This window comes from Tsukamurella spumae (assembly GCF_012396015.1).
Taxonomy (GTDB): domain Bacteria; phylum Actinomycetota; class Actinomycetes; order Mycobacteriales; family Mycobacteriaceae; genus Tsukamurella; species Tsukamurella spumae.
Window position 1 is genome coordinate 1 of sequence record NZ_JAAXOQ010000035.1, and the last position, 41,933, is coordinate 41,933.

Consider the following 41,933-nt stretch of genomic DNA (forward strand, 5'->3'; position numbering starts at 1 on the left):
CGAGGTCGCGGGCGTGTTGCGCGGTGATGGGCCCGTGGCCGACGAGGTAGCCGGGGGCGTCGTCCTGCCCGGTGCGGGTGGTTTCGTTGATCACGACGTGGATGAGGGTGCGGTAGCGGGTGACCACAGCGTCGGCGGTGCCGTGGGCGGTGGCGCGTTGTTCGTGGTGGCTGCAGCCGGGGTGTTCGCACTGGCAGCCGAGGGTGCGCAAGCCCTGGACGAGGGCGAGGAGTCCGTCTGCTCGCCGTTGGGCGATGGTCCGCGGGTCGTGCTCGCAGACGGTGTCGGCGATGTCGTCGACCCGTGTCGAGATCTCGAGTGCGTCCTCGGCGGGGAGTAGGGCGTAGGCGGAGGCCATGCCGTCGTCGTCGGCTTTGAAGACGATGGTGCGGTCCTCGCGGGCCCGTTTACGGCGTTTCTCGGCGGCGTGCGGGTCGATGCCTTGCACGATCTTGTCGGCTGCTTCCCGGACGGCGGGGATCGCCACGAGTTCGAGGGGGTCGCGGGCCAGCCGTTCGGCGATCCGTTGGTCGAAGACACGGGCTTGTTCACCGGTCAGGACACGGCTGCGGCGCAGTGCCTCCTGCCCGGCGCGGATGGAGATGGTGTTGTCCCCGATGAGGGTGAACACGTGGGGGAGGCGTTCGACGAGGCCGACGGCCTCGGTCAGCGCGCGGTCCGCCGCGTCGGGGCCCAGGCGCAGCCCGGTGGCGACCTGCGCGTTGAGGGCGATCTCCCGCAGGCGTAGGTCTTTGCGGCGGGCGAGTAGTTCCCGGTCGGTGGCATCGGCGGCGGGTAGCTGCAGGTATTCGGCTTCCGCGTCGGCGTAGACGGTGCGGTAGAGGCTGTAGAGGGTGGTGACCGTGCGGCAGAAGGTGAGGTTCTCGCACCGTCGTTGTTCGAACAACAGGTTCGCGGTCTGCTCCCGGAACCCGGCGGCGTCGTTGAGCCCCGGAGGCATCAGATGCCCCGGTAACTCACGTAATCCGACGGGGAGGGTCATGAGTCCATGATACGCCCGAATGGGCGAATCGACCATACGGTTCGAACAACGATTTCGATGCCCGCACCTCCCGCACCTCCCGCGGATCCCGCGGTCGGGCGGGTCAGCGGAGCTGGGCGCCGTACACGTGTGTGACCGTCAGAACCAGCAGTACCCGACGGTCCGCGATCATGACGGCCCGGTACTCGTCCCAGTCGGGGTGCTCGCCGGCACCGCGGCGGTAGTAGTCGACGAGGGCGTCCACCTCCGGGCCGTTCGGGTCGGTGCCCGGGCCGATGAGCTCGGCGGTGCCCTCCGCGGTGGCCCAGGTGTAACCGTCGTCGCTGGTGAACTCGACTGCGGCGCGCGGGTCCCGCCGCAGGTTCGCCTCCTTGGCCCGGCCCGCGGCCATCGACACCAGGATCCGGTCGGCGTCCGCGTCGTACACCGTCGTCACGGGCGAGAGCTGGGGCATGCCACCGGCACGGAGGGTCGCGAGGACCCCGATCCGGCAGGCGGCGATCAGGGCGCGGGGGTCGAACTCGGTCGAAGCCATGCGTCGTGCAACGCCGCCACCGCAGCCGCTGTTCCTACGGGCGTCAGGAGCCCTCGCAGATCCGGATCTCCCGGACCGCCCCGTCGCCCAGGGCCGCGAGCGCCTCCTGGTAGGCGGGGGAGTCGTGGGTGGCGATGGCCTGCTCGAGGCTGTCGAACTCGATCACGGTGGTGCGTTCGATCTTTCCCGCCTCGTATGCGACGGCCGCCTGGCCGCGCACGACGAACCGGCCTCCGCCCGCCACGATGGCGGGGCCGCCGATCGCGGAGTACGCCGCCATCTTCTCGGGATCCTTGATCTCCTGGTAGAACGCGATCCAGTACGCCTTCGCCATGCTCACTCCTCGTCGACAGGTGGCCTCACCCACCAAGATTAGTACCGGCCCCGTCAGTACCTGCGGGGCGTGTGCACGATCCGGCCGGCGGCGCGCTCGGTGACCTCGGTGCGCGAGGACCCGACGATGAGCAGGCAGCGCATGTCGACCTGCTCGGGGTCCAGATCACCGAGACTCGTCACCGTCAGCGTCTCCTCCGGCGATCCGACGGCGCGGCCGATCACCACGACGGTCTCGGGTGCGCGGACCTCGAGCAGGATCTCGCGCATCCGGACCAGTTGCTCGCGCCGGGTCTTCGAGGCCGGGTTGTACACGGCGAGAGCGAGATCGGCGCTCGCGACGGCGCGCAGCCGCTGCTCGATGACCTCCCAGGGCTTGAGGTAGTCCGACAGCGAGATCGCGGCGTAGTCGTGGCCCAGCGGAGCGCCGACGCGGCTCGCGACGGCGTTCGCTGCGGTCATCCCGGGCAGGACGCGCACGCGCACGTCATGGAACTCGCGATCCGCGGCGACCTCCGCGACGGCGGAGGCCATCGCGAAGACCCCGGGGTCGCCGGAGCTCACCACCGCCACCCGGGCGCCGTTCGCGGCCAATGACAACGCATGCCGGGCGCGCTCCGCCTCGACCCGGTTGTCGGACGCGTGCACCCGCTGGCCGGGGCGCGGTCGCACCCGGTCCGTGTAGGTCTGGTAGCCGACGATGTCCGTGGCTTCGGCCAGTTCGTGCCGCACCTCCGGGGTGGTCCAGGCCTCGTCGCCGGGGCCCAGGCCCACGACGACCACCTCACCGCGCGCGTCCGACGGGGCCGTGGGCGCGTTGATCCGCCCGGGCACGAGCACCGTGGCGAAGTACGGCACGTCGGCGGCACTGACGTCACCGAGCGCGAGAACCCGCTCGTCGGCGCGGCTCGCGCGCTCGACGTACCAGGCCGTGTCGGCGCGACCGGCGGCGTGCAGCGCACCGTCGACGGTGGGGAAAGTCCGCCCGAGCTTCATGATCGCGGCGGCGTCGGTATCGGCGAGCCGGCGGCGGAGCTCGGGCTCGGGCAGGGTCCCGGGCAGCACGGTGAGTACCTCGTCTGCCTCCACGAGCGGCACGCCCGTCGCCGCCGCGGCGGCGCTCACCGAGGTCACGCCGGGCACGATGAGGCACTCGAACCTGTCCCGGAGCCGCTTGTGCATGTGCATGTAGGAGCTGTAGAACATCGGGTCGCCCTCGGCGAGCAGCGCGACGGTGCGACCCGCCGCGAGGTGCTCGGCGAGCTGCTCGGCCGCCGCCGCGTAGAAGTCGTCGAGCGCACCGCGGTAGCCGCCCGGATGATCGGTGTTCTCCGTGGTCACCGGATACACGAGCCGGATCTCGGTCTGGCCTTCGCGCAGGTAGGGTTCCGCGGACGCCCGCGCATTCGAACGTCCGTGGCGGGCACTGTGATAGGCCACCACATCGGCCTCGCCGATGATCCGCGCGGCCTTGACGGTGAGCAGTTCCGGGTCGCCGGGGCCCACACCCAGTCCGTACAGGATGCCCGTCACAGTTCCTCCTCCCGCGCCAGCGCGTTGAGCGCGGCCGCCGTGATCGCGCTGCCGCCGCGTCGGCCCAGCACGGTGATGTACTCGACGCCGAGTCCCGCCGCCTCGGCGACCAGCGCGTCCTTGGATTCGGCGGCGCCGATGAAACCGACCGGGATCCCCACCACCACCGCGGGTCTCGGGGCTCCCGCGGCCAGCAGATCCAGCAGGTGGAACAGGGCCGTCGGGGCGTTCCCGATGGCGACCACGGCACCGTCGAGCTTCCGACCCCAGAGCTGGACGGCCGCGGCGCTGCGCGTCGTGCCGAGTTCGGCGGCCAGGTCCGGCACGCGCGGGTCGCGCAGCAGGCAGACGACCTCGTTGTCGACGGGCAGGCGCGCGCGGGTCACGCCGTGCGCCACCATGTTCGCGTCGGTGAGGATGGGGGCACCGGAGCGGAGGGCGGCGCGGCCGGCCGCGACTGCGCGGGCGGAGACACGGATGTCGGCGGCGAGATCGGTCTGGCCCGCGGCGTGGATCATGCGGACCGCCACGGTCTCCGCGTCGCCGGACAGGTCCGAGAGGTCGGACTCCGCGCGGATCGTGGCGAACGACCGCCGATAGATCTCGGCGCCGTCGGTGAGGTAGTCGTGCACCCGGGCAGCCTAGTCGTCGGCCCCGTCGCGCACGACCACCCGTCGGTGTTCGCCCGACGGTGCGCCGCACCCGCGTTCGCAGGCCACGACGTGGACGCGCTCGTCGGTGCCGATCGTTTTCGCCAACTCCGCGGCGTGTCCCAGCGCGTCGCCCTGCGCCCGTGCGCACCCGTGATCGCCTACGCACGCGCTGACCCGCAGCAGCGGGGAGTTCGCGTCGAAGATCAGGCCCATCGGGGCGAGAACGCGCACCACGGTCTCGGCCGCGCCCTCGTCGAGCCCGTGCAGGAACAGCGTGCGCCAGGGCGTCACGGTGATCGGGTGGTCGACCGCCGCCACGAACCGGGCGGTGCGAGCGTCGAGGCGGCCGAGCGGCACACCGGCGCCCAGCGCGACGGTCCCGTCGGGCCGGTCGAACCAGCCCACCGGCGGTGCGGACTGCGGCTCCGGCACGTCCCGCGGGCCGGTCACCCGGCCACCCAGCTCCCGGGCGATGCGCTCGGCACCGTCGGGCAGGTCCCGGACCCGCCATTCGTCGGTGCGCAGGTCGAGGAAGGCCTGCGCGGCGTCCAGGAGGTGCGCGACGGTGGCGGGCAGGTCGGTCGGGTGGCCGTCGAGATGCACCACCCCGCCGCGGAGCTCTGCGTCCGCGGCCAGCGCGGCGACATCGTGAGTCCCGTCGTCGAGGGCGAACAGGAAGCGGCCCGGCAGATCGGCCAGTTCCGCGGTGCCCTGCAGCCGCGTGTCGAGCTGGGTGACGAGCGCGTCCACCCCGGAGCCCGCCAGGGGGGAGGCGACGATGTTGCGGACCCGCTCGTGGGTCGCCGACGGCAGCAGGCCCACCGCGTGCAGTCGCTCGCGAGCGTCCTCCTGGTCGATCACGCCGCGCAGCTGAACATTGCCGCGCGAGGTCAGCTCGAGCGCGTTCTCCCCGGAGAGTTCCGCGAGTTCCTCCAGCGCGGCGGGGGAGATCCGCCCGCCGGGCAGGCGAACCCGCACGAGCGCACCGTCGGCCGCGGGGTGCGGTCGCAGGACGCCCGGGCAGGAGTCGGGCTGCTTCGACGGCAGGGCGATCAGTCCTCGACGTACACCGGGGGCAGCGTGATGACATGGCCGGCGTAGGCCAGCCCGGAGCCGAAGGCCATCACGAGCGCGGTCTGACCGGGCTTCGCCTTGCCGGTGCGCAGCAGTTCCTCGATGGCGAGCGGGATGGACGCGGCCGACGTGTTGCCGGTGGTCACGATGTCCTCGGCGATCACGCAGTCCTCGCGCAGCTCGAGCGCCTTGATGAGGACCTGGGTGATGCGCAGATTGGCCTGGTGCGGCACGAAGACGTCGATGTCCTTCGACGTGAGACCGGCCAGCTTGAGCGCCTCCTGGCAGGCGGGCAGCAGCGCGGTGGCGGCCCAGCGGAAGACCTTGCGGCCCTCCATGCGAAGGAACGGGCGCACCGGCGCCTCCGTCCCCGCGGTGTCGTCCCGGAACGCGTGCACCTCGTCGAAGTAGGTGCCGAAGTCCTTGTCCTGGTAGATCGCGGTGGTGAACTCGCCGTCGGCGCCCCACGACACCTGGGAGACGCCCACCTCCTCGGACGGCCCGAGCACCGCGGCACCGGCACCGTCGGCGAAGATGAACGCGCAGGTGCGGTCCTCGGGCGAGATCAGGTCCGACAGGCGCTCGACGCCCACGACCACGACGTACTTCGCGGTGCCCGCGCGGATCAGGTCGGTGCCGACGGCCGCGGCGGTGGTGAAACCCGAGCAGCCGGCGGTGATGTCGAAGGCGGGGATCCCGACCTTGCCGAGCGCCTTGGCGATCTGCGGCGCGAGCGAGGGGCCCAGCTCCAGGCGGGTGTTGGTGGCGGCGATGACGCAGTCGATCTGCTCCGGGTCGATGCCGGAGGCCCGCACGGCGCGCTCGGCGGCCTTGACCGACATCTCGAGGATGGTCTCGTCGTCCTCGGCGAAGTGCCGCGACTCGATGCCCGACCGGGTCTTGATCCACTCGTCGCTGGACTCGATCTTGTCGACGATCTCGGAGTTCGGCACGACGCGCCGCGGACGGTAGGCGCCGATTCCCAGGTAGCTGACGTTCGACTGCTCAGCGGGGGCGGGAGGGGCGATCCGGGCGGGGGCGGTCATGCGTGTGTGACTCCGTTCGAGGGGGGGTTGCAAGGGGTGAACCATTCGGTTCACCGACCCGTCATTGGTAACATGAACCGAGCGGTTCAAACAAGCGCCGCCACACCGCGTGGCAACATTCGTCAACGGCGATTCGTTGTTCACTTCGCACCCGGAGGAGAGATCGCGCCCGATGTCGACCGCCCCGAAGCCGCGCCCGCGTCCCCGGGTCCGCCTCGTCAACACCGCCTTGAACCTGGTGGGCCGCCACGGCTTCGCGGACGCCGGGCTGGCCGAGTTGACGGCGCAGTCGCAGGCCTCGAAGAACTCCCTCTACCAGTACTTCCCGGGCGGTAAGGCGGAGCTCGTGGAAGCCTCCACGTCACTCGCCGGCCGGCGGCTGTTGCGGTACATCGACGCCGCCACCAGCAAGGGGGAGCCGCACGAGTGGATCGGCCGGTTCATAGAGCTGTGGAAGCGCGTGCTCGTGCGCTCCGAGTTCCAGGTCGGGTGCCCGCTCCTCGCGGCCGCGCTCGCCGACGGTGCGCCCCGGGTCCAGGACGCGGCCACCGCCGCGTACACCGAATGCGAACGCCGCTTCGCCACGGCACTCGTGGATTACGGCGTGGAGCAGCAGGCCGCGCTGGTCTTCGCATCGGTGTTCATGAGCTCGATCGAGGGCGCCGTCGCCCGTGCCCGGGCCGCCCGAGACATCTACCCGCTCACGGACGTCTACCTGTCCATGACCGCGCTGCTCGACCTGACGATGGCCCGTCCGGATGCGGTACGGGGCGCTACAGTCGCCGAATGACGCGCGACGACTACACCCTGTGGCTCGACGACTGCTACGCGGTCGACTCCGAGGGGGTGCGGGCCTACGCGCGGGCCACCAGGTCGCCGCACGTGCCCTACTCGAGCAGTCGGGTGGTCGCGCACGACACGCCCGTGCCGCCGCTCATCGTCGCCGACCCGGTGTTCAAGGCGGCCGCGAAGCTCATGGCCGATGCGGTCGACGACTTCGACCTGAGCCGGGTGCTCCACGTGGCGCAGACCGTGCGGCAGCTGGTGCCGCTCCGCATCGGTGACGTGGTCTCCCTCGGCGCGCGGATCACCGACCGGATCACCAAGGCGGGCATCGATCTGTTCGAGGTCGACTGCGTCGTGGCCACCGCCGACGGGGTCCGGATCGAGACGGCCAGCACCGTCGCCTACGCCGCCGACGCCGACGTGCCCGACATCGGGGCCGCGTCCGCGGCGGTGATCATGCACGGCGCCGTGCTCTGAGCGCTCACTCGACGATCACCACCACGAGCGTGCGCGGGCCGTGCACCCCCTCCACCCGGTCCAACTCGATGTCGCTGGTCGCGCTGGGCCCGCTGATCCAGGTCAGCGGCCGCACGTGCGCACCGCTCGCGCGCAGCGCGGCCACCGCGGCGGGGACGTCGTCGACGATCTGATCCGTGCGCACGATGCACACGTGCACATCGGGGACGAGCGACACGGCGCGCCGCCCCTGGCCCGGACCGTGATCGAGCACGATGGTCCCGGTGTTGGCGATCCCGACGGTGGCGGTGGTCACCACCGCCGCGACCGCATCGAGCCGGTCCGGCGCGAGGAGGTCGTCGGCCACCCACGGGACCGGGCCGGGCACCAGCTCCCGGACCACGTCGTCACCCAGCACGCCCGACGGTCCGCCGTCGCTCGCGCCGCCGTCGTCGATGAACCGTGCGAGGGCGGCGCGCACCGTCGGGCCGAGGTCCGCCGCGGCGCACCGTCGGACCTCCGCGCGGTAGTCGGCCACCCGTTCCGCGAACCGGTCGACGACGCCCAGCTCTCCGGTCCCCACGGGACGCCCGTAGGTCCAGGGGATCGGGGCCTCCTCGACCGGTGCGTCGGCCACGTCCGCCAGGGCGGTGCGTACCCGGCGCAGGATCTCCTCGCGCGCGCTCGTCATTTCTCCCGCCCCTTCTGCTCGCGGTTCCACCATTGGCGGAAGGTCTCGGTGGGCGGCACGGGGGTGTCGCGCTCGGCGCTCCACCCGCGCATCGGGCCCGGCAGTCTCCCGAAGCTCTCACGGTTGCGGAAGACCTTGCCGCCGAACGTCGCCGCGCGCTGCGCCGCGCGCAGCCGGGCGTCGCTGCCGAACATCCACGAGGCGGCCTTCATCGCCGCGGCCTCGGGGGTGGGAACGCCGCCGCGCCGCTCGTCGACCACCCGCGTGCGCAGGTGGACGAGCAGGTCGGGGATGTCGATCTTCACGGGACAGACGTCGTAGCACGCGCCGCACAGGCTCGAGGCGAAGGGCAGCGACTTGTCGATCTCCGAGGAGGTCCCGCGCAATTGCGGAGTGAGCACCGCCCCGATCGGGCCGGGGTACACCGAGCCGTAGCTGTGGCCGCCGGCGCGCTCGTACACCGGGCATACGTTCAGGCACGCGGAGCAGCGGATGCACCGCAGTGCGGCGCGCCCGACCTGATCGGCGAGGACGTCGGTGCGGTGGTTGTCCACCAGCACGATGTGGACCGCCTCGGGCCCATCGCCGTCCGCCGCGGGTCCGGTCCAGATGGAGGTGTACGGGTTCTCCCGCTCGCCGGTGCTGGAGCGGGGGAGGACCTGCAGGAAGACCTCGAGATCATCGAAGGTGGGCAGGATCTTCTCGATGCCCACCACCGAGATCAGGGTCTTGGGCAGCGTCAGGCACATGCGGCCGTTGCCCTCGGACTCGACGACCACCAGGCCGCCGGTGTCGGCGATGGCGAAGTTCGCGCCGCTGACGGCGACCTCGGCCCGCAGGAACTTCTCGCGCAGGTGCAGTCGGGCGGCCTCGGCGAGCCGCGCGGGATCGTCGGTCAGGTCCTCCGGAGCGGGACGCCCGACCTCCTTCATGCGGCGCAGGAAGATGTCGCGGACCTCGGTGCGATTGCGATGGATGGCGGGCACCAGGATGTGGCTCGGCCAGTCCTCTCCGAGCTGGACGATCAGCTCCGCCAGGTCGGTCTCCCAGGCCGCGATCCCCGCGGCCTCCAGCGCCTCGTTGAGCTCGATCTCCTGCGTGGCCATGGACTTGACCTTGACCACCTCGCGCGAGCCCGTCTGGCGGACCAGATCGACGACGATGCGATCGGCCTCCTCCGCATCGCGCGCCCAGTGCACCACCGCGCCGGCGGCGGTGGCGTTGGCCTCGAACTGCTCGAGGTAGTGGTCGAGGTGCCGCAGAGTGCGGTTCTTGATCGCCTCCGCTGCGTCGCGCAGTTCCTCCCAGTCGTCGAGTTCGCCGACGACGGCCGCCCGCTTACCGCGGATCACGCCCGTCGCGTGCTTGAGATTGCGGCGCAGCGTCGCGTCGGCGAGGGCCTCGTGGGCCGCGACGGGGAACTTCGGCATGCCGACGAACGTGCGGGTCACGCCCACGTGCGGATGTCCGGTCGAGGTTGTGCTCATGCGGGATCCTCCTCGGTCGATGCCAGAATCTCGGCCAGATGCAGGGTGCGGACCCCGGCCTTCTCCAGGGAGAGCAGGCCCCCGATGTGCGCGAGGCACGAGTTGTCGCCGGCGACGAGCACCTGCGCGTCGGTCTCGCGGACGCACGCCGTCTTGTCCATGCCCATGGCCACGGAGACATCGGCGTTCTTCATCGCGAAGGTGCCGCCGAAACCGCAGCACTGATCCGCCGCGGGCAAATCGACGAGGTCGATGCCGCGGACCGCGCGCAGCAGCCGCAGTGGCCGGTCGCCGACGCGCAGCATCCGTAGCGAGTGACAGGTGGGGTGGTAGGTCACGCGGTGGGGGAAGTAGGCCCCCACGTCCGTGACGCCGAGCACGTCGACCAGGAACTCGCTGAGCTCGTACACCCGGGGGGTCAACTCGTCCACGGCACTGCGGAGGCCGCGGTCGCCGGCCCGGTCGGCCAGCGCCGCGTGCTGATGCCGCACCGAGCCCACGCAGGATCCCGACGGTGCCACCACCGCGTCGTACTCGGAGAAGACATCGACGAACCGACGCACCCCCGGGATCGCCTCGTCGGCGTATCCGGTATTGGTGAACATCTGGCCGCAGCACGTCTGGGCCTGCGGGAATTCGACGGTGACGCCGAGCCGCTCGAGCAGCCGGACGACCGCCTTCGGGGTCTCGGGCCACATCGTGTCGTTGAAACAGGTGGCGAACAGCGCGACCCTCATGCGACCACCATCCACGTGAGCTGCGACTGCAGCCCCACCAGTAGACACAGCGCGACGAGCAGTCCGAGACTCCACCAGATCACCTTGCGGAAGATCTCCGCCTCGCGACCGACCATACCGACCGCGGTAGCCGCGATGGCCAGGTTCTGCGGGCTGATCATCTTGCCCACCACACCGCCCGAGGTGTTGGCGGCCACGAGCAGGGTGGGCGAGATGCCGGTCGTCTGGCCCGCCGCCTGCTGCAGGGTCGCGAACAGGGCGTTGGCGCTGGTGTCCGAGCCGGTGACGGCGGTGCCGAGCCAGCCGAGGACCGGGGAGAAGAAGGCGAAGGCGGCGCCCGCGCCGGCGATCCACGTCCCGATGGTGATCGTCTGGCCGGACTGGTTCATCACGTACGCCAGCCCCAGGACCAGCATCACCGTGAGTATCGCCCACCGCATGCGCACCAGGTTGGTCCACCACACGGCGGCCGCCCGCGCGGGCGAGATCCGGTAGACCACCGCGACGACGACGCCGCACAGCAGCAGCACCGTGCCGGGCGAGGAGAGCCAGGAGAGCGTGAAGACGGTGGACGAGGACACCTTGCCCGACGCGGACGCGACCTTCCCGTCCAGGCCGGGCCAGCCGAACCTGAGGTCGGTGCCGGCCATCGCCTTGTTGATCGGATCGATCAGCTTGGTCACGGTGAACGCCGCCACGACCACGAGGTAGGGGAACAGCGCGAGGAACGTGCGGCGCGCCCCGATCGAGCCCTCTGGAGCGCGCTCGCGCACCGCGACGACCCCGTCGTCGGCGCCCCCTCCGACCACGTTCACCCGGCCCTCGGCGATCTCTGCGCGCCGCGCGGTGAGCAGTCGTTCCGTCGCCTCCGCGGTGCCCTGCGGCCGCCAGAAGCGCAGAACGGTCACGGTCACGGCGAGACCCACCAGCGACGCCAGGATGTCGGTGAGCTCGACGGAGACGAAGGTGGACGCGAACCACTGGGTGATGCCGAACGCCACGCCCACGACCGCGGCGATCGGCCACACGTCGCGCAGGCCCCGCTTACCGTCGGCGAGGAACACCAGGAAGGCCGGGACGAAGACGGCGAGCAGCGGTGTCTGGTGCCCGATCTGCGCACCGATGTCGCGATAGTCGATACCCGTCAGCTTGCCGGCCGTGAGGATCGGCAGGGCGATGGCGCCGAAGGCGACCGGCGCCGTGTTCGCCAACAGCACCACCGCCGCGGCACGGAGTGCGGTGAAGCCGACGGCCATGAGCATGACGCCCGTGATGGCGACGGGAGCACCGAATCCGGCGAGCGCTTCGAGCAGGCCGCCGAAGCAGAAGGCGATGATGATCGCCTGGATCCGCGGGTCGTCGGAGATCCGGTCGATCACCAGTCGCAGGTCCTCGAACCGCCCGCTCGTGACGGTGAGTTCGTAGAGCCAGATGGCGCTGATGACGATCCACATGATCGGGAACAGCCCGAAGGCCAGCCCCTGCGTGGCCGACAGTGCGGCGAGGTCGACCGGCATGTCGTAGCAGAGGACCGCGACGGCCAGCGCGACCGCGAGTCCGGCGAGACCGGCGTAGTGGGCCTTCCAGCGCAATGCGCCGAGGGTGATGAAGACCGTGAGCAGCGGCAGTGTGCCGAACAACGCCGACCACATGAGATTGCCCGCGACGGGCGCGAGTTCGGGAACGTACACGTCTCTCCCGGGGATGAGGGGGCTGAGTTTGCGGCAAACCGTTCGTATGGTCTGACCACACGATGAAGATAGGGTGATTGGAGTCACATGTCAAGATCCGATGAACGGCGTGGGAAGCTGGGGACCATGACGCTCGACCCGCAGGACGCCCGCGCAGGCGTGGACAGCACCGGAGCCCCGGAGTGGTCCCCGGTGTCACGCACGCGCACCTATCAGCTGGTCATCAGCGCCATCGAGGAGCAGATCCTGTCCGGCTCCCTGCGCGTGGGCGACGCGCTCCCCGCGGAACGCGACCTGGCCTCGCGACTTCAGGTCAGCCGCCCCGCAGTCCGCGAGGCCCTACGCGTCCTCGAGGCGCAGGGCGTGGTCACGGCAGGAACCGGCAGCGGCCCGAAGGCCGGCACGTTCGTCAGCGCCATGCCCGCCGATGCGCTGAGCCACTTCCTGCGCTTGCACATCGCCCTCACCAATTTCGAGTTCGCGGAGATCGTCGAAGCGCGGGTGCTGCTCGAGCGGTCGTCGGTGTCCCTGGCGGCCCGCGAGACCGATCGCGACGCGCTGGCCCCCGTCCGCGCCGCGATCGACGCGATGGACGCAGCCGGTCCGGACCGCGCCGCGTTCAACGACGCCGACACGGCCTTTCACACGGCCATCGCCGAGGCCTGCGGGAACCGTCTGGTGACGACGGTGACGGTGGCGATCCGCAACGCCCTGCGTGCGGGGATCCTCGCCGCGTTCGAGGAGATCGACGACTGGCCGGAGCTGACGGCGGTGCTCCAGCGCGAGCACCGCGCGATCCTGGACGCCATCGAGGCGGGGGATGCCGACCGGGCGGCCGACCTCTCCGAGGCACACATCCGCGGGGCGTACCGCCGCCTGCCCGGCCTCCATGCGAGGACCGTGACATAGGGTCGCCTACATGATCCTGCTGCTCTCCACCTCCGACACCGATCTGTTGAGTGCCAAGGCGAGCGGCGCCGACTACCGGTGGGCGAATCCGGCCCGTATCAGCGTCGACCTCGACCTCCCCGGCCTGCTCGACGGTGCCGATATCGTGCTCGTCCGCATCCTCGGCGGCCGCCGGTACTGGGAGAACGGCCTCGACGCGCTCGCGGCCAGTGGGAAGCCGGTGGTCGTGGTCTCGGGGGAGCAGGCGCCCGACGCCGATCTGATGGAGGCCTCGACGGTGGCCGCCGGCGTCGCCACGCAGGCGCACGCCTACCTGGCCGAGGGCGGTCCCGAGAATCTGGCGCAGCTGTACAACTTCCTCTCGGACACCGTCCTGCTGGCCGGTGAGGGCTTCGAGCCGCCGGTGACCGCGCCGCAGTGGGGAATCGTGCCCCGCCCCACCGGCCCCGCCGGACCGCGCGTGGGCGTGCTCTACTACCGGGCCCAGCACCTGGCCGGCAACACCGCCTACATCGATGCGCTGGCCGCGGCGATCGAGTCGCGCGGCGGCACGGCCGTACCGATCTTCTGCGCCTCCCTGCGCGCCGCCGACGACGCCCTGTTCACCGAACTCGCGACCCTCGACGCGCTGGTCGTCACGGTCCTCGCCGCGGGCGGGGTCAACGCGGCGGGCGCCGCCGCGGGCGGCGACGACGAGTCGTGGGACGTGGGCCGGCTCGCAGCGCTCGACGTCCCGATCCTGCAGGCGCTGGCGCTCACCACCTCCCGCGAGCAGTGGGCGTCCAGCGATGACGGACTCAGCCCGCTCGACGTGGCGACGCAGGTCGCGATCCCGGAGTTCGACGGCCGCATCATCACCGTGCCCTTCTCCTTCAAGGAGATCGGCGACGACGGCCTCCCGTCGTACGTGCCGGACGCCGAGCGTGCCGGCCGGGTCGCGGGTCTCGCGCTGCGCCACGCTCGACTGCGTTCGATCCCGAACGCGGACAAGCGGATCGCGCTCATGCTGTCGGCGTACCCGACGAAGCACGCCCGGATCGGCAACGCCGTCGGCCTGGACACGCCGCAGTCGGCGCTGGAGCTGATCCGCCGGCTCGCGGACGCGGGCTACGACATCGGCGCACCGTCGGACATCCCGGGCTTGGAGGCAAACGACTCCGACGCGTTCATCCACGCCGTCATCGCCCGGGGCGGCCAGGACCCCGACTGGCTCTCCGACGAACGGCTCGACGGGAGCGAGGTCACCGTCGACCCCGAGACCTACCGCGCCTGGTTCGCCACGCTCCCACAGCAACTGCGCGACGCGGTGACCGAGCACTGGGGTCAGGCGCCGGGCGGACTGTTCACGACGGGCTCCGGCGACATCGCGATCGCCGCGCTGCGATTCGGGAACCTCACGGTGATGGTGCAGCCGCCCCGCGGCTTCGGCGAGAATCCCGTCGCCATCTACCACGACCCGGACCTGCCGCCCAGCCATCACTATCTGGCGAGCTACCGCTGGGTCGCCGACCGCGAGCACGGCTTCGGCGCCGACGCGGTGATCCACCTCGGCAAGCACGGCAACCTCGAGTGGCTGCCCGGCAAGACCCTCGGCATGTCCGCCGCGTGCGGCACCGACGCCGCCCTCGGCGACCTGCCGCTGATCTACCCCTTCCTCGTCAACGACCCGGGGGAGGGCACGCAGGCCAAGCGTCGCGCCCACGCCGTGCTCGTCGACCACCTCATCCCGCCGATGGCGCGCGCCGAGAGCTACGGCGACATCGCCCGGCTCGAGCAGCACCTGGACGAGTACGCCAATGTCGCGAGCCTGGACCCGGCGAAACTGCCGATGATCCGGCAGCAGATCTGGACCCTGCTGCAGGCCGCGAAACTCGACCACGACCTGGGGCTGACCGACCAGCCCGACGAGGACTCGTTCGATGACATGATCCTGCACGTCGACGGCTGGCTGTGCGAGATCAAGGACGTCCAGATCCGCGACGGCCTGCACATCCTGGGGCAGGCACCCACGGACGAGGTCGAGACGGATCTCGTGCTGGCGATGTTGCGGGCCAAGCAGATGTGGGCGGGCGCGGTGCACACGCCCGGCCTGCGCGAGGCCCTGGGGCTCGACGAGGACACGGTGGGCGGGGCCGATTCCCGGGCGAAGACCGACGAGTTCGAGGCCCGCGCCCGCGAACTGGTGGTCGCCGCCGCGGCGGTCGACTGGGCACCGTCGGCCATGGCGGCCCTGACGGACGACCCGGCCGTGGCGAAGATCCTGGACTTCGCGGCCACCGAGATCGTGCCGCGCCTGCGCCGCACGGGCGACGAGATCGAGAACGTGCTGCGGGCGCTCAGCGGCGGCTTCGTGCCCGCCGGGCCGTCGGGTTCGCCGCTGCGGGGCCTGATCAACGTGCTGCCGACGGGGCGGAACTTCTACTCGGTGGATCCGAAGGCCGTGCCCTCACGGCTCGCGTGGGCGACGGGACAGGAGCTCGCCTCGTCGTTGGTCGAGCGGTACCACGCCGAGCACGGGGAGTACCCGCGGTCCGTCGGACTGTCGGTGTGGGGCACCTCCGCGATGCGGACCGCCGGCGACGACATCGCCGAGGTGCTGGCGCTGCTCGGCGTCACGCCGGTGTGGGACGAGCAGTCCCGCCGGGTCTCCGGCCTGGAGGTGATCGGTCTGGAGGAGCTGGGGCGTCCGCGGATCGACGTCACGGTCCGGATCTCGGGCTTCTTCCGCGACGCCTTCCCGCACGTCGTGGCCATGCTCGACGACGCCGTCCAGCTGGTGGCTCAGCTCAACGAGCCGGACGAGTCCAATTTCGTCGCCGCGCACACCCGTGCCGCGCTCGCGGACCACGGGGATGCCCGGCGCGCGACGACGCGCGTCTTCGGGTCCAAGCCCGGCACGTACGGCGCGGGCCTGCTGCAGCTGATCGACTCGAAGAACTGGCGCACCGATGCCGATCTCGCCGAGGTCTACACGGCGTGGGGCGGGTACGCCTACGGGCGCGGGCTCGACGGTGCGCCGGCGGCGGACGACATGCGGGCGGCGTACCGTCGGATCGCGGTGGCGGCCAAGAACATCGACACGCGTGAGCACGACATCGCCGACTCCGACGACTACTTCCAGTACCACGGCGGCATGGTCGCGACGGTCCGCCACCTGACCGGTTCCGACCCCGAGGCGTACGTCGGCGACTCGACGCGGCCCGACTCCGTGCGCACCCGCACGCTCAGCGAGGAGACCAACCGCGTCTTCCGCGCCCGCGTCGTGAACCCGCGCTGGATGGCGGCGATGCGCCGGCACGGCTACAAGGGCGCCTTCGAGATGGCCGCGACGGTGGACTACCTGTTCGGCTTCGACGCCACCGCCGGCGTCATGGCGGACTGGATGTACGACAAGCTCACCGAGAACTACGTGCTCGATCCGGAGAACCGCAAGTTCATGGAGGAGTCCAACCCGTGGGCGTTGCACGGCATCGCCGAGCGGCTCCTCGAGGCCTCCCAGCGCGAGTTGTGGAAGCAGCCCGACCCGCAGCTCCTCGCCGAGCTGCAGCAGGTCTACCTGGAGACCGAGGGCGACCTCGAGGACCGCTGACCCCCCTTTCGAATTGAACACCGTTATGGAGAACTCGACCTGCAGGTTCTCCCTCCATAACGGTGTTCGATTCGGGGAGGCGGGGAACTTTCGGACACCTCCGCCCGTTGTCCGAGCATGAAGCTCTTCGCGTTCCTGACCTACATCGTCGTGGAGATCGCGGCGTTCGCCGGGCTGGTGGCCTGGCTGAATTTCGGCTGGGCCCTGCTGGTGATGATCGCCGCCACGGCCATCGGTGTACTCATGCTGCGGCGCACCGCCGCGGGCGTACTGCGCGACCTGGGGGAGGCGCTCGACGGTCAGCGCTCCGCCGGGCCCGCGCTGATGGACACCGCGATCCTCGCGGCCGCGGTCTTCCTCCTCGCCGTGCCCGGCGTCGTCAGCACCGCACTCGGCCTGCTCCTGCTGGTCAAGCCGGTCCGCGCGCTCGTCCGCCCCGCCGTCGCCTATGTCGGCGCCAAGCGGGTCGCCTCGTTCGTCGAGGATTCCGGCCTGATCACCGTGCTCGCCGGGCAGCCCCGCGGCTACGGCACCGTCGTCGACGGTGACGTGGTGTCCGGCCCGGCGCGCGCCACCGGCCCGATCGTCGACGTGACCGGCCCGGCCGGCCCCGGCCCCCGGCCCGGATTCCGCGAACTGCCGCCCGCGTAGCAGACTGGTCCTCCGTGACCACCGAACTGCTCGTCGGCGGGCGGATCTACACGCCCACGTCCACCTCGGCCACCGCGATCGCGGTGGAGAACGGCGTCATCACCTGGATCGGGGAGGATCGCGCCGCCCGCGCATTGCACCCCGACCTGCCGCTCACCCCCCTCGACGGCGCCTTCGTCGCCCCCGCGTTCGTGGACACGCACGTCCACCTCAGCGCAACCGGGCTCGCGCTGACCGGCCCCGACCTGACCGGCGGCCTCGACTCCGTCCGGGCCGCACTCGCCGCGGCCCCCGGGGAGACCGTGCTCGCCCGGGGCTGGGACGACACCGTCTGGGAGCGCCCGCTGCAGCGCACCGACCTCGACGAGCACCGCGTGGTCTACGCCGCGCGCGTCGACGAGCACTCCGCCCAGGCCAGCACAGCGCTGCGGGCCCTGGTCCCGGATCTGCCGGACCGCGAGGGCTATTCGCCCGACGGTCCGCTCACCGCCGCCGCCCACCACGCCGTGCGCGCCGCGGCGATCGCGGCGCTGACCGACGCGCAGATCACCGCGGCCCACCGCACCGCCCTCGACGCGGCCGCCGCAGCCGGGATCGCCGCCGTCCACGAGTGTGGCGGACCGGACATCGCGGGGGAGCGCGACCTGGCGCTCCTGACCGGCCTCGACCACGGCGTCCTGGTCCGGCGCTACTGGGGCGAGGCCGCGGGCGACGCCGACCACGCCCGGGAGATCCTCGCCCGCACCGGGGCCGACGGCCTCGCCGGCGACCTGTTCGTGGACGGCTCGCTCGGCAGCCGCACGGCGCTGCTGCACCGGCCCTACGCGGACGCACCGTCGACGGGCGTGGCGTACCTCGACCAGGAGAGCGTGACCGCGCACGTCCTGGCCTGCACGGAGGCCCGGATCCAGGCCGGGTTCCACGCCATCGGTGACGCCGCCGTCGCGCGGGTGGTCGCCGCGTTCGAGGCTGCGGTCGACGTCTTCGGCGGGCCGCGCGTCGCGTCCTGCGGGCACCGCGTCGAGCACGCCGAGATGGTCTCGGCCGACGAGGCGCGCAAGCTCGGCGACTGGGGCGTGAACGCCTCGATGCAGCCGCAGTTCGACGCGCTCTGGGGCGGCACGGACGGCATGTACGCCCGGCGCCTCGGCGCCGAGCGCGCCGCGACCCTCAACGATTTCGCGCTGCTCGCCAAGAACGCGGTGCCGCTCGCGTTCTCGTCGGATTCGCCCGTCACCCCCCTCGACCCATGGGCAACGCTCCGCGCCGCGACGCAGCACCACACGCCCGGCAGCGCCGTCTCGCCCCGCGCCGCCTTCGCCGCAGCGACCCGCGGCGCGTGGCGGGCCGGAGGCGTGCGCGACGGTGTGGCCGGCACGCTCGTACCGGGCGCGCCCGCGACCTTCGCCGTGTGGGACGCAGACGACCTGGTGGTCCGGGCACCGTCGGACGCCGTGCAGCGCTGGTCGACGGATCCGCGCGCGGGGGTCGCGCCGCTGCCGGACCTCGCGCCGGGCGCGCGCCTGCCGCGCTGCCTGCGCACCGTGATCGACGGCCGGACGGTGTTCGCGGCGTGAAACCCCTGGTCCGCGCGGGCGTGAGCCTGCTCGCCGGCGTCGCCCTGTACTTCGCCTTCCCGCCCGCCGGGCTGTGGTGGCTCGCGCCCCTCGGCGTCGCGGCCCTGGTCGCCGTCCTCATCACCCGCGAGCGGCCCACACTGCGCGGCGGCTTCGGATACGGCTTCCTCGCCGGCGTCGGCCTGTTCGTACCACTGCTCAAGTGGATCGATTCGATGGTCGGCGCGCTGCCGTGGATCGGGCTGGGCATCACCTGCGCGCTCTACTACGGTGCGTTCGGCCTCGTCGCCACTCGCGTGGCGCGCGTCCCGGGCGGCCCCGTGTGGGTCGCCGCGGCGTTCTCCGTCGCCGAGTGGGCGCGCGCGTCCTTCCCGTTCGGGGGCTTCCCGTGGGGGCGGCTCGCGTTCAGTCAGGCCGACGGTCCGCTGCTCTCCCTCGCCCGGTACGTCGGAACGCCCGGGCTCTCCTTCGCGGTCGCGTTGATCGGCGCGGCGCTGGCCGCCGCGGGCGTCGCGGCGGTGCGGCGGGCGGACCGTCGGGCCTTTCTGCTGCCCGCCGCCGCCGTGGCCCTGACCGGAATTGCCGCGGCGGCCGCCTGGCCCTTCGTGGGCGCACCGTCGGACGGGCGGACCGTGACCATCGCGGCGATCCAGGGGAACGTGCCCGAGCAGCGCTGGGACGTCGCGACCCAGCGCGAGGCCGTACTGACCAACCATCTGGCCGAGACCCACCGCCTCGCGACCGAGGTGCGGGAGGGCAGGCAGAAGCAGCCCGATGTGGTGATCTGGCCGGAGAACAGCTCCGATGTCTCGCCCGAACGCGACCCGGGGGTCGCGGCACGGCTGGCCGCGGCGGCCGCCGAGGTGCGTGCCCCGATCCTCGTCGGCACCGTGCACTACGAGGGTGACGGCACGTACTACAACAGCATGATCCTGATCGGCCCGAGCGGAGCCCTGGAGCGGCACGACAAGGCGATCCTGCAGCCCTTCGGCGAGACCATGCCGATGCGCGGCTTCTTCCGTCTCTTCAGCGACTACGTGGACCTCGCGAACGATTTCACGCCGGGCACCGGCACCGGCGTGGTGCACCCGAACGGTGTGCCGCTCGGCGTGGCCACCTGCTACGAGGTCGCCTTCGACCGGGCGCTGCGGGGTTCCGTCCGGAACGGGGCCCAGGTCCTGACCGTCCCCACGAACAACGCGACCTTCGGGCGCACCGGGATGACCTACCAGCAGCTGGGCATGTCGCGGGTGCGCGCCGTCGAGCTCGACCGCGATGTCGTGGTCGCCGCCACCACCGGAGTCAGCGCCCTGGTCCGCCCGGACGGCGAGGTGACGAGGCAGACGAGCATCTGGACGGCCGACCACCTCGTCGAGTCGATCCGGCTGCGCGACGGCCTCACGCCCGCGGCCCGACTCGGGGATTGGGGTGAGGTCGTGCTGCTCCTGGCCACCCTGTGCGGTATCGCGATCGCGATAAGGCACGATGGACTCCGATACACGCCCCTGAACCGGACCGAGGAACCTGCATGAGCGAGCCGTCAGCGCCGTCGTCGAAGACGCTGGTGATCATCCCCACGTACAACGAGCTGGAGAATCTGCCGCTCATCGTGGGCCGGCTGCACAAGGCGCAGCCCGAGGTCGACGTGCTCGTGGTCGACGACAACAGCCCCGACGGGACCGGCGACCTCGCCGACTCGCTGGCCGCCGAGGACCCGCGGATCCACGTCCTGCACCGCGCCGAGAAGAACGGTCTCGGCGGCGCGTACATCGCCGGATTCCGGTGGGCCCTCGAGCGCGACTACCGCGTGATCGTGGAGATGGACGCCGACGGTTCGCACGCCCCCGAGCAGTTGGAACGGCATCTCGCCGCGATCGACGCCGGGGCCGACCTGGTGATCGGTTCGCGGTACGTGCGCGGCGGCAAGACTGTGAACTGGCCGCTGTCGCGCCAATTGATCTCGCGCGGCGGCAATGTCTACAGCCAGGTGATCCTCGGCACCCGCATCCGGGACATCACCGGCGGCTACAAGGCCTTCCGCCGCGAGACCCTGCTCGGGCTCGGGCTCGACGAGATCGAGTCGCTCGGCTACAGCTTCCAGATCGACCTCACCTGGCGTGCGGTGCAGGCCGGGTTCACCGTGGTCGAGGTGCCCATCACCTTCACCGAGCGCGTCATCGGCGAATCCAAGATGAGCGGCTCCATCGTCAAGGAGGCCGCGACCCTGGTGCCCAAGTGGGGCTACCGGGCGCGCAAGCGCAAGCTGCAGCGCCTGCTCGGCAGGTAGCGCGTCCGTCACCCTCGACGGACAACACGAACGGACGGCCCCGGATCATTTCCGGGGCCGTCCGTTTGTCGTGCGATGGGTCTCGCGGTTACTTACCGCGACGCGCCTTGAGCAGGTCCAGCCGCTCCTTGAGCAGCTCCTCCAGCTCACCCTCGGAACGCCGCTCGAGCAGCATGTCCCAGTGGGTGCGCGGCGGCTTCGCCTTCTTCTCCTCCGGCGCCACGCCGTCGATCAGGGTGCCCTCGAGGCCGTTCTTGCACAGCCAGGTACCGGGGAGCTCCGCATCGTCCGCGAACGGAACGTCGAACTCCTCACCGTTGTCGGTGCGGTACCGCGCGATGCGGCGCGGAGCGAGGTCGTGGTCCCGATCCGTCTCATAGCTCACCGCACCCAGGCGGCTGCCCCGTAGAACTCGATCTGCCATGCTTCTCCCAACATCTGGCCTACGCCGAACATTCCCAGACTACCGGAGTGAAGTCCTATGAGCACCTCCCGCCGCCGCAGGTCCGCGGCCTGCGCCTGGTGCGGCCGCGAGGTCGTCTCCGAGGGGCCGGGCCGAACCCGCAAGTACTGCCGCCGGTCGTGCCGGCAGCGCGCCTACGAGTCCCGCCTGACGCTCGCCGGGACGGCGCTGCCCGAGGATTCCGTGGTGCTCACCGCGGACGAGGCGGAGGCGGTGGGGGAGCGTATGTTCGAGGTGAGATGCGCCGCGGAGGACGTGCGGACCGCGATCGCCGAGGGCGCCCCGATGGACGAACTGGCCGAGCTCGCGGACCGGCTCGTGCAGACCGCGCGCGCGGCGGAGCGCCTGCGCTGACGGGCGCGACGTACGGATACGCACGACGAACGAGAGGCAGTCGATGACCCCCGCCCGGATCCGGATCGCCGCGGTGATCGCGGCGGTGCTGCTCGCCGTCGGCGCCTGCTCCACGGACGCGGCCACGCCCGTCGTCTCCCTGCCGCCGGCGCCGCCCGCCCCCGCCGCGCTGCCCGCCGACTGGAGCGAGTCCACGGTCCAGGTGCCGGTCGACGCCGGCGCCGCCGTCTACGTCGCGCCCAGCTCGCCGGGACGGCTGCGCGCCGCCCTCATCCTGTCCGGGCCCGACAAGGCGGGGCAGGTGGCCGCCCGGGAGCTGTCGGTGATGCTCGCCCAGCTCGGCGTCGCGTCACTGCGGTTCGACGGTGCGCCGTCGACCGTGCCGGACTACGCCCAGCAGCTGGACCGCGCGGGCAAGGCCCTGACCGCGCTCGCCGACAAGGCGGGCCTGGGCGACGACCGCCTGCTCGCCGTGGGACACGGCACCGCGGCACCGCTCGCGCTCGCGCTGGGATCCGGTCGGACGGGGCGCGGCGCGGTACCGATCGGCCTCATCGAGCCCGTCCTGGGGAACCTGCCCGCCGGTGCGCCGGACCCGTTGCAGACCGCGACGGCCCTGCCTCCCCAGAAGCACAACATCATCTCCTGCTCCGACGCCGACATCGCGGTGGACTGCGGTACGGTCCAGGACCTCGCCGACGTGATGACCGGCACGCACGCGAACTACGTGCGGCTGCGCGGCGTCAGCCATGCGCTCCAGGAGGACACCTCGCGCGATCCCGCGCGGTACGGTTCGGACCTTCCGTTCTCGGCGAGCCTGTACCAGTCGCTGGGCTCGTGGATCTCGATGCAGTGAGTGCCCGCGGGGCGGCGGTCCTGGCCTCCGGCGCCGCCGTCGCCTGGTCCAATGCGGCTCTGCCGCGGCTGGCACGCAGGTACGGCTGGGGCCGCGACGCGCGCTCCGCGGCCACGCTCGCGTTCTGCCTCGCCGACGCGGCGCTGGCCCGGTCCGCCGTTCCGACGGTGCCGGGAGTCGCCGTCGGGGCCGTGCTGGCCGGCGGCGGGCTCGCGCTGGTCGAGCCTGTGGCGAGGGAGGCACCGTCGAACCGGGTGAAGTGGGCGTTCGTGGACATTCCGCTCGGCACCGTGCTGCCCGAGGAGCTCCTCTTCCGCGGCGCCCTGACGCCCGCATGGGAGGCGGCGTTCGGACGGCCCGCGGGCTCCGTCGCGGGCCCGTTGACCTTCGGACTGTGGCACGTCGGGGCAGCACGGGCGGCGCGCGACCCCATATTTCCGACAATCGTCGTCACGTCGGCGTTCGGCGCGGTCCTGGACGCCTTCGCCCGGCGAACGCGCAGGTGGTGGCCGGGTTTCGTGGTCCACTGGGCACTGAATGCGGGCGGTGTGATCCTCAGCTCCGGTTCAGGGATTTCTTCACCAGGGCGTAGGAACCCGTAGAATCGTGCGCAAGGCTTGATACCGCAGGAGGAACAACGATGACTGACCGCCATCCGGGCGCCCATGGCGTCTCGCGCCGCGGGTTCGCCCGTCTCGGCGCCGGCGCCGCCGCAGCGCTCGTCGCGGCCACCGCTGCCACGGCCGCCGCAGGCGCGGCCCCGACGCCGACGAAGCCGAAGCCCAAGCCCTCGGGCGATTCGACGAGCAGTGCGTCCACCACGGAGCCGGCCGCCGCGAACCCGGCACCGCCGGTCGCCACGAAGACGGGCTGGGTCGCGCTCGCGGACGACAACACCAAGCAGATCACCATCTGGCACAACGGTGAGGTCGTCAAGACGATGCCCACGTCGATGGGGACCGACAAGCACCCCACGCCGAACGGCACGTACTACACGATGGAGAAGCTCCGCGACATGTACATGGACTCGTCCACGTACGGTGTCCCGGTCGACTCGCCGGAGGGTTACCGCACCTACGTCGAGTACGCCACGCGCATGTCCTGGAGCGGCATCTTCGTGCACGCCGCCCCGTGGTCGGTGAACCAGCAGGGCGTGTCCAACGCCAGCCACGGCTGCCTCAACGTGAGCACCGCCAACGGCAAGTACTTCTACGACAACTTCCCGATCGGCTCGCCGATCGTGGTGCGCAACACCGTGGGTGGCACGTACACCCCCGGCTCCTGAGCGTCCGGAGAGACGAAGAACCCGCCCCGGGAGGGGCGGGTTCTTCTCGTTCGAGGCGCGGTTAGACGCCGGCCGTCGACGGGGCCGGGGCGGTGCCGAACTTCAGCTCGGGCGCATCCACCCGCGAGCGGCGGAAGTCGATGGAGTCCAGCACGAAGTTGTGCCGGATCATCCACGGCTGCTCGGTGGCGGCCTTCGGCATCGCATCGGGCGAGCGCTGCACGTAGCCGGAGCTGAGGTCGAGAGCGGGGTGCTCGGTGAGCACCTGACCGCCGACCTCGGGCTCGACGTGCGTGTAGCCCTTGGTGACCATGTGGCTGAGCAGACGCGCGATGCCACGGGCCGAGATGTCGGCGCGCAGCGTCCACGAGTTGTTCGTGTAGCCGATGATGAAGGCGAAGTTCGGCACGCCCTCGAGCATGTAGCCGCCGAACGCGAACTTGTCGTTGGGCTTGATCGGCGCCCCGTCGACATTGACCTCGACCCCGCCGAACGCGAGCAACTGCAGGCCGGTCGCCGTGATGACGATGTCCGCCTCGAGCTCGCGACCCGACGCCAGGCGGATGCCCTTCTCGGTGAAGGTGTCGATCGTGTCGGTGACGACCTCGGCTTTACCGTCGCGGATCGTCTTGAACAGATCGCCGTTCGGCACGACGCACAGGCGCTGGTCCCACGGCTCGTACTTGGGCTTGAAGTGCACGTCGACGTCGTAGCCCTCGGGCAGCAGGCTCTGGTTGAGCTTGCGCAGGAACTTGCGCGAGGTCTTCGGGAACGACCGAGCCAGCACGTACTGGCCCACGTTGATCACGGCGTTGACATTGCGCGTGATGTTGTGCGAGACGGCCGCGGGCAGCACCTTCGCGCCGAACATCGTCAGCGGGTCGGCGTTGGGGACCGGCAGCACGTAGGTGGGGGAGCGCTGCAGCATGGTGATGTGCTCGACGTCGTCGGCCATCGAGGGGATGAGGGTGATGGCCGTGGCGCCGGAGCCGATGACCACGACCTTCTTGCCGGTGTAGTCCAGATCCTCGGGCCAGTGCTGCGGGTGAACGACCCGGCCCTGGAAGGTGTCGATCCCGGGGAAGGGCGGCTCGTAGCCGGCGTCGTAGTTGTAGTAGCCGGTGCAGGCGACGAGGAACCGCGACGTGTACACGACCTGCTCGCCGTCGCGGTCGGCGGTGACGGTCCACAGGTCGGTGCGCGAATCGAAGTCGACGGTGCCGACCTTGGTCTTGAAGCTGATGTTCTTGTCGATGCCGAACTTCGCGGCGGCCTCTTCGATGTACGCCTTGATCTCGGGTCCGCTCGCGAGGCGGTTGGTGCCCTTCCAGGGGAGGAACGGGTAGCTCAGGCTGAAGATGTCGGAGTCGGAGCGGATGCCCGGGTACTTGAACAGGTCCCAGGTGCCGCCCATCTCGGCGCGCTGTTCGAGGATCGCGTAGCTGAACTGCGGCACCTCGTTGGAGACGCGGTACGCCGTGTCGATGCCGGCGAGCCCGGCACCGACGATGAGCACGTCCTTGTAGATCGCCTCGGGATTGGCCACGGGAGCCACCTCGTTTCAGTCGTGACGGCCCCGTAGCGGCTGCCTACTGAGACCGAGTCAATAACGGTTGTCGGCAATGCTACCCCGCGGTAGCTTCACGGTCCAGATCTATCACCCGACCAGCAGCTGATCACCCTCCCGACGAACCGGCACCGCGGCGAGCGGCGAGGCCGCGGGCCCCTTCTCGACGGCACCGGTGGCACCGTCGAACCTGCTGCCGTGGGCCGGGCAGTCCAGCGTCAGCCCCTCGCTCGCGGTGACCGTCGTGCCGCGGTGCGTGCAGGACGCGTCGAAGGCCACGAAGACTCCGTCGGTCGGCTGGGCGACGACGTAGGGCTTGGCGCCCGCGATGACGACGGCGTTGCCGACCGGGACCTGGTCGACGCCGACCTTGGCGGCGCCGTTCCCGGTGGCCGCCTTGGTCTCCGGGGCCGACCCCGACGATGTGTCCCCGGTGTTCGACGACGTTCCACAGGCCACCGCGACCGGCAGAATCGCGATTCCGGGAAGTGCCGCCAGGACGGCGCGCCGTGAGGGACATGAGCGTGGCTCAGTAGGCTGCATCACGCCGTCGATTCTGCCAGCATGACGAGGTGCTCACAGAGATCGCGGGAATTCCCAGTCATCCACTGTTGGTCCACGGCGCCGTGGTCCTGCTTCCCCTGGCCGCCCTCGCGCTGCTCCTCGCCGCGTGGTGGCCCGCCGCCCGTGCCCGGCTGGGCGTCGGTCTGCCGGTGTTCGCGCTGGTCGCGGCCGGGGCTTGCTACCTCGCCAAGGAATCGGGCGAGAAACTGGAGAAGCGACCCTCGATGGAGGGGATGCGCTCGCAGATCCATGAGCACTCCACACAGGGCACCGCGACCTTCCTGTGGTCGCTGGGCCTGCTCGTGGTCGCGGTGCTGGTGTGGGCCGGATCGAGCCCGGCGGTCGCCGCACGGTTCTCGGGGGCGACGGTGCTGTCCTCCCGCGTCGGAGCGCCCGTGCTCGGCGTGCTCTCGACGCTGGCGGTGGCCGCGTGCATCTGGGGCGTGATCGCCGCCGGACACTCCGGCGCGACCATGGTCTGGGCGGGCGTGTAGCCGCCCGGACCGTCAGATCGCGCCGGCCTCGCGCGCGTGCGCCTTGGTCAGCTCGACATAGGCGCCGCCGTTCGCGCTGATGCCCGCACGCTCCGCATCGCTGAGCTCCCGTCGGACCTTCGCGGGGACGCCCGCGACCATGGAGCCGGGCGGGACTTCCATGCCCTGTGGGACGAGCGCATTGGCGGCGATGAGGCTGCCCGCACCGATCACCGCGCCGTTGAGCACGGTCGCGCCCATGCCGACGAGTACGTCATCGCCGACGGTGCAGCCGTGCAGAACCGCGTTGTGGCCGATCGAGACCCGCTCGCCGACGGTGAGCGGCAGGCCCGGGTCGGCGTGCATGATGACGCCGTCCTGCACGTTGCTGTCCCGTCCCACCGAGATCGTGGCCATGTCGCCCCGGATCACCGCGCTGTAGAACACCCCCACGCCGTCGGCGAGCTCGACGTCACCGATCACCGTGGCGGAGTCCGCGACCCACGCGGACTCGGCGATGCGGGGCGAGAGCTGTCCGAAGCGAGCGATCACGATGGGCCTCCTAGGCGATTCCGCTGGTGCCGAGGAGCTTACCCACGGCGTAGGTCACGGCCATGGCGATGAGCCCGCCGATCACCACCCGGGCGGTCGCGCGGCGCACATCGGCGTCGCCGAGGCGCGCGGAGACGTATCCGGTGAGCGCGAGGCCGACGAGGACCGCGAGCACGATCGCGAGGATGCGCTGCGCGTGGACCAGCGAGGCCAGGATGGGGATCGCGGCACCCAGGCTGAACGAGATCGCGGACGAGACCGCCGCCGCGATCGGGCTGGTCAGGTTGTCCTCGTCGATGCCCAGTTCCGCATCGAGGTGCGCCTGCAGCGGGTCGTGCGCGGTCAGCTCCTCGGCGACGCGGCGCGCGGTGTCCGGCGACAGTCCCTTGGCGCGGTAGATCCCCTCGAGTTCGGCGAGCTCGTCGTCGGGCATCTCGCGCAGTTCCGCGCGTTCCTTGGCGATGAGCGCCACCTCGGTGTCGCGCTGCGTGCTCACGGACACGTACTCGCCCAGCGCCATCGAGACGGCGCCGGCGGTGAGCCCCGCGATGCCCGCGGTGAGGATCGCCGATGAGTCGCCGGTCGCGGCGGCCACGCCGATGACGATGCCCGCGGTCGAGATCAGGCCGTCGTTCGCCCCGAGGACGCCCGCGCGGAGCCAGTTCAGCCGATCCCCGACCGAGTCGTGGTGCGGTTCGAATTCGTGTGTGCCTTCGCCGATCTGCTCAACCATGAGAAAGAGTCTAGGTACGTTCGAGGGATGACTGCAGCGCAGATAGGCCTTCCCCGCCGGCTCGTCGTCGGAGGGGGTGCCCTCGCCGAATCCGGCGCTCTGGTCCGGGACCTCGGATTCGCGCGGCCCGTGGTGGTGACGGACGCCTTCCTGGCCGGTCAGGGCACCGTCGGGCGGTTGGTGTCCGCACTCACGGACGCGGGATGCGCGGTGGCGGTCTTCGACGGGACGGTGCCGGACCCGACGACCGAGTCACTCGAACCCGGCCTCGCCGTGGTCCGGGAGCACGACGCCGACTGCGTGATCGGCCTGGGCGGCGGCAGTCCGCTCGACACCGCGAAGGCGCTCGCCGTGCTCGCCGTCGGCGGCGGCGCGATGCGGGACTACAAGGCGCCCACGGTCACCGTCGGACCCGCCCTGCCGGTGATCGCGATCCCGACGACCGCCGGAAGTGGCAGCGAGGCCACCCAGTTCAGCATCATCACCGACGGCGCGACGGACGAGAAGATGCTGTGCCCCGGCCCGGCCTTCCTGCCGATCGCCGCGATCGTCGACTACGAGCTCACGCTGTCGATGCCCGCGCGCCTCACCGCCGACACCGGCGTGGACGCCCTCACTCACGCGATCGAGGCGTACGTCAGCCGCAGGGCCAATCCGTTCGCCGACGGCTTCGCCCTCACCGCGATCTCGACGATCTCGAGGAACATCCGGGCCGTGTACGCCGACGGTGCCGACCGCGCCACGCGCGAGGCCATGATGCTCGCGGCCACCCAGGCGGGCGTCGCATTCTCCAACAGCTCGGTTGCGCTGGTGCACGGCATGAGCAGGCCGATCGGCGCGCATTTCCATGTGGCGCACGGACTCTCGAACGCGATGCTGCTGCCCGCGGTGATGCGCTTCTCCGTCGGATCGGCGCCGTCGCGCTATGCGGACTGCGCCCGCGCCTACGGCCTGTCCGGCGACTCCGACGAAGCGCTCGCGCGCGCCCTCGTCGGGGCCGTCGAGCAGCTCTGCACCGACCTCGCGGTGCCCACGCCGCGCGAGTACGGCATCGATCGGGCGCGGTGGGACGACCTGACGCCCCTCATGGCCGAGCAGGCCCTGGCGTCGGGCTCCCCGGACAACAACCCGCGGGTGCCCGACGCCGCCGAGATCGCCGCGCTCTACGGCGAGGTCTTCGGCTAAGCGGCGTCGCGGACCTCAGGAGTCGCAGCGGATTCCGCCGGCTCGACGGTGGTCGTGCGCGCCTGGTCGGTCCCCGACGGTGCCGCGCCGGCCTCGGACGCCGGGGTGACCGGAGGGTCGACCGGATCGACCGGGGCGGGCTCGTTGACCGTCGACCGCGTGGGCTGCTCGTCCGAGGTCCCGGTCACCGGCTCGTCCCGCTGATCGTTCTCGACCTCGGTCTGCGCGGGCAGCGGTTCGGACTTCACCGGCTCCTGCTTGGCGGCCGCGGAAACCACCGGCTCCTGCGCGGGCGCGGGCGCCACCGGCTTCTGCACGGACGACGGGAGCACTGTCGAGCCGCTTCCCGCGCCCCCCTGATCGAGCATCGTGGTCAGCGGGATCGTGCCGGGAGTGTCGATGGCGTGTCGCGCCGTCCGCGGGCCCGACGGGTCCGCCGTCACCGTCGGCGGGGTGGGCACGGCGGCGATCAGGTCGGCCAGCAGAGCCGGGCGCGTGAGCGGGCCCGGGGCGCCCGGCTCGGGGACGGGCATCGACCGGTTGAGGAAGGCGTCGAAGGACATCGGCACCTTGATCCCGTTCTCGCGGAGCAGACGTCCCCAGGGGTTCTGCCCGGTATCGATGACGACCCACGTCGTGCCGTCCTCGACCCAGGTCTTCTTGACCGTGCCGTCCTCGTAGGTGTCGATCGTCCCGGGGTGCCCGTTGATCGTGGTGGGGACGGAGGACTTCGGCTTCTCGCCGCTGGCACCCGGGGTGTACGCCACACCGGTCGTGGGGGAGTACTTGCCGATCTTCGCGGCGGTGTAGTCCTTGCCGTGCAGGTCGAAGCCCGGGAGGAAGTAGAACGCGGCGGTGATCGGATTCGTCCCGAGCCCGCAGATGGAATCTCCCTTGATGCAGATGCTCGTGACCTCGGCGCCGGAACTCGCCGGCCCCTGCTTGACGGGGCCGTTGCGGAGGCCGGGAATGAAGGGCGGCACCAGGTTCCAGATGCCGGAGTTGACGAAGCTGGGGCCGCCGTGCTCGACGACCGTCAGGGACCCGTCGGTGGCCTTCTTCGGTCCGGCCTTGACCAGGGCGATGCCCACGACGTCCGTGCCGAGCGAGAGCGCGTACACCGTGACGTCTCCACCGTCGGCTCGCCCGTCGGCGATCGCCTTCGCAGTGGTCGTTGAACCCTTGTCGACGGATCCTGCATACGTGTCCCGACCGGCCAGGCTCAGCGACGGCAGCCCGGGAAAGCCCACGCCGACATCGGCGGGGTAGCTGATCAGGACAGGATTCGCGGTACCGGTATAGGAACCGCGGATCCTGTCCCATTCGACCTGACTGGTGGGGTCACTGTTCCCACCCACAACGATCAGCGTGTTCGCGACGGCATTGAACAACGCCGCCGGGGCGGGGCCGGTCAGGACGAGTGCACCGACGAGTCCGGCTCCCGCAGCACCGAGAGCCATGGGCTTCGCTGCGGGGCGCCTGTGTCTGGACGCCATGATCATTCACTTTCATCAAGTAACAAGTACTGAGGTGTACCACTACGTGATGATTGTGCACGTTTTCTGACGCGACAGGAAACATTTCGCCCCGACCGGGCCGAGAATTTCCTCCGATCGGACTACAGGAGCTTCTCCATGCGCGCGATCTCGGCCTGCTGACCGGCCTTGATGGCCTCGGCGATCTTCCGGCTCTCGGGGTTCACTCCGTTCGCGATCTCGGCGTCGGCCATCGTGATCGCACCCTTGTGGTGGGCGATCATCATCGTCAGCCACTCCCGGTCGAAGGCGGCACCGCGGAGGCTGCCCAGCTTCTGCATCTGGTCGGCGGTCATCATCCCGCCCATGGCGTGCTCCATGGACGTGCTCGGCGCGGGCTTGCCCCACTCGGCGAGCAGGCGGGTGAAGGCGTCCATCTCGGGTTGCTGCGCCTGCTGAATCTCGGCCGCGAGCGCGACGACCTCGGGTCGTGCACCCTTGCCGTCGACCATCTTGGCCATGTCGACGGCCTGGGCGTGATGCGGGTACATCATCGTCGCGAACTCGACATCGGAGTCGTTGAAGGTGGCGTTCACCGGGGCGCTCGACGATGCGGGCCCGCCGCCATGGCCGGCGTGAGCCGCGGCGCCCGCCTGGCCCGAGCTCGTCGCGGCACTGCCCGACGACGTGTCGGTGCCGCACGCGGCGAGGAGGGTGGCGCCGGCGGCGACCGCGGACAGGACGGTGGCGATACGAATGCGGTTGGTGGTCATGGTGATTCCTCGAATCTGCTCGTGCTGGTGTTGATGGGTCGCGTGATCGCGCCGCGACGGGGCCGCGCGCGGGCGTCCATCAGACGCGGAGCAGGCAGAGTTGTGAGAGGTCGAGAACCGTCCACGGCGGGGGACCGCGCGCAACGGCGGCACGGTCCACCGGACCGGTGTCGAGCGCACCGTCGAACAGGGGGAGTACCGCGACGAGGGACGGCGCCCCAAGGGCCTTGTGCGCGACGACGACGCCGGCGCATTCGTGCGCGTGGTGATCGTGCACGGCGTCGACGGTCTGCTTCCCGACCGCCGGGTGATGGTCGGACGGTCCCGCGAGAACGTCGACTTCAGCGGGACCGTGCGACGAGCCGTGCGCCATGCCCGGCATCGCCGCCGGGCCGAGCGAGGTCATGCCGTGATGCATGAGAAGGACCGCGAAGCCGAGCACCACGGCGAAGGCCATCGCCGCCGTCCCGGTCCGCATCGTCCGCACGCTGGCAGCATACCCCAGAGGGGTACGGGTACGGCTCAGCGTTGGCGGAGCCGTACCTCAGCGAGCAGTTCGCGCGCCGCGGCCCGGGCCGCGGGCGCGTCCCCAGCGGCGACCGCATCGATGACCGCGATGTGCGCGCACTCGTACGAGGTCGCGGCGCCCACGTGGAACTCCTGCAGATGCTCCTGGAGTATCGGCACGAGGGAGTCGTAGAACTCGAGATAGATCGCGTTGTGGCTGGCTGCGACCACACCGCGGTGCATCGCGAGGTCGGCGACGATCGCCGACCGCTCCGCGCCCGGGTCCACTTGATCGGGCGCCCACAGGCGGTTGCGCTCCTCGAGCAGTCGGCGCAACTCGACCACGTCGTCCTCATCACGGCGTTCCGCCGCCAAGCCGGCGGCGGTCACCTCGAGCGCCTCGCGAAGCTCGATCAGATCCGTGTCGCGCGCGGCGGAGAAGTAGTCACCGAGCGTCGAGGTGGCGCAGGCCGACAGCACGTAGGTGCCCGAACCCTGACGCCGCTCCAGCATCCCGGCGTGAACCAGCGCCTGGACGGCCTCCCTCACGGTGTTACGCGCAGTGCCCGTGAGCTCGCGCAGTTCGGTCTCGGTGGGTATGCGACCGCCCACGGGCCACCGTCCGCTGGCGATCTCGCCACGGAGCTGTTCTGTGACCTGGGCTATCAAGGTCTGCCTACGTACCGGTTGCATCACAGTCATCCTATCCGCCGATTGCCGCCTTGCCGATATAGGTCCATTCATCCTATGATTTCAAGGACCACAAGGAGGGCGAATGACCAGCATCGCGACCGAGGCTCAGGACGCCGAGCACAACACGGTGCGATCCGTGCAGCAGGGGCGGATCCTCGTACTGCTTGCGATCATCCTGTTCGCAACAACGCTCCGCACCGCAGTCACGTCGTTGACACCGTTGCTCACGCAGATCAGCGAGGACCTGCATTTCGGCGCGTCGATCATCGGCGTCTTCGGCATGCTTCCCACCGCGATGTTCGCGGCGGCGGGGATCGTGACCCCGTTCCTCACCAGCCGGATCGGCCTCGAGCGAACCACCCTGGTGGCCGTGACGGCGACTGCGATCGGCATCGGTGTGCGGTCCATGATGGGCGGCACGCTCGGGCTGCTGCTGTTCTCGTGCCTCGCCCTGATCGGCATGGGCGTCGGCAATGTCGTCCTGCCGCCGCTGGTCAAGCGCTACTTCTCCGACAAGGTCGCCGCGCTGAGCACTGCGTACCTCACCTGCGTCCAGCTCGGCACGATGGTGCCCGCGCTGACCGCCGTCCCGGTCGCGGACGCCCACGGCTGGCGCGTCTCACTCGCGATCTGGGCGATCATCCCGATCGCGGCATTCCTGCCCTGGCTGGGTATCGTCCTCGCGCGCCGGGGCCACGACGTCCAGGACGTCACCGCGGAGCCGACCGATCGGCCCAGCGGCCGGATCTGGCGTTCGCCGCTGGCCTGGGGGGCGGCCGCGATGTTCGGCATGACCTCGCTGAACACCTACGCGATGTTCACGTGGATCCCGACGATCCTCTCGGACGCGGGCGGCAGCGCCGCTCTCGGCGGCAACATGGTCGCGCTGTTCTCGGGCGTCGGCTTCGTGGCGACCCTGGTGACCCCCGGCCTGTGCATCCGGATGAAGAACCCGTTCCCGCTGGTGATCGTGTTCATCGGCTGCTTCGTCGTGGGCTACCTCGGCCTGCTCTTCGCGCCGATGACACTGACCTGGTTGTGGGTGGTCGCGGCCGGCCTCGGCCCCACCACCTTCCCCATGGCCCTGACCCTGGTGAACCTGCGGACTCGCACCGGAGCCGGATCGGCGTCGCTGTCGGGATTCATGCAGGGGGTGGGCTACCTCGCCGCGTGCGTCGGCCCGCTCGGCTTCGGCCTGCTGCACGAGGCGACGCACGGCTGGACGGCGCCCTTCCTGCTGCTGGCCGCCTGCCTCGTGGTGCTCGGCGTCGGCGGTTACCAGGCGTGCAAGCCGCGCATGCTCGAGGACACCTGGAACTGAGCTAGAACTTCGTGCTCCAGTAGTCCCAGAACTGCACGCCGATCAGGGTGAGCACGACGATATACCAGAGCAGTACGAGGGCGGCGAGTCCCTGCTTGACGGACTGCGTCGCCCTCGGCCCCAGGGCGGCCGCGACCGAGGTCGCGAGCACGATCGGCATGATCGACCAGACGAGCATGCACCACAGGCACAGCGCGTGGATCCTGAACAGGCTCGAGTAGATCAGGAACACGATCAGCGCGATGCCCGCGGTGGAGCCGAGCGCGAGCCCGGCCCAGAACCAGCGGGGGAGTGCCACACCGCCGAGCGCGAGGACACCGGCCACGATCACCACCGAGAACGCCGCGATGCCGATCAGCGGGTTCGGGAATCCGAACAGCGAGCCCTGCCACGACTGCATCACCGACCCACAGGAGATCGTCGGGTCGATGCTGCACCCGGGCTTGAAGTTCGGGTCCTGCAGGATCTTGATCTTGTCGATCGCCAGGGTCACCGAGGCCAGCAGGCCCAGCGCTCCGGTGACGAGCAGCAGGATTCCGGTGGTGCGACGGTTCTCAGTGGTAGCCACGCACCGATCGTATGCGAACCCGCTGAGCGGTCGCTGTCAGCGGACCGTCGAACCGGACCTCAGTCCCCGATGTACGTGGCAAGGTGCTCTCCGGTCAGGGATGTCCGTCCCGCAACGAGATCCGACGGGACGCCCTCGAACACGACGCGTCCGCCGTCGTGCCCGGCGCCGGGCCCGATGTCGATGATCCAGTCGCCGTGCGCCATCACCGCCTGATGGTGCTCGATGACGATCACCGACTTGCCCGCGTCGACGAGCCGGTCGAGCAGGCCCAGGAGTTGCTCGACGTCGGCGAGGTGCAGGCCGGTGGTGGGCTCGTCGAGCACGAGGACCCCGCCCTTGTCGCCCATGTGGGTGGCGAGCTTGAGGCGCTGTCGCTCACCGCCCGAGAGGGTCGTGAGGGGCTGGCCGAGGCTGACGTAGCCGAGACCGACATCGCTGAGGTACCCCAGGATCCTGTGTGCGGCAGCGATCTTCGCCTCGCCCTCGCCGAAGAAGACGAGCGCCTCCGCGACGGGCGTCGCGAGCACCTCGCTGATGTCCTTGCCGCCCAGGTGGTATTCGAGCACGGCCGCCTGGAAACGCCTGCCCTCGCATTCCTCGCACGTGGTGGACACCCCCGCCATGATCCCGAGATCGGTGTAGATCACCCCCGCGCCGTTGCAGGCGGGGCACGCCCCCTCGGAGTTCGCGCTGAACAGGGCGGGCTTGACGCCGTTCGCCTTGGCGAAGGCCTTGCGGATGTGGTCGAGCAGGCCCGTGTAGGTGGCGGGGTTGCTCCGCCGACTGCCCTTGATCGGCGTCTGGTCGACGGTGACCACGCCCTCGCGCGGGCTGATCGAGCCGTGGATCAGTGAGCTCTTCCCCGAACCCGCGACCCCGGTGATCACCACGAGCACGCCGAGCGGTACGTCGACATCGACCTCGCGGAGGTTGTGCTCGTTCGCGCCCCGCACCTCGAGTACGCCCGACGGTGCCCGCACAGCGTCCTTGAGCCGCGCGCGGTCGTCGAGGTGGCGTCCGGTGAGCGTGTCGGCCTTCCGCAGCCCCTCGACGGTGCCCTCGAAGACGATCTCGCCCCCGGCGGTGCCCGCGCGGGGGCCGAGGTCCACGACGTGGTCGGCGATCGCGATGGCCTCGGGTTTGTGTTCGACGACGAGGACGGTGTTGCCCTTGTCCCGGAGACGGAGCAGCAGGTCGTTCATCCGGGCGATGTCGTGCGGGTGGAGCCCGATCGTGGGCTCGTCGAACACGTAGGTGATGTCGGTGAGCGAGCTGCCCAGGTGCCGGATCATCTTGGTGCGCTGCGCCTCGCCGCCCGACAGCGTGCCCGCGGGCCGGTCCAGTGAGAGGTAGCCGAGCCCGATCTCGACGAACGAGTCGAGGGTGAATTGCAGGTTCTCCAGGAGCGGTGCGACCGACGGCTCCTGCACCCCGCGGAGCCACCCGGCGAGCTCGTTGATCTGCATGGCGCAGCAGTCGGCGATCGACGCGCCGTTGATCTTCGAGGATCGGGCCAGGTCGGACAACCGCGTACCGTCGCACTCAGGGCAGACGGCGAAGGTCACCGCGCGCTCGACGAAGGCCCGCACGTGCGGCTGCATGGCGTCGACGTCCTTGGACAGGAAGGACTTCTGGATCTTGGGGATGATGCCCTCGTAGGTGAGGTTGATCCCCTCGACCTTGATCTTGGAGGGCTCCTTGTAGAGCAGGTCGTTCAGCTCGCGCTTCGTGTACGCGGCGATCGGTTTGGCGGTGTCGAAGAAGCCGCTGCCGCGGTAGATGCGGCCCTGCCAGCCGTCCATGCTGTAGCCGGGGATTGTGAACGGGCCGTCGTCGAGCGATTTCGTGTCGTCGTAGAGGGCTGTGAGGTCGATGTCGCTGACATTGCCGCGCCCCTCGCACCGCGGGCACATGCCGCCCACGAGCTGGAAGGTGCGCTTCTCCTTCACCTGCCGGCCACCCTTCTCGATGGTGACCGCGCCGGCGCCGCTCACGGAGGCGACGTTGAACGAGAAGGCCTGTGGGGAGCCGATGTGCGGGGTCCCGAGGCGGCTGAAGAGGATCCGGAGCATGGCATTGGCGTCCGTTGCGGTACCGACGGTCGAGCGCGGATCGGACCCGATGCGTTCCTGGCCCACGATGATCGCCGTCGTCAGCCCGTCGAGGACGTCCACGTCCGGGCGCGCGAGCGTCGGCATGAATCCTTGTACGAAGGTGCTGTAGGTCTCGTTGATCATGCGTTGCGACTCGGCCGCTATGGTCCCGAACACCAGGGAGCTCTTGCCGGAGCCGGAAACGCCGGTGAAGACGGTGAGCCTGCGCTTGGGTAACTCGATGCTCACGTCCTTGAGATTGTTCTCACGCGCGCCGTGGACGCGGATCATCTCGTGGGTGTCGGCGACGTGCGGGGTCGGTTGGGGCATGAGTTCTCCTGATGGCATCGTGACGGCGACCGAACCAGGCTACCGAGCCCGAGCGGCCGGTGCGGCGCAGTAGCGGCCACCGGCACCCCGGGAGACGAAGAAGTCGAGCACACCGCGGCGGGCGTGCTCGACTTCGGGAGCGGAATGTGGGGGAGTACTGCTCAGTTGTTGTACTGCGACAGCGAGACCTCGGCGGCCTTGTAGCGGTTGCCCGGCGTCAGCGTGGCACGACCGAAGCCCTCGAGGTCCTCGAAGCCGCTCCAGTTGTCGTCACCGTCGGTCAGCCCGAACAGATACACATCGGTGCCCAGCAGGTGCTGCACGCCGACGGTGTAGCCCTCGACATCGGTGACCAGCATCGGCATCCGGTGCACGTCGACCATCAGGTCGTTGTCCTCGGGGTTGAACGAGATCAGCTTCTCGCCGGCGCTCGACAGCTGCCACTTGATCTTCTCGGCGGGGCCGTCCTTGTCGGTGAAGTCGAGCAACTCCGCCAGCCGCAGCGAGCAATCGGCGCTGTAGGTCGCGATCAGCGAGGCGGTCTGACGGACGCGCCCCTCACGCTCGACCTTCTGCGCACGAACTTCTTCGTCGTGCTTTCGAACCAGCTCTTGGGCGCGCTTGAGGACTGACAGGTCATCATTGGTCATGGTGTTAACAATAGCGTCATTCGCCCAGTGATGGTTAATGATTCCTGTCGGTGGCCGCGTGTCGGATCCGCCGTCCGCGGCCAGACGGTGCCGACCACTGACGGGATGCCGCACCCGCGACGCCGCAGCCCGAGCGAAACGTGATCCCGCCGTGGCGATTTGACGAAAGTTGACGAGCGACCCGCGATGCACGGCACGTCTAGCGCTTTGCTCTGGCGCATGATCAATCATGTCAATCAAATCAATCATGCGCGATATGGAATCTATGGCCATCTGACGCGTATCGGACCGCGCGAGCGCGGGCATCGGGCGATCGAGACTCAATCCGACGAGGCTGAACTGATCGGTGTTCGCCGCCGAAAGATCCGCACGAAACGCCTGCGTCGCCTCTTCTCGACGATGCCTACCCATCAGTTCCTCCTCATTCACGTGGCATGAATCGACGATTCCCGCCACGCCGATTCCATACTGCGTAATGACACGCGCAACAAGGGTACGAGAGATGCACTTGCGACTGCAATGATCGTTCGCCGTGGAAAACACTGCGCAGCAGTCGGGTGCGACTTAATCGCAACCGCTGTACCCTCATTGATATACGACACTGTGGCGTAGTAATGTCGAATCGCGGCCGGGACGAAGGGCCTTGACCTGCACAGACACGATCCGCCGGATGCCTCTACCACCGCGCCACTCACCAGGAAGCGTCAATTGCGGTGCGTTCGGATCGATCAAGACAATAGCCACGTCGAATTGTCAATGAATTGAAGCAAACGATGAAATGTACCGATTCGAGGACCGTGAGCGCGGATATCCCGGCGACCGGACGGGGTCGAGCGATGAAGCGTATTCCGACGTCAGCGTCGGCCACTGCGATCGCAGGCCGACTGCGGCAACAGACTCGGGCGTCGACGGACGTAAATACGTCACAGTGACGGAATAACGTGTTGCTGCCCTGGAGGTAGATCGGGACCAGGGCGATCGGACCGACAGCCCGTAGGCGGAGCCGGCGGTGGACCGAACGATGCTCGCAGCCGAGACTGGGATGCGCCCGCGGCAACGTCTCGATGCTGGACATTGCGCAACGGATACGCGACCGGACCACAGGGCGTGTCACGAAGAGCGGAAACGGTGGTGGCAGCAGCAGCGCCGCGGCGCCGACGAACCCTGATGACGACGATGCCGCCATCAGCGCCGCTACCGGAATGCCGATAATCTACATTATGACATTTGAAGGAGGGCTACTGCGTCAGATGCACTTCTCTCCTGCTTCTCGGGTTCCCCTGGGGCCCTGGGGTGTTACCGGGTGGTGAGTTCGGCTGCCAGCGCGGTGACGCGGGCGGCGATGTCGTCGCGGACGAGACGCATCCGTTCGATCCCGTCGATGCCCCGCTCCGACGGCTCGTCGGTGTCCCAGTTGACCAGCGTGACACCGTCCGGGGTGTCGACGATTGCTTCGCGGCCGAGCGTGACCACCAGGTCCACGCGAGCGAGCAGCGCGGGCTCGACGGGCTTGGGTGTCTCGCCGGTGATGTCGATGCCGAGCTCCGCCAGCGACTCGGCGGACAACACGTTGACCGCAGCGCCGGGCTTAGTGCCGGCCGAGTGCACCTCGACGGCATCGCCCGCGGCCTTGTGCATCAGGCCTGCGGCCATCTGAGACTTGCCGCCGTTCTTGACACACACGAACAACACGCTCGGCGTGCGGGTTTCGTTGTCGGTCATCGGTTAACACTCCTGGACGGAACCGCGCTAGCGGCGGCGGTGGAAGATGAGGTGCGAGGGAAACGCTTGCGCAAGGCCAGCGAGACGTAGACCAGTGCCACCAGAACGGGGACCTCGATCAGGGGGCCGACGACACCGGCCAGCGCCTGCCCGGACGTGGCGCCGTAGGTGGCGATCGCGACGGCGATCGCGAGCTCGAAGTTGTTGCCCGCGGCGGTGAACGCGAGCGTCGTGGTGCGCTCGTACCCCAGCCCCATCGCGATGCCGAGCAGGTACCCGCCGCCCCACATCACGGCGAAGTACACCAGTAGCGGCAGCGCGATTCGGGCGACGTCCCAGGGGCGGGAGGTGATCTGCTCCCCTTGCAGGGCGAACAGGATGACGATGGTGAACAGCAACCCGTAGAGGGCCCACGGGCCGATGCGCGGGAGGAACTTCCCCTCGTACCAATCGCGGCCCTTGGTCTTCTCCCCTATCCGCCGGGACAGGTAGCCGGCCAGCAGCGGGATGCCGAGGAAGATCAGCACGGACTTGGCGATCTGCCACGGCGAGGTGCTGATGGTGGTTTGTTCGAGGCCGAGCCATCCCGGGAGGATCGAGAGGTAGAACCAGCCGAGGACCGCGAACATGATCACCTGGAACACCGAGTTCAGCGCCACGAGCACGGCTGCGGCCTCCCGGTCGCCGCACGCGAGATCGTTCCAGATGATCACCATCGCGATGCACCGGGCCAGGCCGACGATGATCAGGCCGGTCCGGTACTCGGGCAGGTCGGGCAGGAAGATCCACGCCAGGGCGAACATCAGCGCAGGTCCGAGCATCCAATTCAGTAGGAGCGAGCCAAGGAGGAGCCTGCGGTCGCCGGTGACGGTGTCGAGGCGGTCGTAGCGGACCTTTGCCAGCACCGGGTACATCATGATCAGCAGCCCGAGCGCGATCGGCAGGGAAACCCCGTCGACCTGGATCTTCTCCAGCGCGGTGTTCAGGCCCGGGATCATGCGGCCGAGCAGCAGGCCGCCGACCATGGCGACGCCGATCCACACCGGCAGAAACCGGTCGAGGATGGAGAGCTTGCCGACCACCGGCTGATGCTCGGTCGTCGGGGCGGGGCTGGTCACGGGAGAAGCTCCATCGAAGTGGCGGGGTCGCCGGACTGCAGGATCCCGGCGAGCGAGGACAGGGCTTCGGGGACGACGCGGTAATACACCCACGAGGCGCGCCGCTCGGACTCGAGCAGGCCGGCGGTCTTGAGGACCTTGAGGTGGTGCGAGATCGTCGGCTGCGAGACATCCACCGTCGGGGAGATGTCACAGACGCATGCCTCGCCGCCCTCGTGGCTGGCGATCAGGCTGAACAGGCGCAGCCGGATCGGATCGGCCAGGGCCTTGAACACCGCCGCGAGGTCGACGGACTGCCCCTCCGACAGCGGCTCGCGGACCAACGGTGAGCACCGTACGGTCACATCGGTCAACGGAATCGAATTCGACACATATCAATATTGACAGGAATCGATCTGCCGAACAAGAGTCGGCCACCCAAGTCGGTGACGGCCATCAATCACGAGCGTGTCAGCAGCAGTTCGCCGCTGCAGGGGTGCAGCATGCGGCCGGCGTCGCGTCGGAGGTCTCGGTCGTGGTCGCCGGGGCGGGTGCACCGCCCCAGGTCTCGGCGTCGGCGAGGACGGTGTAGACCTCCCAGCGCTCGGCGTCGGGGGCGGTGACCCAGACCTTGTCCTGGGTAGCGAAGCAACAGGTGGCGCCGATCTCCTCCTCCGTGAACAGCTCCTCGTGCGTCAGGCGGGCGATCTCGGCGTGCACCTTGTCGCTGGAGTCGACCTCGACGCCGAGGTGGTTGATGCTGCCGCCTTGGCCGGGATTCTCCAACAGAACCAGCTTGAGCGCCGGGTCGGCGACGGCGAAGTTGGCGTAGCCGGGCTTGACCTTCGCCGGGCCGGTGCCGAACAGCTTGGTGTAGAACGCGATCGACTGATCGATGTCATCGACATTGAGGGCGAGCTGGACGCGGGACACGAGAACCTCCGAGGCTTCGACATACATCTAATCGGTGTGCGGGTTCGTTTCTAGACCACACTTTGACATATGTCAACGAGTAGGTAGATTGGCGCCATGCCCAAGACGCTCCCCGTCGTCGACATCAGCGCCCCGATCTGCTGCGCCCCACTCGCGGCCGGCGTGATGGACGAGGCCGCGGCGCTCGAACTCGCCCTGCGCCTCAAGGCCCTCGCCGACCCGGCCCGGATCCAGCTGATCTCGATCCTCATGGCTGCACGCCCGGGCGACATCAGCACCGGCGACCTCGCCGACACCGTGGGCCTGTCGTCGGCGACCATAAGCCACCATCTGGGCCAACTCAAGAAGGCCGGTCTCGTCAGCTCCGAGCGGCGCGGGATCAACGTCTTCTACCGCGCCGAACCCGCTACTCTCGAAGCACTCCGCGGTGTCCTCGCAACCTGCTGCTAGACAGACGATTCGACAAGGCCGCCCCACCGCAAGGGTAGCCCCGTCCGCTCTTCCAGCCTCCGGTCACGCCGGGCCAGGGCTATCCCCTGGTCCGGGCCACGAGAACCGGGCAGGGCGCCTGGTGGCACTGTCACGTTAGTCGAAACGCATAGCGGTGAAGCCTATTTGGGACAGGCTTTTGCGGGACACACTCGGGCCGTTCACTTTCAGGCGGCGGAATCGGTCGCGGTGACGTGCTGCCAGACCGC

General features: G+C 70.0%; 43 protein-coding genes. 16 read left to right on the top strand and 27 right to left on the bottom strand.

Annotation, left to right across the window (positions count from 1 at the left end; genetic code table 11):
• From HF999_RS19465 to HF999_RS19495, 7 genes are all read right to left on the bottom strand, one after another.
• The coding region (locus HF999_RS19465; protein ID WP_168547471.1) for a DUF222 domain-containing protein at nucleotides 1–1,003 on the bottom strand (1,003 nt) is incomplete at its 3' end.
• Nucleotides 1,004–1,106: 103 nt separating this feature from the next.
• Entirely contained in the window at nucleotides 1,107–1,538 is a 432-nt protein-coding gene (locus tag HF999_RS19470; RefSeq protein ID WP_168547472.1) for a PPOX class F420-dependent oxidoreductase, read from the bottom strand.
• A gap of 43 nt (nucleotides 1,539–1,581) precedes the next feature.
• Nucleotides 1,582–1,872: a DUF1330 domain-containing protein gene (locus HF999_RS19475; RefSeq protein ID WP_168547473.1), complete on the bottom strand. Its 291-nt coding sequence runs from the start codon at nucleotides 1,870–1,872 to the stop codon at nucleotides 1,582–1,584.
• Nucleotides 1,873–1,925: 53 nt separating this feature from the next.
• Nucleotides 1,926–3,404 (bottom strand): precorrin-2 C(20)-methyltransferase, encoded by a 1,479-nt coding sequence (locus tag HF999_RS19480; RefSeq protein ID WP_168547474.1) that lies wholly within the window; start codon nucleotides 3,402–3,404, stop codon nucleotides 1,926–1,928.
• Nucleotides 3,401–4,036: a precorrin-8X methylmutase gene (locus tag HF999_RS19485; protein ID WP_168547475.1), complete on the bottom strand. Its 636-nt coding sequence runs from the start codon at nucleotides 4,034–4,036 to the stop codon at nucleotides 3,401–3,403. Before HF999_RS19485 ends, HF999_RS19480 begins: the two co-directional genes overlap by 4 nt.
• Before the next feature lie 9 nt (nucleotides 4,037–4,045).
• Nucleotides 4,046–5,113: a ferredoxin-like domain-containing protein gene (locus HF999_RS19490; RefSeq protein WP_312854211.1), complete on the bottom strand. Its 1,068-nt coding sequence runs from the start codon at nucleotides 5,111–5,113 to the stop codon at nucleotides 4,046–4,048.
• Nucleotides 5,110–6,177, bottom strand: a complete 1,068-nt coding sequence (locus tag HF999_RS19495) for a beta-ketoacyl-ACP synthase III (protein ID WP_168547477.1) — start codon at nucleotides 6,175–6,177, stop codon at nucleotides 5,110–5,112. Before HF999_RS19495 ends, HF999_RS19490 begins: the two co-directional genes overlap by 4 nt.
• A gap of 172 nt (nucleotides 6,178–6,349) precedes the next feature.
• Between HF999_RS19495 and HF999_RS19500 the strand changes: the two genes are divergently transcribed.
• The gene (locus HF999_RS19500) at nucleotides 6,350–6,967 is read left to right on the top strand and encodes a TetR/AcrR family transcriptional regulator (RefSeq protein WP_168547478.1); all 618 of its coding nucleotides are present in this window, start codon (nucleotides 6,350–6,352) and stop codon (nucleotides 6,965–6,967) included.
• Complete coding sequence (locus HF999_RS19505; RefSeq protein WP_168547479.1) at nucleotides 6,964–7,440, top strand: FAS1-like dehydratase domain-containing protein; 477 nt, start codon at nucleotides 6,964–6,966, stop codon at nucleotides 7,438–7,440. Before HF999_RS19500 ends, HF999_RS19505 begins: the two co-directional genes overlap by 4 nt.
• Nucleotides 7,441–7,444: 4 nt before the next feature.
• Here the strand turns inward: HF999_RS19505 and HF999_RS19510 are convergent, their stop codons facing one another.
• From HF999_RS19510 to HF999_RS19525, 4 genes are read right to left on the bottom strand one after another with little or no spacing between them, the layout of a single operon-like run.
• Nucleotides 7,445–8,110, bottom strand: a complete 666-nt coding sequence (locus HF999_RS19510) for a LutC/YkgG family protein (RefSeq protein ID WP_168547480.1) — start codon at nucleotides 8,108–8,110, stop codon at nucleotides 7,445–7,447.
• The gene (locus HF999_RS19515) at nucleotides 8,107–9,597 is read right to left on the bottom strand and encodes a LutB/LldF family L-lactate oxidation iron-sulfur protein (protein ID WP_168547481.1); all 1,491 of its coding nucleotides are present in this window, start codon (nucleotides 9,595–9,597) and stop codon (nucleotides 8,107–8,109) included. The genes HF999_RS19510 and HF999_RS19515 overlap by 4 nt, the downstream gene beginning before the upstream one ends.
• A complete protein-coding gene (locus HF999_RS19520) occupies nucleotides 9,594–10,334 on the bottom strand; it encodes a (Fe-S)-binding protein (protein WP_168547482.1) in 741 nt (246 codons plus the stop codon). Before HF999_RS19520 ends, HF999_RS19515 begins: the two co-directional genes overlap by 4 nt.
• Nucleotides 10,331–11,986: an L-lactate permease gene (locus HF999_RS19525; protein WP_210733981.1), complete on the bottom strand. Its 1,656-nt coding sequence runs from the start codon at nucleotides 11,984–11,986 to the stop codon at nucleotides 10,331–10,333. The genes HF999_RS19520 and HF999_RS19525 overlap by 4 nt, the downstream gene beginning before the upstream one ends.
• Nucleotides 11,987–12,151: 165 nt before the next feature.
• On the opposite strand from HF999_RS19525, the gene HF999_RS19530 reads away from it, so the two are divergent.
• The 6 genes from HF999_RS19530 to HF999_RS19550 all read left to right on the top strand — a co-directional run bounded on the left by HF999_RS19530 (nucleotide 12,152) and on the right by HF999_RS19550 (nucleotide 21,038).
• Nucleotides 12,152–12,934, top strand: a complete 783-nt coding sequence (locus tag HF999_RS19530; RefSeq protein ID WP_168547484.1) for a FadR/GntR family transcriptional regulator — start codon at nucleotides 12,152–12,154, stop codon at nucleotides 12,932–12,934.
• 10 nt (nucleotides 12,935–12,944) lie between these two features.
• The gene (gene cobN, locus HF999_RS19535; RefSeq protein ID WP_168547485.1) at nucleotides 12,945–16,523 is read left to right on the top strand and encodes a cobaltochelatase subunit CobN; all 3,579 of its coding nucleotides are present in this window, start codon (nucleotides 12,945–12,947) and stop codon (nucleotides 16,521–16,523) included.
• 117 nt (nucleotides 16,524–16,640) lie between these two features.
• Nucleotides 16,641–17,174, top strand: a complete 534-nt coding sequence (locus HF999_RS19540) for an FxsA family protein (RefSeq protein WP_168547486.1) — start codon at nucleotides 16,641–16,643, stop codon at nucleotides 17,172–17,174.
• A 14-nt stretch (nucleotides 17,175–17,188) separates the two neighbouring features.
• Nucleotides 17,189–18,751, top strand: coding sequence for an amidohydrolase (locus tag HF999_RS22695; protein WP_312854209.1), 1,563 nt, complete (start codon nucleotides 17,189–17,191; stop codon nucleotides 18,749–18,751).
• The gene (gene lnt / locus HF999_RS19545; protein ID WP_312854210.1) at nucleotides 18,748–20,283 is read left to right on the top strand and encodes an apolipoprotein N-acyltransferase; all 1,536 of its coding nucleotides are present in this window, start codon (nucleotides 18,748–18,750) and stop codon (nucleotides 20,281–20,283) included. Before HF999_RS22695 ends, lnt begins: the two co-directional genes overlap by 4 nt.
• Nucleotides 20,280–21,038, top strand: coding sequence for a polyprenol monophosphomannose synthase (locus HF999_RS19550; protein WP_168547488.1), 759 nt, complete (start codon nucleotides 20,280–20,282; stop codon nucleotides 21,036–21,038). The genes lnt and HF999_RS19550 overlap by 4 nt, the downstream gene beginning before the upstream one ends.
• 88 nt (nucleotides 21,039–21,126) lie before the next feature.
• On the opposite strand, the gene HF999_RS19555 is transcribed toward HF999_RS19550, so the two are convergent.
• Entirely contained in the window at nucleotides 21,127–21,462 is a 336-nt protein-coding gene (locus HF999_RS19555) for an RNA polymerase-binding protein RbpA (protein WP_068569673.1), read from the bottom strand.
• A gap of 57 nt (nucleotides 21,463–21,519) precedes the next feature.
• Here HF999_RS19555 and HF999_RS19560 point away from each other — a divergent pair, with 57 nt between their 5' ends.
• From HF999_RS19560 to HF999_RS19575, 4 genes are read left to right on the top strand one after another with little or no spacing between them, the layout of a single operon-like run.
• Nucleotides 21,520–21,855, top strand: a complete 336-nt coding sequence (locus HF999_RS19560; RefSeq protein WP_168547489.1) for a hypothetical protein — start codon at nucleotides 21,520–21,522, stop codon at nucleotides 21,853–21,855.
• A gap of 43 nt (nucleotides 21,856–21,898) precedes the next feature.
• The gene (locus HF999_RS19565) at nucleotides 21,899–22,711 is read left to right on the top strand and encodes a hypothetical protein (RefSeq protein WP_168547490.1); all 813 of its coding nucleotides are present in this window, start codon (nucleotides 21,899–21,901) and stop codon (nucleotides 22,709–22,711) included.
• Nucleotides 22,693–23,313 carry a CPBP family intramembrane glutamic endopeptidase gene (locus HF999_RS23090; protein WP_168547491.1) on the top strand — a complete coding sequence of 207 codons (621 nt, stop codon included), beginning with the start codon at nucleotides 22,693–22,695 and terminating at the stop codon, nucleotides 23,311–23,313. Before HF999_RS19565 ends, HF999_RS23090 begins: the two co-directional genes overlap by 19 nt.
• Nucleotides 23,314–23,351: 38 nt before the next feature.
• Nucleotides 23,352–23,996 carry a L,D-transpeptidase gene (locus HF999_RS19575; protein WP_168547492.1) on the top strand — a complete coding sequence of 215 codons (645 nt, stop codon included), beginning with the start codon at nucleotides 23,352–23,354 and terminating at the stop codon, nucleotides 23,994–23,996.
• Nucleotides 23,997–24,057: 61 nt separating this feature from the next.
• On the opposite strand, the gene HF999_RS19580 is transcribed toward HF999_RS19575, so the two are convergent.
• A complete protein-coding gene (locus tag HF999_RS19580; protein WP_168547493.1) occupies nucleotides 24,058–25,542 on the bottom strand; it encodes a flavin-containing monooxygenase in 1,485 nt (494 codons plus the stop codon).
• Between the two features lie 111 nt (nucleotides 25,543–25,653).
• The gene (locus tag HF999_RS19585) at nucleotides 25,654–26,022 is read right to left on the bottom strand and encodes a QcrA and Rieske domain-containing protein (RefSeq protein WP_168547494.1); all 369 of its coding nucleotides are present in this window, start codon (nucleotides 26,020–26,022) and stop codon (nucleotides 25,654–25,656) included.
• A gap of 113 nt (nucleotides 26,023–26,135) precedes the next feature.
• Here HF999_RS19585 and HF999_RS19590 point away from each other — a divergent pair, with 113 nt between their 5' ends.
• Nucleotides 26,136–26,621, top strand: coding sequence for a DUF2231 domain-containing protein (locus HF999_RS19590; protein ID WP_168547495.1), 486 nt, complete (start codon nucleotides 26,136–26,138; stop codon nucleotides 26,619–26,621).
• A gap of 12 nt (nucleotides 26,622–26,633) precedes the next feature.
• Here the strand turns inward: HF999_RS19590 and HF999_RS19595 are convergent, their stop codons facing one another.
• Complete coding sequence (locus HF999_RS19595) at nucleotides 26,634–27,152, bottom strand: gamma carbonic anhydrase family protein (RefSeq protein ID WP_168547496.1); 519 nt, start codon at nucleotides 27,150–27,152, stop codon at nucleotides 26,634–26,636.
• A 10-nt stretch (nucleotides 27,153–27,162) separates the two neighbouring features.
• Nucleotides 27,163–27,885, bottom strand: a complete 723-nt coding sequence (locus HF999_RS19600) for a VIT1/CCC1 transporter family protein (protein ID WP_168547497.1) — start codon at nucleotides 27,883–27,885, stop codon at nucleotides 27,163–27,165.
• A 27-nt stretch (nucleotides 27,886–27,912) separates the two neighbouring features.
• Between HF999_RS19600 and HF999_RS19605 the strand changes: the two genes are divergently transcribed.
• The gene (locus HF999_RS19605) at nucleotides 27,913–29,070 is read left to right on the top strand and encodes an iron-containing alcohol dehydrogenase (protein WP_168547498.1); all 1,158 of its coding nucleotides are present in this window, start codon (nucleotides 27,913–27,915) and stop codon (nucleotides 29,068–29,070) included.
• Here the strand turns inward: HF999_RS19605 and HF999_RS19610 are convergent.
• The 4 genes from HF999_RS19610 to HF999_RS19625 all read right to left on the bottom strand — a co-directional run bounded on the left by HF999_RS19610 (nucleotide 29,067) and on the right by HF999_RS19625 (nucleotide 32,518).
• Nucleotides 29,067–30,530 (bottom strand): alpha/beta hydrolase family protein, encoded by a 1,464-nt coding sequence (locus HF999_RS19610; RefSeq protein WP_168547499.1) that lies wholly within the window; start codon nucleotides 30,528–30,530, stop codon nucleotides 29,067–29,069. The two genes, HF999_RS19605 and HF999_RS19610, sit on opposite strands and share 4 nt — an antisense overlap.
• Before the next feature lie 158 nt (nucleotides 30,531–30,688).
• Nucleotides 30,689–31,318 carry a DUF305 domain-containing protein gene (locus HF999_RS19615; RefSeq protein ID WP_168547500.1) on the bottom strand — a complete coding sequence of 210 codons (630 nt, stop codon included), beginning with the start codon at nucleotides 31,316–31,318 and terminating at the stop codon, nucleotides 30,689–30,691.
• Nucleotides 31,319–31,397: 79 nt separating this feature from the next.
• The gene (locus HF999_RS19620) at nucleotides 31,398–31,805 is read right to left on the bottom strand and encodes a hypothetical protein (protein WP_168547501.1); all 408 of its coding nucleotides are present in this window, start codon (nucleotides 31,803–31,805) and stop codon (nucleotides 31,398–31,400) included.
• 35 nt (nucleotides 31,806–31,840) lie between these two features.
• Nucleotides 31,841–32,518, bottom strand: a complete 678-nt coding sequence (locus HF999_RS19625) for a FadR/GntR family transcriptional regulator (protein WP_168547502.1) — start codon at nucleotides 32,516–32,518, stop codon at nucleotides 31,841–31,843.
• 82 nt (nucleotides 32,519–32,600) lie between these two features.
• Here HF999_RS19625 and HF999_RS19630 point away from each other — a divergent pair, with 82 nt between their 5' ends.
• Entirely contained in the window at nucleotides 32,601–33,839 is a 1,239-nt protein-coding gene (locus HF999_RS19630; RefSeq protein ID WP_168547503.1) for a CynX/NimT family MFS transporter, read from the top strand.
• A gap of 1 nt (nucleotide 33,840) precedes the next feature.
• Here the strand turns inward: HF999_RS19630 and HF999_RS19635 are convergent, their stop codons facing one another.
• The 7 genes from HF999_RS19635 to HF999_RS19665 all read right to left on the bottom strand — a co-directional run bounded on the left by HF999_RS19635 (nucleotide 33,841) and on the right by HF999_RS19665 (nucleotide 41,235).
• On the bottom strand, nucleotides 33,841–34,407 hold the full coding sequence (locus HF999_RS19635; RefSeq protein WP_168547504.1) for a vitamin K epoxide reductase family protein: 567 nt from the start codon (nucleotides 34,405–34,407) through the stop codon (nucleotides 33,841–33,843).
• Nucleotides 34,408–34,466: 59 nt separating this feature from the next.
• The gene (locus HF999_RS19640; protein WP_210733977.1) at nucleotides 34,467–36,833 is read right to left on the bottom strand and encodes an ATP-binding cassette domain-containing protein; all 2,367 of its coding nucleotides are present in this window, start codon (nucleotides 36,831–36,833) and stop codon (nucleotides 34,467–34,469) included.
• A gap of 161 nt (nucleotides 36,834–36,994) precedes the next feature.
• On the bottom strand, nucleotides 36,995–37,939 hold the full coding sequence (locus HF999_RS19645) for a hypothetical protein (protein ID WP_168547506.1): 945 nt from the start codon (nucleotides 37,937–37,939) through the stop codon (nucleotides 36,995–36,997).
• 840 nt (nucleotides 37,940–38,779) lie between these two features.
• Nucleotides 38,780–39,205 (bottom strand): arsenate-mycothiol transferase ArsC, encoded by a 426-nt coding sequence (locus HF999_RS19650; RefSeq protein WP_168547507.1) that lies wholly within the window; start codon nucleotides 39,203–39,205, stop codon nucleotides 38,780–38,782.
• On the bottom strand, nucleotides 39,202–40,323 hold the full coding sequence (arsB, locus tag HF999_RS19655; RefSeq protein ID WP_168547508.1) for an ACR3 family arsenite efflux transporter: 1,122 nt from the start codon (nucleotides 40,321–40,323) through the stop codon (nucleotides 39,202–39,204). Before arsB ends, HF999_RS19650 begins: the two co-directional genes overlap by 4 nt.
• Nucleotides 40,320–40,694 carry an ArsR/SmtB family transcription factor gene (locus HF999_RS19660; protein WP_168547509.1) on the bottom strand — a complete coding sequence of 125 codons (375 nt, stop codon included), beginning with the start codon at nucleotides 40,692–40,694 and terminating at the stop codon, nucleotides 40,320–40,322. Before HF999_RS19660 ends, arsB begins: the two co-directional genes overlap by 4 nt.
• Before the next feature lie 79 nt (nucleotides 40,695–40,773).
• On the bottom strand, nucleotides 40,774–41,235 hold the full coding sequence (locus tag HF999_RS19665) for an ArsI/CadI family heavy metal resistance metalloenzyme (protein ID WP_168547510.1): 462 nt from the start codon (nucleotides 41,233–41,235) through the stop codon (nucleotides 40,774–40,776).
• Between the two features lie 96 nt (nucleotides 41,236–41,331).
• Between HF999_RS19665 and HF999_RS19670 the strand changes: the two genes are divergently transcribed.
• Nucleotides 41,332–41,685, top strand: a complete 354-nt coding sequence (locus HF999_RS19670) for an Rv2640c family ArsR-like transcriptional regulator (protein ID WP_168547511.1) — start codon at nucleotides 41,332–41,334, stop codon at nucleotides 41,683–41,685.
• Nucleotides 41,686–41,933: the final 248 nt, after the last annotated feature.

Excerpts from the sequence above, each read along its gene's own strand:
- HF999_RS19610 (WP_168547499.1), bottom strand. The coding sequence starts at position 30,530 with ATGGCTCTCGGTGCTGCGGGAGCCGGACTCGTCGGTGCACTCGTCCTG.
- HF999_RS19625 (WP_168547502.1), bottom strand. The coding sequence starts at position 32,518 with ATGCAACCGGTACGTAGGCAGACCTTGATAGCCCAGGTCACAGAACAG.
- HF999_RS19495 (WP_168547477.1), bottom strand. The coding sequence starts at position 6,177 with ATGACCGCCCCCGCCCGGATCGCCCCTCCCGCCCCCGCTGAGCAGTCG.
- HF999_RS19560 (WP_168547489.1), top strand. The coding sequence starts at position 21,520 with ATGAGCACCTCCCGCCGCCGCAGGTCCGCGGCCTGCGCCTGGTGCGGC.
- HF999_RS19550 (WP_168547488.1), top strand. The coding sequence starts at position 20,280 with ATGAGCGAGCCGTCAGCGCCGTCGTCGAAGACGCTGGTGATCATCCCC.
- HF999_RS19575 (WP_168547492.1), top strand. The coding sequence starts at position 23,352 with ATGACTGACCGCCATCCGGGCGCCCATGGCGTCTCGCGCCGCGGGTTC.
- HF999_RS19670 (WP_168547511.1), top strand. The coding sequence starts at position 41,332 with ATGCCCAAGACGCTCCCCGTCGTCGACATCAGCGCCCCGATCTGCTGC.
- HF999_RS19475 (WP_168547473.1), bottom strand. The coding sequence starts at position 1,872 with ATGGCGAAGGCGTACTGGATCGCGTTCTACCAGGAGATCAAGGATCCC.
- HF999_RS19555 (WP_068569673.1), bottom strand. The coding sequence starts at position 21,462 with ATGGCAGATCGAGTTCTACGGGGCAGCCGCCTGGGTGCGGTGAGCTAT.
- HF999_RS19605 (WP_168547498.1), top strand. The coding sequence starts at position 27,913 with ATGACTGCAGCGCAGATAGGCCTTCCCCGCCGGCTCGTCGTCGGAGGG.
- HF999_RS19510 (WP_168547480.1), bottom strand. The coding sequence starts at position 8,110 with ATGACGAGCGCGCGCGAGGAGATCCTGCGCCGGGTACGCACCGCCCTG.
- HF999_RS19520 (WP_168547482.1), bottom strand. The coding sequence starts at position 10,334 with ATGAGGGTCGCGCTGTTCGCCACCTGTTTCAACGACACGATGTGGCCC.
- HF999_RS19470 (WP_168547472.1), bottom strand. The coding sequence starts at position 1,538 with ATGGCTTCGACCGAGTTCGACCCCCGCGCCCTGATCGCCGCCTGCCGG.
- HF999_RS19650 (WP_168547507.1), bottom strand. The coding sequence starts at position 39,205 with ATGACCGACAACGAAACCCGCACGCCGAGCGTGTTGTTCGTGTGTGTC.
- HF999_RS19615 (WP_168547500.1), bottom strand. The coding sequence starts at position 31,318 with ATGACCACCAACCGCATTCGTATCGCCACCGTCCTGTCCGCGGTCGCC.
- HF999_RS19525 (WP_210733981.1), bottom strand. The coding sequence starts at position 11,986 with ATGTGGTCGGCGTTGTTCGGCACACTGCCGCTGCTCACGGTCTTCATC.
- HF999_RS19640 (WP_210733977.1), bottom strand. The coding sequence starts at position 36,833 with ATGCCCCAACCGACCCCGCACGTCGCCGACACCCACGAGATGATCCGC.
- HF999_RS19540 (WP_168547486.1), top strand. The coding sequence starts at position 16,641 with ATGAAGCTCTTCGCGTTCCTGACCTACATCGTCGTGGAGATCGCGGCG.
- HF999_RS19530 (WP_168547484.1), top strand. The coding sequence starts at position 12,152 with ATGACGCTCGACCCGCAGGACGCCCGCGCAGGCGTGGACAGCACCGGA.
- HF999_RS19600 (WP_168547497.1), bottom strand. The coding sequence starts at position 27,885 with ATGGTTGAGCAGATCGGCGAAGGCACACACGAATTCGAACCGCACCAC.
- HF999_RS19505 (WP_168547479.1), top strand. The coding sequence starts at position 6,964 with ATGACGCGCGACGACTACACCCTGTGGCTCGACGACTGCTACGCGGTC.
- HF999_RS19565 (WP_168547490.1), top strand. The coding sequence starts at position 21,899 with ATGACCCCCGCCCGGATCCGGATCGCCGCGGTGATCGCGGCGGTGCTG.
- HF999_RS19500 (WP_168547478.1), top strand. The coding sequence starts at position 6,350 with ATGTCGACCGCCCCGAAGCCGCGCCCGCGTCCCCGGGTCCGCCTCGTC.
- HF999_RS19515 (WP_168547481.1), bottom strand. The coding sequence starts at position 9,597 with ATGAGCACAACCTCGACCGGACATCCGCACGTGGGCGTGACCCGCACG.
- HF999_RS19630 (WP_168547503.1), top strand. The coding sequence starts at position 32,601 with ATGACCAGCATCGCGACCGAGGCTCAGGACGCCGAGCACAACACGGTG.
- cobN (WP_168547485.1), top strand. The coding sequence starts at position 12,945 with ATGATCCTGCTGCTCTCCACCTCCGACACCGATCTGTTGAGTGCCAAG.